Below are 44,903 nucleotides of genomic sequence, written 5' to 3'. Positions count from 1 at the left end.
GGGTTACAACCCGGGCGGGGCGGGCAGCCGCGGGGCGCCAGGGGCCGCCCCGGGCGGCGCGACGGCGGTGGTCGCCTTCGCGGTGTTCGAGATCTGGTTCCTCGTCGCCTTGCCGAAGGGACCGCTCGAGGAATTCCTCGGCTACTGAGCCGGGGCTTCGATCCACAGGACGCGCGGAGCGGACGATGGAAGAACTCGGCCTGCTGATGCAGGGCTTCGCCGTGGCCCTGCAGCCGGAGAACATGGTGCTGATGCTGGTCGGCGTCGTGCTCGGCGTGCTGATCGGCGTGCTGCCCGGCCTCGGCGGCGCCAACGGCATCGCCATCCTGCTGCCGCTGACCTTCGCGATGCCGCCGGTCTCGGCGGTGATCATGCTGTCCTGCATCTACTGGGGCGCGCTGTTCGGCGGGGCGATCACCTCGATCCTGTTCAACATCCCCGGCGAGCCCTGGAGCGTGGCCACCACCTTCGACGGCTACCCGATGGCGCAGCAGGGCCGCGCCGGAGAGGCGCTGACGGCGGCCTTCACCTCCTCCTTCGTGGGCGCCTTCGTCGCGGTGGTGATGATCACCTTCGTCGCCCCCGTGATCGCCGGCTTCGCCCTGCGCTTCGGCCCGCCGGAATTCTTCGCGGTGATGTTCCTCTCCTTCGCCGCCTTCATCGGCATGGGCCGCGGATCGCCGCTGAAGACGCTGATGGCGATGATGCTCGGCTTCCTGCTGGCCGCGGTCGGCATGGATGCGATGACCGGCCAGCTCCGCCTCACCTTCGGCAGCATGGAGATGATCCGCGGCTTCGACTTCCTGGTCGCCGTCATCGGCCTGTTCGGCATCAGCGAGATCCTGATGTCCATCGAGGACGGGCTGCGCTTCCGCGGCCAGAAGGCGCGCATCGACCTGAAGGTCGTGCTGCGCACCTGGGCCGAGCTGCCGCGGCACTGGCTGATCGCGCTGCGCTCCGCGCTGATCGGCTGCTGGATGGGCATCACCCCGGCCGGCGCCACGCCCGCCTCCTTCATGTCCTATGGCGTGGCGCGGCGCATGTCGAAGCATCGCGGGGAGTTCGGCAAGGGCAGGATCGAGGGTGTGATCGCGCCCGAGACCGCAGCCCATGCCGCCGGCACCTCGGCGCTGCTGCCGATGCTGACGCTCGGCGTGCCGGGATCGCCCACCGCGGCGGTGCTGCTCGGCGGCCTCATCATGTGGGGGCTGCAGCCGGGGCCGATGCTGTTCGTCGAGCAGCCGGATTTCGTCTGGGGCCTGATCGCCAGCATGTATCTCGGCAACGTGGCGGGGCTGCTGATCGTGCTGGTGGCCGTGCCCTGGTTCGCGGCGATCCTGCGCGTGCCCTTCTCGGTCATCGCGGCGCTGATCCTCGTGGTCTGCGCGATCGGCGCCTACACGGTGAACAACGCCGAGTTCGACATCGTGCTGATGCTGGCCTTCGGCGTGATCGGCTATGTGCTGAAGAAGCTGGACTACCCGCTGGCGCCGCTGGTGCTGGCGCTGGTGCTGGGCGACCGCACGGAGGAAGCCTTCCGCCAGTCCCTGCTGATCAGCGAGGGCGACCTGACGGTGTTCTTCCACAACTGGCTGTCGGGCTCGATCATGGCGGCGGGCATCGTGCTCGCCGTCTGGCCGCTGCTGTCCGGGTTGCGCCTGCGCTTGTCCCGGCCGGCCGCGGCCTGACGGGGTTGCGTCAGATGAAGACGCCCTTCATGCCGCCGGCCGGATAGCGCGTGCCGGCGGCGGCGCCGGGTGGGATGGTGGCGGAGATGCGCGCCGCCTCCTCCGCGGTCAGCACCACGTCCTGGGCCCCAAGATTCTCGTCGAAGCGCGTGGCGCTGCGCGTGCCGGGAATGGGGAAGACGTCGTCGCCCTGGGCCAGCAGCCAGGCCAGGCAGAGCTGCGCCGGCGTGCAGCCCTTCTCCCGCGCGAAATCCGCAACCCGCATCGCCAGCGCGTGGTTGTGCTCGAAATTCTCCGGCAGGAAGCGGGGATGCTGCGCACGGCGCCCGCCGACATCCTCCAGCGTGTTGATCGTGCCGGAGAGGAAGCCGCGGCCGAGCGGCGCATAGGCGACGAAGGCAATGCCGAGCTCCTGCGTCACCTCGCGCGTCTGCTCCGCCTCCGTGCGATACAGCAGCGAGTATTCGGTCTGCACGGCACTGATGGGATGCACGGCATGCGCGCGGCGGATGCGGTCCGGCGCGGCTTCCGAAAGCCCGAGCCAGCGCACCTTGCCCTGCTCCACCAGCCGCTTCATCGCGCCGACAGTTTCCTCCACCGGCACCGCCGGGTCCACGCGGTGTTGGTAGTAGAGATCGATGTGGTCCACGCCGAGGCGCTTCAGCGAAGCCTCGCAGGCCGCCGCGACATGCGCCGGCGATCCGTCCACGCCGTTGCCGCCGCCCTCGCGCCGGATCTGGCCGAACTTCGAGGCGAGAAAGACCTGGTCGCGGCGCCCCTTGATGGCGCGGCCGATCACCTCCTCGTTGTGGCCCCAGCCGTACATGTCGGAGCTGTCGAGGTGGTTCGCGCCCTGGTCCAGCACGTGATGGATCAGCGCCTCGGACGCCGCGTCGTCGGCATCGCCATAGACGCCGGAGAGCGACATGCAGCCGAGCCCGATGCGCGAGACGAGCGGGCCGTTGGCGCCGAGGGGGCGGCGTTGGGCGGTCATGGCGTGGCCTCCTGCCTGAAACCGATGGCATCCAGTGCGGCGCGCATCGCGGGCGATCGCAGCATGCCGAGGATCGCGTCAGCCTGCGCGCCTTCCGCGACCGGCGCCGCGGCGTAGCCGGTGGCGAGGTCGTGGGGCGGTGGAAACTCGCCGAGCAGGGAGACGCCGGGACGGTTGACGATCTCGGTCACCTGGCTGACGGCAAGCTCGACCTCGCCGCGGCCGCAGGCGGCAACCGCCTCGACGCCGAAGCGGAACAGGCGGGCCTTGGCGCGCACCGCCTCCGCGATGCCGAGTTTTTCGATCACTGACTCGAAATGCTTGCCGGCCGTGGCGCCGCTGCTGCCTTCGGCCCAGCCGATGCTCCCGGCGGCGAGCAGCGCGGCACGCAGTTCCTCGGGGGTTCCGACGGGCCGGCGGGGCGCGCCGTCGCGCAGCGCAAGCCCGGTGCCGGCCAGGCCGAGCTTCAGGATCGCCGCGCGCCGGACCAGGCCCTTCGCCGCCAGCGCCTCCAGCGCGGCGTCGCTCACCACGATCACCGCCGGGCGCTCGCCCGCCAGCACGCGGTCGCGCAGCGCGCCGACGGTGCCCCAGGCGATCTCCGGATGACCGGGCCAGTCCAGCCGCTCGACCGCGGTCTTGATCGCGCCGCAGAAGAAGGCGGGCGGGGTCCTCATGCCGTGCGCTCGAGGATCTCGAGGCCGCGGTTGCGGTCGAGCACATAGACCAGGCCGCGCGCGTCGGTGTCCACGTCGTTCGCCTGCGGGCTGGTCTGGCCGGGCGGCGGCTCCGCCAGCCAGTGCGCCACCTCCTTCGGCGCGGTGGGATCGGCGATGTCCACCACGCGCAGCCCGCCGCCGAACCAGGTGGTGTAGAGGCAGGTGTCCTCCATGTGCTCCTGGAACTGGTGCGCGCCGAAGCGCCCCCCGGCCTTGACGTAGGGGTTGTCCAGCTCGGTCAGGTGCCACATGGACAGCGGCTGGATCTTCGCCGGGTCCGTCACGTCGAACACCCAGAGCCCGCCATGCAGCTGGCCCGCGACATGCTCGTGCTCCTCGTCCACCGCCACGGCGATGTCGCGGCCGCCGATCTGGAAGGGCACGCGCATGAACGTGTGGGTCGGCTCCGGGAAGGGCGGGTGGTAGCGGTACTCGCCGATCACCTTCGGCTTCGTGATGTCGCTGACGTCCAGGATGCGGCAGCCGGCATACCACACCGCGGCGTAGAGCTGGTCGCCATGCCGCAGCGTGTGGTGCAGGCGGTGCTGCTGCCCCTGCCAGCTCGGCACCTCGCCGCTAGCGATGTGCTGGCCCGGCATGTGCCATCGCGAGACCTCGCGCGGCTTTGCCGGATCGGCGATGTCGTAGATCACCAGGATGTTGCCGACATAACCCTCCATCTCGGTCGAGATGTAGGCGTAGCGCGCATCCAGGTCGAAGCGGTGCACGCCGATGCCGCCGGTGATGTGGTGCGTCAGCAGTTTCGGGTTGGAGCGGTCGCTTATGTCCCACATCCGGAATCCGCCCTCGGCATAGGCGGGCGCGGTGAGGGAGGCGCGGGCGCGCGGCAGGAACTCCGGCTTCACCTTGATCGCGGCGGCGAGCTCGGCGTCGGTGATCGGGCGGCCGTGTTGTGCGAGATGCGCCGCCTCGATCTCCGGGATCCGCTTCGCACGGCGCAGCGCATGGCGCTGGTCCTGCTCGACATTCGTCACCATGATGTCGCCCGCGACGCGCACCTTGTGGGTGTGCGAGCCGCTGGAGGGCGGATCGAGGCGCGCGACGACGCGCGGGTTCCGCGGGTCCGACACGTCCACGATGGAGGTGCCGTGCGGCGGCTCCATGTGCCCGACATAGGCGTAGCCGCCATCCACATAGACCTGCCCGCCGCCCGGCATGTCGAGCCAGGCGATCAGCCTGAGGCCCTTCGCGGAAACCGCGCCATCGCTCATCCTGCGTCTTCCTTCAGGCAGCGGCGCGCCGCGCCAGCCGGCGCTCGCGCCAGATCGGCAGCACGACGGAAATCACCAGCAGAACCCACAGCGCATTCGCGATGGGCGAGGAGAACAGGACCATGATGTCCCCCTGCCCGATGCGCAGGCTGCGCAGCAGGTAGCGTTCGAAGATCGGGCCGAGCAGCACGCCGATCAGGATCGAGGTGACGTGGTAGTTCGTCTTGACCGCGATGTAGCCGATCACGCCGAAGATCAGCGCCAGGGCCATGTCGAACATGTATTCGCGGTCCGCGAAGGCGCCGATGACAGTCAGGCCCAGGATCAGCGGCACGATCACATGCACCGGCACGGTCACGACCTTGGAGGCGTAGCGCGCCATGGGCAGGATCAGCGGGATCATGAAGATGTAGGCCACCGTCATCATGACGAAGACGCCATAGGCGATGTTCGGGCTGTCCTGGAACAGCCGCGGCCCCAGCGTGATGCCCTGGTACTGCAGCACGATCATCATCACCGCGGCGGTGGAGCCGCCGGGGATGCCGATCGCCATGGTCGGCACCAGCGTGCCGGAGGTGACGCCGTTGTTCGCGCTTTCCGGCGCGATGACGCCGGGCGCGAAGCCGGTGCCGTATTTCTCCGGCGTCTTGGAGAACAGCCGCGACTGCTGGTACGCCACGAAGGACGCGATGTAGGCACCGGCACCCGGGATCACGCCGATGGCAAGCCCGAGGAACGCGGTCCAGACGATCTGCCACCAATAGCGCAGGGAGAGCCGGATGCCGTCCAGCGTATCCGCCCATTGCGGGCGTTGCTGCGTGGCGGGCTTGCTGCCGCCGCCGAACTTCTCTTCCAGCATCACCAGGCATTCGCTGACTGCGAAAAGGCCGATGAGCACCGGCACCAGCGGCAGGCCGTCATACAGTTCCAGGAAGCCGAAGGTGGCGCGCGGCGTCGAATAGACCTGGTCGGTGCCGATTGCGCCCAGCATCAGGCCGAAGGCCCCGCCGATCAGGCCCTTCAGCATGTCCTTCGCGGCCAGCACCGCAATCAGCGTCAGGCCGAATAGGATGATCACCACCATCTCGACCGAACGCAGGATCAGGCCGAGTTCCGCCAGGAAGGGCAGGACGCCGAGCACGGCGACGGAGGTGATCAGCCCGCCCGCGACCGATGCGATGAAGGACAGCATCAGCGCCTGCTGCGCCTGGCCCTTCTTCGTCATCTGGTAGCCGTCGATGCAGGTGGCGGCGGCACCCGCGCTGCCTGGAATGTTCACCAGGATGGCCGGGATGCCGCCCGACAGATGGTTGGCGCAGTAGAGCGAGATCATGAAGGCGAGCGCCGCCTCCACATCCATCGCCAGCGTCACCGGCAGCAGGATGATCAGCGTGTTCTGCGGCGAGAAGCCCGGCAGCACGCCGACCGCGAGGCCGAGCGCGATGCCCGGGATGATCGCCCACCAGAGCGAGAAGGACCGGCCGAAGAGATCGGCGATCGTCGCGAGGTCGAGTTCCATCAGTCCACCGGCCCGATGCCGAAGAGCGCTGCCATCGCATGCTCGAAGGGGCCGAGCGGAAAGCGCGTGCCCAGGATGACGATCAGCGTGGCCCAGACGAGCAGCGGCGTGATGACCGAGACGCCGATCAGGCTCGGCCAGTGCCGCCCGCCCAGCAGCCACATGCCTGCGAAGAGCATCAGCCCGAGCGTGATGCTGGTGCCGAGCAGCGGCAGAACGACGAGGAACGCCACCATCAACGCCATCAGCATCAGGCGCACCCGGTCCGTCGCCGGGTCGCCGCCGAGCGAGATGCGCAGCGTCGCCTGCCGCTTCGCCACTCGCCAGCCGACGCGGAGCAGCAGCAGCGCCACCAGCAGCAGCAGCACGCCGCCGATGACGATGCCGTTGGCTTTGGCCTCCCAGGCCAGTTCCTGCACCGTCCAGAAGTAGTAGGCGGTGAAGCCGACCGCGAGGGCAGGGATGATCAGCTCCTGCCCGATCGGCGGAGGGTCGCTGCCTTGGCGTTGCATCCGAACCTCCCTCCGGCCGGGTTGGGCCTAGCGTTGCGCCGAAAGCTGCTGGCGGTAGCGATTCGCCAGCTCGATCATCGCCTGCGCGTATTCCGTGCAGGTCGCGCGGTCGCCGAAGCGCAGCGTCTGCGCCGGCTGGCCGACCTTCTCCATCGATTCCTTGAACAGCGGATCGTCGAAGACCTTCTTCGCCGTGTCCTGCAGGATCTGGAAGCGGTCCGGGAAGCGCTCGATGGCGCGGGTGTGGATTGCCCAGGCCCGCGAGGAGTAGAGGTCGGGGATGCGGGTGCCGAACACCTGGTTGATGGTCGGCGCATTCTCCGTCAGGTCGGCCAGGATGTTCTCCCGCGCGAAGACGCCGAGCACCTTCAGGCGCCCGCGCTGCAGCGTGAGCCCGCTGACCGGCAGCGCGCCGATGTCGGCCTCGCCGTTCATCACGGCGACGAGCGTCGGGCTGCCGCCGCCATAGGGAATCAGGTTGAAGCGCGCGCCCTGCGCCTCGCCCAGCGCCAGCATGCCGATGGAGGCCGGGTGCGGGATGCGGCTGACCGCGACGTTCAGCGGGCGCCGCTTCGCCTCGGCGACGATGTCCTCGACGCGCCGGAAGGGCGAGTCGTTCTTCACGAAGATGGCGCTGTCGTCGATGTCGGTGCGGCAGAAATAGGAGATGTCCTCGGGGAAGCGGAAGCGCGGCCGCTGGAGGGCATACATGATCATCTCCGGCCCCATGTTGCCGAAGAGCAGGTTGTAGGCGTCCGGGTCGCGCCGGTTGACGTAGAGCTCGTAGCCGACCTGGCCGGCCGCGCCGGGGAAGAACTCGTATTCGAACTGCCGCCCGCCGAGCAGCTTCGACCAGGCGTCGTCGAAGGCGCGCGCGAGGCGGTCCGCGCCGCCACCCTGCCCGGTCGGGATCACCACGCGGAAGTTGCGCGTGGGGAAGCCCGATTGCGCCGCGGCGCCGCGCGGCAACGCGGCCCCGCGCGCGGCGGCGGCGGCCCCGGTGCCGAAGGCGCGGCGGCCGATCATGCGGTTGGTGAAGCCCATCGTCGTTTTCTCCTCCCGTTGGACCGGCGGCGCGCCGGCGACGTTCAGTGGCCTTCGGGCGCACCCCGGTAGACCGGGTCCGGCTGCGCGAAGAAGGATGCCAGGATGTGCTTCACCAGCGCATGGTTCTTCTGCTGGAAGCTGGCATGCGAGATGCCGGGCATCACCGCGAACTGCTTGTCCGCATTGGGCAGGCGCCTGAAGAACTCGATCAGGTCGTCGAAGCCGGCGATGCCGTCGAATTCGCCGCGCATCACGATCGTCGGCACCGTGATCCTCGCCGGGTCCACCACCGGCAGGTTCAGGCACATGTCCACATAGGTCCCGATCGGCACGCTGTCGTCGAGGGCGAGGATCGCATCCGCGAAGGCCTCCACCAGCGTCTCGTCGCCGGTCCCGGGATGGTCGCGCGTGAAGATGGAGCGCACGAAGTCGCGGTCGATCGGCCGGCGCTTTCCGCCCGCCTGGTACTCCGGCAGCTTCTTCCGCCGCTTCTCGAGCGTCGGGCTGCCCTCGCCGGTCCAGACGAAGGCGTCCAGGGCGAGGCGCTTCACGCGCTCCGGCCGGCGCTGCGCGAACAGCGCCGCCTTCAGCGCACCCGAGGAGATGCCATAGACCAGCAGCTTCTCGGGCCCGCGCTGCGCCGCGATGTACTCGGCCGCGCGCTCGATGTCGTCGGCGCCGGTGGCGATGTCGCAGATGATGTCGCGATGCTTCGAGGACCGGCCGTAGCCCTCATTGTCCAGGCACCAGGCGTCGTATCCGGCGCGCGCGAACAGATCCATCACGGAGGTATCGTCGCGACCCGGCACCTGCAGGTCGAAGGTGGGCTGGGAGCCCATGGAGGAGCCATGGATGAACAGGATGATCCCACGCCGCGGACCCGGCACCACCGAGCGCTTCTCCCAGAGGAAGAGACGGACATCGCCCTTGTCCGTCCAATGCTCGACGCCCGTCACAGGCTGCACCATCCAGCACGTTCCCCTTCGCCGCGCAAGGGGCCGGCTTGCCGGGGCTCGGCCCGGGCAATCCTGGATTCTTCCCTCGCGCCGTGGTTGCTTGATCTTGCTCGATCATTCGGACGTCGCCGCAGTCGCGTCAAGTCCGCCCCGACGCCGAACATCGTCAGAAACCGAACAGTGCCGCGGGATTCTCCACGAGGATCCTGTGGCGCATCGCCTCCTCCGGTGCCCAATCCTTGAGCAGGTTGAAGAGCTGCACGGAACCGACCTGGTCCGCGAAGGAGAGGTGCGGGTAGTCGCTGCCCCAGATGATGCGATCGGGCGCGGCCGCGATCACGGCATGCGCCATCGGCAGCGCATCGGCGAAGTCGGGCGGCGTGGCCATGCGGTAGGTGCCGGTGAACTTCACATAGCCCTGCACGCCGCCGCCGCGCACGATCTCCAGCAGCTTCACGAAGCCGGGCTGCGCCGGGCCCGCCTTGGCCAGGAACATGCCCATATGCGCCACGCTGAAGGGGCAGCGCAGCGAGGCCAGCGTCGGCAGCAGCTCCTCCGTCAGCCAGCCCGGGCCGAGGAAATCGAGGTGCCAGCCAAGCTCGACGCAGCGCGCTTCCAGCCGACGGATACGCGGCAGCATCGTGGCGGAGAAGCCCGGCACATGCGGCTTCACCGGCGAGTAGTTGATCCGCACGCCCCGCACCCCGATGGCGTGCATCTCCGCCAGCAGCGCGTCCGGCGCGTTCTCCTCCACATCCACGATGCCGCGGCAGCGCGCCGGTCCGACGGCCTTCATGGCATCGAGCATGCACGCATTGTCGCGGCCATAGGCGCTGGGCTGCACGAAGACGAAGCGCTCGATGCCCAGATGCCGTGCCAGCGCCATGTAGTCCGCAAGCTCCGCGACCGGCGGCGCGTAGCGCAGCGGCTCCGCCGATGCGTAGGGGTAGCGTTCCGCAGGGCCGAAGACGTGGAAATGCGCGTCGCAGGACAGCGGCGGCGCGTGGAAGGCGGGCGGCGGTTCGTTCGCGTGCAAGCGGGCTCTCCTATTCCACCCGCACGCCGGCGCGGGCGATCACCTCTTTCCACAGCGCGACGTCGCGCGTGAGGAAGGCGCCCATCGCCTCGGGCGTGGAGGTGACGGGGACCGCGGCCTGGCGCGAGAAGGCCTCACGCAGGGCGGGCTTGTCGCAGGCCGCGACGATCTCCCGGTTCAGCCGCGCGACGATCGGCGCCGGCGTGCCGGAGGGCACGGCGATGCCCCACCAGTAGGACATGGTGTAGCCGGGCTGCCCGGCCTGCGCGAAGGTCGGCACGTCCGGCAGCATCGCGCTGCGCGAGTCGCCGCTGACGGCGAGCCCCAGCAGCGATCCGCCGCGCACATGCGCGACGCCGGAGGCGAGGCTCGCGATCGCCATGTCCACGCGGCCCGCGATCACTTCCTGGATCGCCGCGGCGACGCCACGGAACGGCACGTGCAGCGCGCGGATGCCGGCGACGTTCAGCAGCAGCTCCATCGCGAGATGCGCCGACGAGCCCTGCCCGCCGGAGCCGAAGCTGATCTCGCCCGGCTTCTGCTTCGCCAGCGCGACAAGCTCCGCCAGCGTCTTCGGGCCGAGGCCGGGGCGGACCAGCAGGATCGAGGGCGAGGTGGCGATCTGGCTGACCTGCTGCAGGTCCTTCAGGGGATCATAGGGCAGGTTGTGGTAGAGGCCCGGCGAGATCGCCAGCGAGTTGTCGGTCAGCAGCATGGTGTAGCCATCGGGCGGGCTGCGGACGACGGCGGTGGCGCCCACCGTGCCGCCGGCGCCGGTGCGGTTCTCCACGATCACCTGCTGCCCCAGCGGCCCGGACATCTCGGCCGCGACCAGCCGGGCGGAGGTGTCGGTGAAGGAGCCCGGCGCGAAGGGCACGACGATGCGCAGCGAGCGGTCCGGCCAGCCCGACTGCGCGAAGGCCGGCCTTGCGAGCGGCGCGGCGGCAAGCGCGCCGAGCAGGGTGCGACGGTTCATGGCGTGGTGTCCTCCCTTCATGAATCTTTGCGGCCGACAGCGGCGCGCCAGCGTGCCAGCACGGCGCCGCGGCTCCCCGGGTCGAGGAGACGCTCGAAACCCTCATCCAGCGGAATCGAGGAGACGGGCTGCGCCGCGGCGCCGAGGATCGGATACAGCCCCGCCGCGCCAAGCGCCGCCTGCCCCTCCGGCGAGACGAGATGCGCGAGGAACGCCGCCGCGGCTTCCGGATTGGCGGCGCGGCGCGGGATGAAGGCCACGCGCGCCACCGCCGGCGGCGGCGCGGCGGAGGGTGCGATGGAGAGATCGGGATGCGCCGCCGCCGCGCGCGCGGCATAGGCGCCGAGCATGTGCAGGCCGAGCCCGGCCCCCTGCTCCATCGCCGCGGCAAGCTGACCGATGGAGCCGACCGGGCGCGGCGCGACGGCGGCCAGAGCCGCCAGCATCGCGTCGAACTCCGGCTCCTCCAGGTTCCAGCGCAGCATCGCCAGGAAGCCGAGTCCGTTCGCCTCGATATCGGGCACCACGACCTGGCCACGGAAGCGTGCAGCCTGGGCGCGCAGCAGCGAAGCGAGCTCGCCGGGCGTGCCCGCCGGCGCGGGCGGGCCGCGCATCAGGGTGACGATCGGCTCCGCCGTCGTGGAGAGCGCCAGGTCGCGATAGGCCGCCCAGTGCGGCAAGCCATGCGCGACGCCATGGGGCTGCGCCTCGCCCTGCAGCACCAGGCCCATCTGCAGGTCCATGGCGCTGCTCCAGATCAGGTCGGCCGTGGCGCCGCCGGCGGCGCGCTCGGCCAGGAAGCGCTGGTGCAGGGCGGTGCTGATGCCGAAGACGAAATCCAGCTCCACCGCGGGATGCGCGGAAACGAAGCTGGCCAGCAGCGGCTCGCAATAGCGGCGCTCGGCGGCCGAGAGCAGCGTGAGGCGACCGCCCGCCATCTCAGCCGCCGATGAGCGCCCGCAGCGTCGCCACGTCGGCCCGCGCCGCGCCCATCAGGTAGCCGACATCGTTGCCGGCGATCAGGAACCGCGCGCCGAGCCCGATGAGGTCGCGCTGCAGTTCCGCATCGCCGCGGATACCGCCTACGCCCAGCACCTTGCCATGCTTCGCGCAGCCGGCGGCCACGCGCTCATAGGCGGCGCGAAGGTCGGGGTGACGGAGCTGGCCGGGAATCCCCATCTCGGTGCAGAGATCGTTGGAGCCGATCAGCAGCACGTCCACGCCGGGCACCGCCGCGATGGCCTCGGCATTCGCCACACCCTCCGGCGTCTCGATCATGCAGACGAGCGTGGTGTTGGCGTTCAGCGCGGCGTTGATCTCGCCGAGCGGCAGGGCGCGATAGCGCACGCCAGGCCCCGCCCCCATCACGGAACGCCGGCCGAGCGGGGGGAAGCGCGCGGCGCGCACCAGCGCCTCGGCCTCGGCCGCGGTGTTGACATGCGGCACGATGAGGCCCTGCGCGCCGCCGTCCAGGATCCGCCCGATCCAGTCCGCGCCATGGCCGGGCGGCCGGACCAGCGGCGCGATGCCGAGGCCCGCGGACGCCACGCAGATCGCCGAGACCGTCTCGGGCGAGAGCGGGCTGTGCTCCATGTCCAGATACAGCGCGTCGAAGCCGCAGGAGGCGGCGATCTGGGCGATGTCGGGGGTGCGGGTCTGGCGCACGCCCATGCACAGGACGGTCCCGCCTTCGGCAAGCCTTCGCTGCGCCGGATTCGCGGCTGTATCCTGGGCCGTGATGACCGCTTCCTCCTGCCCCGCGGCGCCCTTGGTGGCGCCGCTTCATGACCGACGCCACGCTAGGGGCCTTGCGTTGGGATGTCCAGCATGACGGGACTTTCTTCACCGCGTCGCTCCGGCAGCAGCCTCGACCGCATGCTCGGCCTGCTCGACGTCTTCACGACGGCGGCGCCCGCCTGGTCCACCGAGGACCTGATCCGCTACTCGGGCGCGTCCCGCTCCACTCTCTATCGCTACCTGAAGGCGCTGCAGGCGGCGGGGCTGCTGTCGCCGGTCGCAGGCGGCGCCTGGATGCTGGGGCCGCGGATCATCGAGCTGGACCGCACCATGCGCCTCTGCGACCCGGTGAGCGCGGGCGGCAGCCCGCCGATGCGGCGCCTGGCGGCGGAGACCGGGTTCAGCGGGCTGCTCTGCCTGCTCTTCAGCGGCGCCGTGATGTGCGTGGACGACGTGCCGGCCGCGGGCGCACCGGCCGGGCTGTTCAGCCGCGGGCAGCGACGGCCGCTCTTCGCCGGCGCGGCCTCCAAGGTGATCCTGGCGCATCTGCCGCCGCACCGGCTGCGCACGCTTTTCGCGAAGCACCGCACGACCATCGCGGCGGCGGGCCTCGGCGCGGATTGGGATGCGTTCCGTACGGCGCTGCGCCTGATCCGGGAGGCCGGGCATTGCGTCACCGTCGGCGAGTTCCAGCCCGGCGTGCTCGGCATCGCCGCGCCGCTCTTCAACCCACAGGGCGAGGTGCTGGGCAGCCTCGGCATCGCGACGGAATCGAACCGCGTGCCGCCCGCCGCAAGGCCGGCCCTCGCGGAGCAGGTGATGGCGGCCGCGCGCGAAGCCTGCGCGCGGCTGATCGAGGAACAACCGCAGGCCGCGCGGCCGGCGCGCGCGGTCGGGTGAGCTACAGCGGCACCGTCACCACGATGAACACCAGCCGGCCCATGCCCGTGTTCTGCAAGGCGTGCGGGACATGCGGCGGGATCAGCGCGCAGTCGCCGGCGCGCACGACATGCGCGGCCTCGCCCAGCTCCAGCAGGCCCTCGCCTTCCAGGAAATGATAGATCTGCTCCTTCGTCTCATGCGCGTGGCGCGCCACATGCGCGCCGGGCGCGTAGGAGGAGATGCGGTAGTCGGTCAGCCGCGACCCGCCCTCCCCTGCGGCGACCAGCACCTTGGACAACGCCCCGCCGTGATGCCCCGGGCCTTCGATCCAGGGCACCGCGGCGGCGTTGCGCAGCACGCCCACCGAGGCGGCGCTCACTGCGCGACCTCGAAGCGGACATGCCTGGCGAGGTCGTCCCAGCGCCGCAGCTCGCTGTCGAGATGCGTGGCGAGCGTCGCGGGATCGCTGCCTTGCGCCTCCACCCCGATGCCCTTCAGACGGTCCGCGACCGCGGGATCGCGCACGGCCGCGACGGCGGCCTGGTGCAGGCGCGCCAGCACCGGCTCCGGCAGCCCGGCCGGGCCGAGCAGGCCGAGCCACTCATACAGCGCAAAGCCCGGCAGCACCGTCTCCGCCACCGTCGGCACGCTGGGCACCGCATCGCTGCGGGTGCGGCCGGTCACGGCCAGCGCGCGCAGCGAGCCGTCCAGGATGAAGGGGCGCGCGGTGGGCAGCACGGCGAAGACGAACTCGACACGGCCGGCGACCAGGTCCGTCATCACCTGCCCGCCGCCCCGATAGGGCACATGCGTCGCGCGGATGCCGGCGGCGTGCATGAACATCTCGGTCGTCAGGTGGTTGCCGCTGCCGTTGCCCGCCGAGCCGTAGTTCATCTGGCCGTTGCGCTGCTTCGCCAGCGCCACGAACTCGGCGATGGAGCCCGCCGGCGACGCGCGCGGCACCACCAGCACCATCGGCACCAGCCCGACCAGGCTCACCGGCGTGAAGTCGCGCCGCGCGTCATAGGGGATGTCGCGGAACAGCACGGGGTTCGCCGCCAGCGCGGTGGTGGCCAGCACCAGCGTGTGGCCATCCGCCGGGGCGCGCGCCGTCATGCCGAAGCCCAGCATCGCCGCGCCGCCGGGGCGGTTGTCCACCACCACCTGCTGGCCGAGTTGATCGCCGAGCGCCGGCGCGATGATGCGGGCCGTGATGTCGGTGATGCCGCCGGGGCCGTAGGGGACGATCAGCCGGATCGGCCGGTCGGGGAAGGCCATCGCCGCCGGCGCAAGACCGAGCAGCAGGGCGGCGCCGAGCGCCGCGGCAAGCAGCCGTCGCATGCGTTTCCTCCTTGGGCCGCGCGTTGCGGCACCGGGAAGAATGTCCCACCATGCGGCATTCGATCAAGCTCAGGATCGCGGGCATGGTGGACGAACTCCGCATCTACACCCTTCGGCCCGGCGCGATGGAACGCTACATGGACCTCGCGGAGAAGGTCGCCGTGCCGGTGCGCGGCGACCGCTTTGGCGTGCTGCTCGGCTTCTGGGCCGGCGAGGTCGGCGCCGCGAACGCGGTGTTCAACCTGTGGCGGCACAAGGACCTGGAGACGCGCCGCACGCTGCGGCTGGAATTGGAGGCGCTGCCCGCCTGGCGCGAGCAGTACCTTGCGCATGTCCGCCCGCTGATGCTGCGTCAGGTGGTGCGCTTCATGGACGCGGTGCTGCCGCTGCGCCCGCCGCCCACGCCCTCGCGCCTCTACGAATTCCGGCTGATCCGCAGCGTGGCCGGCGGCGCGGGCGAACTGGCGCGCACCGTGGCGGCGGATGGCGAGGCGGGCACGCTCGGCGTCTGGGTCACGACCGCGGGGCCGATCAACGAGGTCGTGCAGCTTCTGGCGCATCCCGACGCGTCCGCGCGCTTCGCCCGCTCCTGGCACCAGGACGGCGTGCTGGCGCGGCACGGGTCGCTCGTCGAGGAGGTGGAGAGCAGCCTGGTGCTGGCCGCGCCGCATTCGCCGCTGCGCTGATCGCGCGGAAACGAGAAGCGGCTATGCCACCGCGCGCTGCTGCATCACCTGCCGCGCCTGCCAAGCCGTCGCGCTGATCGAGGACAGCGCGGGCTTGCCGAAGCGCTGCGCCAGGCCGTCGAGCACCGCATGCGTCGGCAGCTGCGAGCAGCCGATGAACAGCGCGTCCACATCATCGCCCATGGTGCGCTCCGCGAGCTGCCGCACCTCCTCCGCCGTGATGCGGCCGAGCGCATGCACATCCGCGGCGCGGAAGCTGTCCAGCCGCTCCACCGCGATGCCGCCATCCTCGAGGAAGGCGGTCAGCTGCGCGTTCACCGCATCATGGTAGGGCGTCACCACCGCGATGCGCTTCGCACCCGCCGCCTGCAGCGCCAGCACCATCGAACGCGCGGTCGTCACCACCGGCAGGCCCGTCACCCGCGCCAGCTCCGATGCCAGTTCCGCGTCGCCCGCGGGGCCGGAGATGAAGCCCGCGGCCGTGCAGCCATAGGCCACGAGGTCATGCGTCGCCGGCGAGAAGTTTTGGGCCGCCAGCGCGATCGCCGTGTCGCGATAGGCCGGCATCGTCTCCTTCGTCAGCAGGCCGGCGCCGCGCGGGATGCCGACACGCGTGATCTGCGCGCCGGGCGGCAGCCAGGCCGCCAGCTCGCCTTCCATCGTGGTGTTGTTCGCCGGCACCATCAGGCCGACGCGCAGTGTCTGGCTCATGCGGCACCTTTCGGCAGCGGTTGCAGCGGCGGAGCGGTGCCGTCGGGCAGCGGCGGCCGTGCGGTGTTCAGCACCATCGCGAGCATCGCATAGTAGCCGCAGAGCGCCAGCAGATCGAGGATCGCCGCCCGGCCGAACCGCGCCTCCGCCGCCGCGAAGAGCGCATCGGGCAGGTCGCCTGTGTCATGCGCGGCCAGCGCGATGTCGTAGACCAGCCGCTCATCCTCCTGCATCGGATCGGGGCGCCGGCCGAGGCGGATCGCCTCGATGATATGCTCCGGCACGCCCTCGTTCCGCGCGATGCGGGAATGCGCGACCCATTCGTACTGGCAGGTCCAGTGCCGTGCCGTGGCCAGCACCACGATTTCCACCAGGCGCTGCGGCAGGCCCGTGCCGAAGCGCAGATGCTCGCCCAGCGCCTGGATGCGATGCGCAAGCTTCGGGTTGTGCAGCAGCGCCAGGAACGGCCCGCGCACGCCACCGCGCGGCCCGCCGGCGATCTCGGCCACCAGGGCGCGCTGCGCCTCGTCCATCGCCTCCGGCGGGACGGCGGGGAATCGTGCGCTCATGCCGCCTTCCAGCCCAGCTGCACGGCCTTCAGCGTCGGCCGCGTGATCGAATGCGCCGCTTGGCGCGTGCCCTTCGGCAGCGATCGCCAGTGCAAGGCGCGCAATTCCCCGAAGACATGCGGCAGGCGCGTCCAGCTCTCCCCGCCATCGGTGCTGCGGAACAGCTCGCCGAGATTGGTGCAGACGAAGATCAGCATGGGATCGGCGGAATCCGTCGCGATGCACCACACGCTGCTCTCCAGCACGCCCGGCAGCTTCGCATCCTCCCAGCTCCGGCCATGGTCGCGCGAGCGCAGCAGGAAGCCGTCATTGCCCGGCGGGCCGTTGCCATTGGCCAGGAACACCACGCCGGAGTTGTCAGCGCGCGGCTGCACGCCGCGGGTATAGGGCCAGGGCGAGGGCAGCTCCTGCAGCTGCCAGCTTTCCCCATCGTCCTCGCTGCGGTGCAGGCCGCGATTGGTGGTGGCGAGCAGCGCCTTGCCGCCGCCCGGCAGCGCGATCACCGCAAGGCCATGGACGTCGCCGGAGACGAGGCCGGAATCCTTCCTCTCCCAGTTCTGCCCGCGATCCTTGCTGCGGTAGATGCTGCCGATCTCCACCGAGGCCCAGACCGTGCCGTCATCCACCGGATCGAACAGGATCTGCGTGACGCGCGTCGGCCCCATGTTCTGCTCGGAGAACTGCGCGAGGCCCGGCGCCTGCAGCTGCCGCCAGCTGCGTCCCGCATCGGCCGACCGCCAGAAGGAGGCCGGCCGCGTCCCGGCGATCAGCACATCCGGATCCTTCGGATCGATCGCCACGGCCCAGACATCCTGCATGGGCGAGTCCAGCGCCGCCCAGCGCGCACTCGGCTCGTCCCAGCGATAGAGGCCCATGTCGGTGCCCGCGAACAGGCGCTCGGGCCGTGCCGGATGGCTCGCCAGCGACCAGACGCGCGCCTCCAGATACATGCCGGAGTGGCTGTTCGGATGCACCCAGCTCTCGCCCAGGTCGTCGCTGAACCAAGCGGAGTGGCCGGCGGTTCCGGCATAGACATGCACTTCGCGCGTCGCATCGCGTGCGGCCACCAGCGTTCCCTCCTGCCCGGTCGTCGCGGCTCGGCCTTGACCGGTTGCACAAACTAATCCCAGCATGCGGCAAATCTCAACAGCCGGCGACGATCCGGCATGAGCGGGAGGACGCGAGATGGAGATGCGCGCGACGCGACGGGGCCTGCTGCTGTCGGCCTGCGCCCTGCCCTTCCTCGGCCGCGGCGCCGCCGCCCAGGCCTGGGCGCCGAACCGGCCGGTGCGCATCGTGATCGGCTTCCCGCCCGGCGGCGGCATCGACATCCTGGCGCGGCTCATGGCGCCGAAGATGGCGGAGAAGCTCGGCCAGCCCGTGGTCGTGGAGAACCGCCCCGGCGCCAACGGCCTGCTCTCCACCGAGACCGTCACGCGGGGCGAGCCCGATGGCCATGCGATCCTGTTCGGCACGACGGGCGTGCTGGCTGTGAACCAGGCGCTGTACCCCGACAAGGTGGACCTGCTGCGCGACCTGGCGCCGCTGTCGCATGTCGCCTCCCTGGATTTCGTGCTGGTGGTGAACCCGGCCGTGCCGGCGCAGACCCTGCCGGAGTTCATCGCGCTGGCGAAGGCGAAGCCCGGCGAGCTCAATTTCGGCTCCTCCGGCAATGGCGGCCTGCCGCATCTCTCGGGCGAGCTGCTCAATGCGCAGGCGAGCATCCGCACGGTGCATGTGCCTTATCGCGGCAGCGCGCCGGCCTATGCCGACCTGATCGGCGGGCGCGTGCAGTTCATGTTCGACGCCTTCGCCATCGGCCGCCCGCATATCGAGGCCGGGCGCGTCCGCGCGCTGGCCACCACCGGATCGAAGCGCATGGCGGCGCTGCCGAACGTGCCGACGCTGAAGGAGACGCTGCCGGAGTTCGAGGTGCAGAACTGGTACGGCATGTCGGTCCGCGCCGGCACGCCGGATGCCGCGATCGCGCGGCTGCAGCAGGAAGTCGCCGCCGCCCTGCGCGACCGGGAGGTGGCCGAGCGCGCGGCGACGCTCGGGCTCGACCTCGTCGGCAGCACCGCCGCGCAGTTCGCGGCCTTCCAGCGCGCCGAGATCGCGAAATGGGGCGGGGTGATCCGCGCCGCGAACATCACCGCGCAATAGCGCCGGCCGCCCGGCTTCCCTGCCGGCCATCCCTGCGGCACTCTGCCGCGCCAGGGAGAACGTGCCCGCGGCATGAGCCTTGCTCCGTCAGGTTTGCCTGGGGCAAGGCCAGACCGCGTGGCCGGTGGGAGAGAGAGCGAATGATGACCAGGATCGGTACGATGGGCCGCGCGCTGCTGGGCGCGGCGTTGGGCGCCGCGATGCTCGTGGGGCCCGCCCGGGCGCAGGGCCAGGTGAACATCCAGGCGGTGACGCAGCCCTCGCCGGCCATTCCGCAATGGACGCGCGTGGACATCCCGATGCTGCGCGATGGCCTGCCGCAGCGGAGCAACGGGCGCGTGCGCGTCTCACTGTCCTCCTGGCCCGAGCGCAGCCTGAACGGGCCCGAGATCGTGCGGCTGGTGCGGTCGGGGCAGGTGGACATCGGCGCCGTGCCGCTGAACACGGTGGCCGGCGACGTGCCGCTGCTCGACATGCCCGACCTCGCGGGCCTGAACCCCGATATCGGGCAAGCCCGCCGCGTGGCGGAGGCGCTGACGCCGGAGCTCAACCGCGGACTGGAGCGGATCGGCGTGCGCATCATCGCCACCGCCCCCTACCCCGCCCAGGTGCTGTTCTGCCGCGAGCGCGTGAACAGCCTGGCGGAGCTGCGCGGCAAGCGCATCCGCACCGGCGGCGGCTCGATCAACGACTTCGTGACCGCGGTGGGCGGCCAGGCGGTCGGGATCGGCTTCCCCGAGGTCTATGGCGCGCTGGAACGCGGCGTGGTGGATTGCGCCATCACCGGCACCGGCAGCGGCAACGGCGCGCGTTGGTACGAGGTGACCACGCACATGTATGCGCTGCCCGTGGCCTGGTCCACCTTCGGCTACTTCGTCAACCTCAACTGGTGGAACCGCCTGGACGCGCCGACGCGCGACCTGATCACCACCACCTTCGCCGAATTGCAGGACGCGCAGTGGAAGCTCGGCGATGAAGCGACCGAGGACGGCATCGCCTGCAACACCGGCGCCCGCGCCGGCTGCTCGATCGGCCGGCTGGTGGAGAACCGGCCGATGACCGTCACCCGCGCGACGCCCGAGGACCTGCAGACGCTGCGCGGCATCCTGACCAACAACGTGCTGCCCGCCTTCGTCCGCCGCTGCGGGGCCGCCTGCGGCGAGACCTACAACCGCATCGTCGCGCCGATCTCCGGCGTCCGGTACGAGGCGCGGTGACACACGCGCGCCGGGCCCTCCCCGGTCGGCGAGGGCCCGCAGGATGCTGATGGCCGCCACGGCGCTGCGCCGCGGCATCACCGTCGTCGCCACCGTGATGGGCGCCGTCGCGGGCTGGGGCTTCGTGCTCTGCGCCTTCTTCATCGCCGTCGAGGTGCTGGCGCGCGCCTTCCTGCGCGTCAGCACCGGCTCCACCGTGGAGATCTCGGGCTACATGCTGGCCTTCGGCCTCTCCTGGGGGCTCGCGAGCACGCTGACGCAGCGCGGGCATGTGCGCATCGACATCCTCATCAACCGCCTGCCGCGGCATGCGCGCGTGCCGCTCCACCTGCTCTCCCTGGCGCTGCTGGCGGTGTTCGTCGGCTTCCTCGCCTATGGCGCCTGGATGCTGGTGGATGAGAGCCTGCTGTTCGGTGCCTCCGACATCAGCGCGCTGCGCACGCCGCTGGCGATCCCGCAGGGCCTCTGGGCCGGGGGGCTCGTCGTCTTCCTCCTGCTGATCATCGCGATGCTGCTCGAGAACCTGCTGCTCGCGATCGCCGGCGATGCGCGCGCGGTGGAACGCAACCTGGCCTCCCGAACCTATGGCGAGGAGGCCGAGGAAGCGCTGGAGGCGCTGAAGGACGGCAAGGCCGGCCGGGAGACGAAGCCGTGATCGCCGCAGTCTTCATCCTCGCCGTCGTCGGACTGTTCCTGGGCCTGTCGCTGACCGGCGTGGTGGGTGCCGAGCAGGGCGCGCTGCTGCCGACCGTGATGGTCCTCGGCGTCTTCGCCGCCTTCTTTGCGGGCGGCATCTATGTCGGCGCGGCGCTCGGCATGCTCGGCATCCTCGCCGGCTTCGCCTTCTCGGACCGGCCTTTCTGGACCTTCCTCGGCCAGACGGCCTGGGGCCCCTCCTCCTCCTTCGTGCTGGTCTCGGTGCCGCTCTTCCTGCTGATGGGCGAGATCCTGCTGCGCGCCGGACTCTCGGCGCGCCTGTACCATGCGCTGAACGTCTGGCTGGACCGCACGCCCGGCGGACTGCTGCACACCAACATCCTCTCCTGCAGCGTCTTCTCGGCCGTCTCCGGCTCCTCTGTCGCGACGGCCGCGGCGATGGGCTCGGTCGCCCTGCCCTATTTCCAGGGCAAGGGCTACGACACGCGCGTCGTGATGGGCTCGCTCGCCGCGGGCGGCGCGCTCGGCATCCTGATCCCGCCCAGCATCGTCTTCATCGTCTATGCGCTGATGACAGAGACCTCCGTCGGCGCGCTCTACCTCGCCGCGCTCGGTCCCGCGCTGCTGATGATCCTGCTCTTCACCGGCGTGATCCTCCTGAACCGCAAGGCGGCGCCGCCGCCTTCGGAGCGCATCCCGCTGCGCGACAAGCTGCGCGCGCTGGTCGGCCTCATCCCGGTCATCCTGCTGATCCTGGTGGTGCTGGGCACGATCTATGCCGGCCTCGCCACGCCGACGGAATCGGCCGCGCTCGGCGTCGTCGCCTCGCTCGGCATCGCCGCGCTGGAGGGGCGCTTCTCCTTCCGCATGCTGCACCAGAGCGCGGAGGCGGCCGCACGCAGCACCTCGATGATCGGGCTGATCCTGCTCGGCGCCTATGTGCTGAACTACATCATCAGCCTGCTCGGCGTGCCGCAGATGATCGCCTCGGTGGTGGATGGCCTGCCCTTCCCGCCCTGGGTCGTGATGCTGCTGATCATCGCCTTCTACGTCGTGCTCGGCACCTTCATGGAAGGCTTCTCCATGATCATCACGACGGTGCCGCTGGTCTTCCCGATCGTCGTCTCGCTCGGCTACGACCCGATCTGGTTCGGGGTGGTCGTCACCATGCTGGTGGAGATCGCGCTGATCAGCCCGCCCTTCGGAACGGTGCTCTTCGTGCTGCAGGGAATGCGGCGCGACGGCAAGCCGATCGGCGACCTGTTCGTGGGCGTGCTGCCCTTCGTCGGCGCCTACATCCTCGCGATCCTCATCCTGATGATCTTCCCCGGCCTCGCGCTGTGGCTGCCCTCCGTCGCGGGGCCCTGACGGGCGAGTTGTCCGGACAATAGCGGCGCGCTAGCCTGCGGGCGACAGGAAGGATCGCCCCATGACGGACAGCCTCGGCTGGCGCCGCAAGTTCGGCGTCATCGCGCCCTCCACCAACACCTCGGTGCAGCCGGAATTCGACGCCATGCGGCCGCCCGGCGTCACCAACCATTTCGGCCGCATCCGCATCCCCAACATGAAGCTCGCCGGCGACGCGGATTTCAGCGCGCTGATGGACGCGATCCGCGGCACCATCATGGAGTGCGTGGATTCCGTGATGTCCTGCGAGCCCGACTACCTGGTGATGGGCATGTCGGCCGAGACCTTCTGGGACGGGCTGGAAGGTTCGGTCGAGCTCGAGAAGCGCATCGAGGCCCGTGCCGGCGTGAAGGTCGCGATGGGCTCCGACGCCTGCCGCGCCGCGCTGCGCACGCTCGGGCCGGACATCACCCGCATCGCGGTGATCACCCCCTACCAGCCCGTGGGCGACAAGCAGGTGGTGCGCTTCTTCAACGATTGCGGCTACGAGGTGGCGGCGCTCAAGGGCCTGAAATGCGAGAGCCCGGTCGCCATCGCGCATGTCTCCGAACGCACGCTGCGCGACGCCATCCTGGAGCTGAACGACAGTTCCGTGCAGGCGATCGTGCAGGTCGGCACCAACCTGGCCATGGCGCGGCTCGCCGCCATCGCGGAGTTCTGGCTCGACAAGCCGGTGATCGCCATCAACACCGCGACCTACTGGTGGGCGCTGCGGCAGAACGGCATCCAGGACAAGGTGCAGGGCTTCGGCGCCCTGCTCGAGAAGCACTGAGAGGCATGCCGCCGCGCGACGTCACGCCGCGCGCCCCGCTCTATGCCCGCATCGAACAGCGGCTGCGTGATGCCATCGCCGAAGGCCGCTACGCGGTCGGAACGCTGCTGCCGACGGAGGCCGAGCTCTGCGCCACGCTGAAGGTCTCGCGGCACACGGTGCGGGAGGCGATGCGCCGGCTGGTCGAGGCAGGACTGGTCGAGCGGCGCCAGGGCGCGGGCAGCATCGTCATCGCACGCGAACCGCCGCTCGGCGAGGTCTTCGCGCTGCCCAGCATCGACGGGCTCAACCGCTACGGCGAGGACACACGCCTGCTGATCCATCACCGCGCCATGGCGCCGCTCGGCCGGGAAGAGGCCGCGCTGGCGCAGGGTGCTGTCGGAGCAATGTGGCTGTCGGTGCAGGGGCTGCGCATCGGCCAGGATGGCAGGCCGCTCGCCACCACCGACATCCTGATCCATCCCCGCTTCGCCGCGATCGCCCCCGACCTGCCCGAGCGCGGCGCGATCCACCGCGCCATCGAGCAGCGCTTCGGCGTGGAGGTCGCCGAGGTGGTACAGGAGATCTCTGCCGGCCCGCTGCCCGCCGCCGCCGCAGCCGCGCTGCACCGCAAGCGGCGGGCGACCGGCATGCTCCTGACGCGCCGCCATGTGCTGACGGATGGCGCGACGCTGCTGGTCTCGCGCAACTGGCACCCGGCCGAGGGTTTCGCCTACGCCATGCGGCTGCGCCGGCAGGAAGGCTGAGACTTCACGCGCGCCACGCCGCGCGCTAGGCAATGTCCGGACAAGTTCCGGGGAACCCGCCATGTGGCCGGATGAGGCGCGGCTCGCGCTCAGCATCGTGGTGAATGTCGAGGAAGGCGCCGAGATGTCGCTGCGCGACGGCGACAAGGGGCCGGAGCCGGTGGACGAGCTCGGCGTCCATCTGAAGGTGCCGATCCGCAACTTCGCCAACGAGTCCAACTACGAATACGGTATCCGCGCCGGCTGGCCGCGCGTGGACGCCATCCTGAAGAAGCACGCCATCCCCGCGACCTTCACAGCCGCGGCGATGGCGCTGGAGCGCGCGCCGCAGATCGGCCGCGCCATCGCGGCGGGTGGTCACGAGCCCTGCAGCCACGGTTGGCGCTGGATCCACCAGTTCTCCTACAATGAGGAACGCGAGCGCGACTTCGTCCGTAAGGCGGTGGAGAGCATCCGCGCCACCACGGGTCAACGCCCGCTCGGCTGGCTTTCGCGCTACCTGCATTCGCCCCGCCTGCGCCGCACTTTGGCGGAGGAAGGTTTTCTGTACCACATGGACGACTTCTCGGACGACGTGCCGCGCTGGGATGTCGTGGAGACGGATGCCGGGCCGCGCGCCATCATGCTCGTGCCCTATGCGCTCGACACCAACGACATGAAGTTCTGGCTCGCGCCCGGCTACACGCCGGAACAGTGGCTGGACTACGCCGTCGAGACCTTCGAGGTGCTGTGGGAGGAAGGAAGTTCGGCGCCGCGGATGATGTCGCTTGGCCTGCATCTGCGCATCATCGGCCGGCCGGGCCGCATCCGTGCCTTCGACCGCTTCGTCCAGCATGCCCGCAGCAAGGCGGGCGTATGGTTCGCGACGCGGCTGCAGATCGCGCGCGCCTTCGGCGCCCACACCCCCGCCCCCGCGGAGCCCGCCGCACGATGAACTACGACGTCACCGAAGCCCTCGCCCGGCACGCAGCGCGCGTGCGCTTCGCGGATCTCAGCCCTTCGGCCATCGCGAAAGCAAAAACCTTCCTGCTCGACACGATCGGCGTCGGCGTCGCCGGCAGTTCCGGCACGGGCGTCTCGCAGGTGCTGGAACTCGCGCGCTCCTGGGCGCCCGGCGACGAGGCGACCTCCTGGGTCGGCGGGCACCGCATGTCGGCCGGGTCGGCGGCCATCGCCAACGCCTATCTCATCCACTGCCTGGAATTCGACTGCGTCCATGAAGGCGCGGTGGTGCATCCGATGGCCACGCTGCTCTCCGCGCTGATGGCCTGGTCGGAACGCGAGGCCGCGCGCGGCCGCCCCGTGGACGGCAAGCGGTTCCTGGCGGCGATGGCGGTCGGCGTGGATGTCGCGGGCAATCTCGGCATGGCGACGGACGCGCCGCTGCGCTTCTTCCGCCCCGCCACCGCCGGCGGCTTCGGCGCCACCGCGGCGATTGGCAACCTGGCCGGCTTCGACGCCGCCACGATCCGCAGCGCCTTCGGGCATATGTACGCGCAGACCTGCGGCACGATGCAGGCGCATGTCGAAGGCTCGCCCGCGCTCGGCCTGCAGATCGGCTACAACGCCCGCGGTGCCATCGGCGCGATGGACCTCGCCGCCGCCGGCCTGACCGGCCCGCTCGACGTCTTTCACGGCCGCTACGGCTACTACGTGCTGATCGAGGACGGACAGTTCCACCCGGAACGCGTCGCCGAACGTCTCGGCAAGCGCTGGGAGATCGAGCAACTCTCGCACAAGCCCTTCCCCTCCGGCCGCCTGACGCATGGCCTGGTGCACGCGCTGCGCGACATGATGCGCGAGCACGGCTTCGCAGCCGACGACGTCGCGGAGGTGGTCTGCTACGCGCCGCCGCTGGTGCGCCGTCTGGTCGGGCGCCCGCTCGTGCCCGACCCGGCCTCGAACTACGCCAAGCTCTGCCTGCCCTTCGTCGGCGGCGTCTGGCTCGCGCATGGCGCCTGCGACGTGCCGCATTTCCGCGGCGAGGCGCTGCGAGACCCCCGCGTGCACGCCTATGCCGCGCGCATCCGACACGAGCCGGACGGCAACACCAACGAGAACGCGCTGGACCCGCAGCGCTTCGTGATCACGCTGAAGTCCGGCGCCGTGCATGAGATGCTGCTGCCCCATGCCTATGGGCACCCGAAGGCGGCCCTGACGGCCGCAGAGAACGAAGAAAAATTCCTGCGCTGCTGCGGCCATGCCGAGCCTGCGCTGCCGCGCGACCGCGCGCATCGCGTGATCGAGATGATCGCTGGCATCGAGGCGCTGCCCGACATCGCCGCCCTGCCCGCGCTGCTCGCGGGCCGCGGTTGACCGTGCATCGGGGCGCGCTAATTTGTCCGGACAAATGCCGCTTGAGGCCGCCATGGACGTGAACATCGCCCGCCAGTCCGAGGAGGACGACGCCCTTCTCGACGCCATCGAGAAATGGCTGGAGCGCGACGTGCGGCCGCATGTGCTGCGGCTGGAGCATGCGGACGAATACCCGCATGAGATGGTCGCGCAGATGAAGGAACTCGGCCTGTTCGGCGCGACCATCCCGGTCGAGTATGGCGGCCTCGGCCTGTCCGCCACGACCTATGCGAAGATCGTCGAGAAGATCGCCGAGACCTGGATGTCGCTCTCCGGCATCTTCAACAGCCACCTCATCATGGCCGCCATCGTCACCCGCATGGGGACGGAGGAGCAGAAGGCGACGTGGCTGCCGAAATTCGCCGCCGGCGAGATCCGCGGCGGCCTGGCATTGACCGAGCCCGACTGCGGCACCGACCTGCAGGCGATCCGCACGCGCGCACGCCGCAGCAACGAAGGCTATGTGATCAACGGGACCAAGACCTGGATCAGCAACGGCATCGAGGGCACCTGCTTCGCCCTGCTGGTGAAGACCGACCCGCAGGCGGAGCCGCGCCACAAGGGCATGTCCATGATTCTCGCCCCGAAGGGGCCCGGCTTCCGCGTCGGCCGCAAGCTCGAGAAGCTGGGCTACAAGGGCATCGACAGCGCCGAGCTCGTCTTCGAGGATTACGCCGTGCCGGCCGAGAACCTGATCGGCGGCGAGGGCAAGGGTCTGCAGGCCGCTCTGTCGGGCCTGGAGCTCGGGCGCATCAACGTCGCCGCGCGCGGCTGCGGCCTGGCCTCCGCGGCGCTCAAGGATTCCGTGCGCTACAGCCAGATCCGCCGCACCATGGGCAAGCCGATCTGCGAGCACCAGGCGATCCAGCTGAAGCTCGGCGAGATGGCGACGCGGCTGCAGGCGGCGCGACTGCTGACCTACGACGCCGCGCGCGCCTACGACAAGGGCGAGCGCTGCGACATGGAAGCGGGCATGGCGAAGTATTTCGCGAGCGAAGCCGCGGTGGAAAACAGCATGGAGGCGATGCGCATCCATGGCGGCTACGGGTACTCGAAGGAGTACCACGTGGAGCGCTACTACCGCGACGCGCCGCTGATGTGCATCGGCGAAGGCACGAACGAGATGCAGCGCATCATCATCGCGAAGCAGCTGATCGCGCGGAACCCGGTATGAAGCTGCAAGGCGTCCGCGTCCTCGACCTCTCGCTGTTCCTGCCGGGACCGTATCTCACCACGGTCATGGCCGATCACGGCGCCGAGGTGATCAAGGTGGAGCCGCCCGCGGGCGAGCCGGTGCGCAACATCGGGCTGCGCGCCAATGGCGAGAGCGTGTGGTTCCGCAACACCCATCGCGGCAAGAAGTCCATTGTCCTGAACCTCAAGGATCCCACCGATCTCGCGGCGCTGCACGATCTCGCGCGCAGCTGCGACGTCATGCTGGAATCCTTCCGCCCCGGCGTCGCCGATCGCCTCGGCATCGGTGCGGCGGCGATGACCGCGCTGAACCCGCGGCTGGTCTATTGCTCGATCTCGGCCTTCGGCCAGGACGGCCCGCTGCGCGACCGCCCCGCGCATGACCTGGCGGTGGAGGCGCTGGCCGGCACGGTCTCGATCAGCCTCGGCCAGGACGGCAACCCGACGCATCCGAACGTCCCGCTGGCCGACGTCACCGCCTCCCTGCTCGCGCTTTCGGCGATCCTGATGGCGCTGTATCGCCGCGAGACGACCGGGCGCGGCGACGTGATCGACATGGCGATGTTCGACGCCACGCTCTCCTGGCTGCCCAACGCAACCGGCGCCGTCTTCGCCGAGGACCGGCCGCCGCGCGTGAAGGAGGAGCGCCAGTGGGGCGGCGGTGCCTTCTACAACATCTACGCGACGCAGGACGGCAAGTGGGTCGTGCTCGGCGGCAGCGAGCACAAATTCGTCGAAACCCTGCTGCATGCGCTCGGCCGTGCCGACCTGATCCAGTCGGCCTCCGGCCCGCCTGGCCCGGCGCACAAGCCCACGGAAGCCTTCCTGCGCGAGACCTTCGCGACGAAGACCCGCGACGAATGGGAGGCCTGGTTCGCCGGCCGTGACGTCTGCTTCGCGCCTGTGCTCGACCTGCGCGAGGCGCTGCACCAGCCGCACAGCCTGGCGCGGCGGATGCTGGTGCGCGACGAGGAGGGCAACCTGCATCTCGGCCTGCCGATCAAGTTCCGCGACGAACCCGGCGCGCTGAACCCGAAGCTGCCCCGGCTCGGCGAGCACACGGCGGAGGCGATCGCCGCGGCGCGCAAGCGCCTGGCCGATGGCTGAGGCCTCGCTCACCGAAGGCCTCGTCGCGCTGCTGGCGCGGCCCATCGCGCCGGCGGACCGCAGGCGCGCGGTGCTGCATCTGCTGGACTGGATCGGCTGCGCGGCGGCCGGCGCCGTAAGCGACACGGGCGCTGTCTTCCGCCGCCACGCCGCCGCGCAGCCCGCGGGTTCCGCGCGCGTGATCCGTGGTGGCCGCACCACCGCGCGCGAGGCCGCCTTTGCCAACGGTGCCTTCGGCAACGTGCTGGAGATGGACGACGTCCATCGCGAGGCGATCCTGCATCCCGGCCCGGTGATCATGCCCGCTTGCCTTGCTCTCGCCGCGGAGCGCGCTGCCGGCGGCCTGGCGCTGCTCGACGCCATCCTGCGCGGCTACGAGGCCGAGATCCGCATCGGCCGCGCCATGGGTGCCGCGCATTACGCGCGCTTCCATCCGACCGCGACCATCGGACCCTTCGGCGCGGCCGCTGCCGGCGCGTCGCTGCTGCAACTCGATGCCGCGGCGACCGCCTGGGCGCTCGGCAACGCCGGCACGCAGGCTGGCGGCGTGTGGCAATGCCGGCACGAGCCGGTGATGACCAAGCAACTGCACACCGCCCGCGCTGCCGTGATGGGCCTGGAAGCGGCGGAGCTTGCCGCGCTCGGCCTGACCGGCCCGCGCCAGATCCTGGAAGGCCCGCAGGGCGTGTTCGCCGGGCTGGCGCCCGATGCGCGGCCGGAGCGCGTGCTGGCCGAGCCCGATGCGCCCTGGCTCGTTCACGCAACCAGCTTCAAGCCCTGGCCCGCCTGCCGCCACGCGCATCCGACCATCGACGCGGCGCTGGCGCTGCGCCCGAAGCTGATGGGCCGTGCCGTCGCCGGCATCACCGTCGAGAGCTATGCCGACGCACTGGCCTTCTGCGACCGCCCCTCGCCGCGCGACACGGTCGCCGCAAAATTCTCGCTGCAGCATGCCGTGGCGGTGTGTCTGCTGGACGGCTCGCCGCCGCTCGCCGCCTTCGATCCGCCGGCGCTGGAGCGCGCCGACATCGTCGCCCTCCGCGCTCGCGTCACGGTGCGCGAGGCGCCCGCCTTCACCGGCGCCTATCCGGCGCATTTCGGCGCGGCCGTCACGCTGCGCCTGGAAGATGGCACGGTGCTGCGCGAGAGCGTCGCGGATGCGCTCGGCGATCCCGAGAACCCGCTGGCGGAAGACGCCATCCTCGCCAAGGCGCGCATGCTGATGGACAGCGCCGGCGTGGATGCGCAGCGTGCGGAGGCGGTGATCGCGGCCGCTTTCGCCCTGCTGGACGACGCGCCCGCCATCCGCCTGAACGACCTCCTGCCCTGACCGGAGCCGCGCATGGCCGTCTTCGACTACGTCACCGCGATGGACCCCGAGGGCCTGCGGCGCGACTACCCGATCGGCCCCGACTTCCCCGGCGCGCTGCGCGGCCTCTCGCGCGATGCGTTGCGTGCCCGGCAGGAGCGCGACTTCCGCAAGGTGATGGAATTCGCCTGGAAGGTGCCGTTCTACCGGCGCCTCTGGGGCGCGAAGGGCATCGAGCCGGGCGACATAAGCGGGCTCGACGACCTGCCGAAGCTGCCGAGCTACGACAAGGCCGACATCATGGCGAGCGTGGCGGAATACCCGCCGATCGGCGACTTCCACGGCCAGGATGCGCATCCGCCGGAACGCCGCCCGCAGATCATCTTCCACACCACCAGCGGCACCACCGGCAAGCCGCAGCCCCTGCTGTTCGGCCCGAAAAGCCGCGAGGTGCAGAACCGGCTGCTCGCACGCCTCTACCTGGCCGCCGGCATGACGCGCGACGACGTCGTGCACAGCGTCTACGGCCACGGCCTGATCAATGGCGGCCACTATGTGCGGGAGACGGTGCAGCACTGGGTCGGCGCGCGCTTCATGTCAGCGGGCACCGGCACCGAGACGCGCAGCGCCCAGCAGGTCTTCATCATGAAGGAGTTCGGCGCCACCTGCCTCATCGGCTTCGCCGACTACATCAAGCGGCTTTCCGAAGTGGCGCGGGAGGAAGGCTTCGTCCCCAGTCGCGACATCCCCATCCGCCTGATCTGCGCCCATCTCGGCAGCGAGAGCCAGGCGAGCCTCTCCGCCGCCTGGGGTGGCGCCGCGGTGTATGACTGGTACGGCGTGGGCGACACCGGCATCATCGCCGGCGAGTTCCCGGACCGCACGGGGATGCATGTGATGGAGGATGCGCATGCGCTCGAGATCGCGGACCCCGACACCGGCCTGCCGGTGGAACGCGGCCGCCTCGGCGACATGATCTGCACCTGCCTGTTCAAGGACGACATCTTCCCGATCATCCGCTTCAACACGCATGACGTGACGGAGGAAGTTGCCGGCGACAGCCCCCTCGGCATTCCCTTTCGGCGCATCCGCGGCTTCCTCGGCCGCAGCGACAACATGGTGAAGCTGCGCGGCATCAACCTGTTCCCCACCGGCATCGGCGCCCTGCTGGTCGAGCATTGCGAGGCCGCGACCGGCGAGTTCATCTGCCGCGTGCGGCGCGACGGCACGCGCGACGCGATGACGGCGCATCTCGAAGTGCGCGGCGAGCGCGCGGACGGCCTGCGCGAGACGCTCGAGGCGGTCCTGAAGACGCGCCTCGGCGTGGAGGTGGCGGTCGCGCTGGAAGCGCCCGGCAGCCTCGCCGCGCTGACCCAGGTGGAAAGCCGCCAGAAGCCCATCCGCCTGCTGGACGAGCGCAAGTGATGGACGATCGCTGGGGTATCTTCTGGCACTACGCGCCGCAGCCGGCGACAGACGGGCCGCTCGCCGGCCTGGCCCTGGCCGTGAAGGACAATGTGGACGTCGCCGGCATGCCGACCACGGCCGGCTTCGCCGCCCACACGGCGCGCCTGGCCACGCGGGACGCGCCCTGCGTCGCCGGGCTACGGGCGGCGGGCACAAGAATCCTCGGCAAGGTCGCGATGCATGAAGGCGCGCTCGGCGCCATCACGGATGTCCCGCGGCTCTGCCACAACCCGCTGCGCCACGGCTTCACGCCCGGCGGATCGTCGGGCGGATCGGGTGCGGCCATCGCGGCCGGCCTCGCGGATCTCGCCATCGGCACGGACACGATGGGCAGCGTGCGCATTCCCGCCGCCTATTGCGGTGTGGTCGGGCTGAAGCCGACGTCGGGCCTCGTCTCGCGCAGCGGGGTCGTGCCGCTCTCGCCGGCCTTCGACCATGTCGGGATGCTCGCGCGCACCCCGCGCCTCGCCGCGCGCGGGCTTGAGGCGATGGTCTCCGACGACCCCGCCGATGCCGCCAGTCGTCCCGCCCCGCCCGGCTGGCATGCCGTGCCGGCATCCGCGCCGCGCATCGCGGGCCTGCGGATCGGCCTGCCCGAACCTATCCTCGCCTCGCCCATGGAACCGGCGATCCGCGCCGCATGGGACGCGGCCGCGCAGCGACTGCGCGATGCCGGCGCGATCGTTGAACCCGTGGCTGTCAAAGGCTGGGAGCCCGGCGCCGCACGCCGCGCCGGCCTGTTGCTGATCGAAGCCGAGGCCGCCACGCTGCACGCGGCGCTGATCGCAGACGCCAGCGCGACAACGCCCGGCTTCCGCGCCGCGCTGCAATACGGCCGCGACGCCGGCACGGTGCGGCTAGCGCGCGCGATGTTCCGCCTGGCGGAGGTGCGGGCGGGCGCACTGCGCGCCCTCGATGCCTGCGACCTGTTGCTGATGCCCACAGCGCCGCAGCGCGCCTTCGCCTTTGGCGCGCCCGCGCCGCCGGACCAGGCAGATTTCACCGCGCTCGCCAACATCGCCGGCCTGCCGGCCATCGCGATCCCCTGGCCGGCGGAAGACCTGCCCGCCTCCGTCCAACTCGTCGGCCGCGCCCACGCCGAGGCCCTGCTGGTCGGCGTGGCGGAGGCGCTCAGCGCGCCCTGAACACCGGGGCGCGCTTGGCGAGAAACGCGTCGTAGCCCTCGCGGAAGTCGGCGCCGGCGAAGGCCGCGTCGAACATCCGGCGCAGCCCGGCCGACTCCCATGCCGCACCATCCTCGATGGCGTTCGCCATCGCCTTGATGGCCCGCAGCGCGGGGCGCGATCCGGCGGTGACGGGCGCAAGGCGCTGCGCCACGAAGCCCTCCAACTCCTCCACCGCGCAGACCTCCTCGACCAGGCCGATGCGCAGCGCCTCCGCTGCCTCCACCAGCCGCGCGGTGAACAGCAGTTCCTTCGCCCGCGCCGCGCCGACCGCGCGCATCAGCCGTGTGGTGTCGGCCTGGCTGTAGATCAGCCCGAGCTTCGCCGGCGTCACCGCGAAGCGCGCATCCGCCGCCGCGAAGCGCAGGTCGCAGGCCAGCGCGAGCGCGACGCCGCCGCCGACGCAGGCGCCGCGTGTCACCGCCACGGCAGGCTTCGGAAACGCCGCGAGCGCCGCCGCGGCCGCGCCGATCTCCGCATTCGCCTGCGCCGTCGCCTCCGCCGTCGCATAGGTCTCTGCGAATTCGCTGATGTCGGCGCCGCCGCAGAAATGCCCGCCGGCGCCCTCCACCCGCAGCAGCGCTACCGAATCGTCCGCGGCGGCCTCGGCGACCAGCGCCGGCAGCGCCTGCCACATCGCGCGCGTCATGGCGTTGCGGCGCGCGGGCTGGTCCAGCAGCAGCGTCGCAACCGCTCCTTCGCGCAGCAGCCGCACCAGGCCGGTCACGCCGCCAGGTCCTCGACGCGCTTCATCACCGCCGCGCCGGCCCGCGCCCAGCATTGGTGGCCGTGGATCAGGATGGCGATGGACAGCGCCTCCATGATCTGGCCGGGCGTGAGCCCCGCGCGCAGCCCTGCCTCGGCATGCGCGACGGCGCCCTCCACATGGCCGGCGACGACATCCAGCACGATGAACACCAGCTCCTTCTGCGCCAGCGGCAGATGCCCCTCCGGGGGTGGGCGATAGGCCGCCTCGCGTGCCGCGAGATAGGCCGCGAAGGCCTCCGGCGCATGGCGCTGCAGCAGCGCGACGCTCTCCGGCACCTGGCCGATGGTGCCGCCGAAATGCCGTTGCGCCTCGTCCATGGTGGGGGCCTCCGCCTGCCGCACGCGCAGCCTATCCGGCTGCCGCCGGCCGGCGCCAGCCGGGTGCCGGATTTGTCCGAACAAGTGTTGTCAGCGCCAGGGCCGCATGGTTAGGTCGCGGCAGGGAGATCCTGGAGGACGGAGTGATGAAGCGGCGCGACCTCATGCAGGCGGCGGGCGGTCTCGGCCTCGCCGGCATCATCGGCGGCAAGGCAAGCGCGCAGGCGCCGACGCGCTGGGATGTGTCCATCCCCTGGGGCCCTTCGGAATTCCACACCGTCAATGCCGGCCGCTTCGCCGCCGCCGTGCGGGATGCGACGAACGGCGCGGTGCAGATGACCGTCCATGCCGGCGGCTCGCTCGGCGTCCGCGCGAACGAGACGGTGCGCGCCGTCGGCGACAGCGTGGTGCCCATGGCGGAGATGGCCGGCTTCCAGAATGTCGGCGACGTGCCGATGCTCGGGATCGAGAGCATCCCCTTCCTCATCGCCAACTACGACGAGCTTGCGACCATGCACTCCCTCGTCCGCCCGATCTGGGAGCGCGAGCTGGAGCGGCGGAACAACGTGGTGCTCTACGTCGTGCCCTGGCCGATGCAGTGCATGTATTTCAAGAAGCCGATCGAGACGGCGGCCGACCTGCGCGGCATCCGCATGCGCACCTACGACCGCGTGACGGCGGAGATGGTGACGCGCCTCGGCATGGTGCCGCAGCAGCTGACCAACCCCGACGTCGTGCCCGCCCTTGCGTCCGGCCGCGTGGATGCGGTGATGACCAGCGGCACCACCGCCGTCGCGCAGCGCTACTGGGAGTTCCTGAAGCACACCTACATCACCAACCATCTCTGGGCGTCGAACCTGATGGTGGTGAACAGGGACAGCTGGAGCCGCCTGCCCCAGGCCACCCGCGACACCATCATGCAGATCGCCAAGCGCATGGAGCCGGAGTTCTGGAACGTCTCCAAGGGCGAGCACGACCTGCGCATGAATGAGCTGAAGCAGAACGGCATGACGGTGGAACAGCCCGCCCCCGCCCTGCTGCAGGCCCTGCGGCAGGCGACCGCAACCATGGCGGACGACTTCGCCAGGGCGAATGCGCCGGCCGGCCCGATCATCCAGCAGTTCCGCCAGCGCGTCGGCCGCGCGTGAAGGCAGCCGATGACGCGCGCGGCGCGCCGCCCCCACTGGCGGCGCTGCTGCGCGGCATCGACCTGCTCTGCGCCGCTGGCGCCACCGTCGCCGCCGTCTCCGCGGCGCTGCTGGCGCTGATCCTGATCACGGAGGTGATCGCGACCTCCTTCCTCGGCTGGTCGCAGCCCTGGGCGGTGGAATACGCCACCTACCTGCAATGCTTCATCCTGTTCTGCGGCGCCGGCTGGACGCTGCGGCAGGGCGGGCATATCCGCGTCGCGATCCTGCTGCAGGGAATGCCGCCAGCAGTCGCGCGACTGCTGGACATGGCCGGCACGGCCTTCGCCATCGGCATCCTCGGCTTCGCGACCTGGGCGCTGTGGCAGCAATTGCTGCGCACCGTGGATTTCGGCTCGACCTCCTACTACCCGATGGGCACGCCGCTCTGGATCCCGCAGGCCTTCCTGACGGTGGGGATCACGCTGCTGCTGCTGGCCTTCGTCGCGCGGCTGCTGCGGCTGCTGCTCGGCCTGAAGCCGGACCTCGGCGCCGGCTATGGCGGTGGCGCCGAATGACCGGGCCGCTCACCCTCGTCCTCGGCATGCTCGTCGTCACGCTGGCGGGCGGCGTCTGGGTGGGCGTGGCGCTGATGTCCATCGGCGTCGTCGCGCTCGAGACCTTCCGCGACATGCGGGTGGACCGCTTCCTGGCCGGCGACATCTGGTCGAGCTCCACGGCGGTGGAGCTGATCACCCTGCCGCTCTTCATCCTGATGGGCGAGCTGCTGTTCCACACGCGCCTGTCGGAGAACCTGTTCCGCGGCCTCTCGCCCTGGACGCGGCGGCTGCCCGGGCGGCTGGTGCATGTGAACGTGCTGGGCTGCACGCTCTTCGCCGCCGTCTCCGGCAGCAGCGCGGCGACCACCGCGACGGTCGGGCGCATCACGCTGCAGGAATTGCTGGCGCGCGGCTACGACCGGCGGCTGGCGGTGGGATCGCTGGCGGGGGCAGGAACGCTCGGCTTCCTCATCCCGCCCTCCATCCCGCTGATCGTCTATGGCGTGGTGGCGGATGTCTCGATCCTCGAGCTGTTCATCGCGGGCCTGGTGCCCGGCCTGCTGCTGGCGGCGATGTTCATGGGCTGGATCGCCTTCCGCGCGTGGCGCGACCCGTCCCTTGTGCCGCCGCAGGAACCGCCGATCCCGCGCGCCGAAGCCATCCGCTCCCTGGCGAACCTTGTGCCGATCGTCTTCCTCATCGGCTTCGTGATGGGCAGCCTCTATTTCGGCTTCGCCAGCATCACGGAAGCCGCGGCGATCGGCGTGCTGGGCGCCCTGCTCGTCGCGGTGGGCCAGCGCACGCTGACCTTGCGCGGGCTGTGGCAGGCGCTGCTCGGCACGGTGAAGACCTGCTCGATGATCGGGCTGATCCTGGTCGGCGCGCTGTTCCTGTCGAAGGCCATGGCGCGGCTCGGCCTGCCGGCCGAGGTGGCGAACGAGATCCAGTCCTGGGGCCTGCATCCCTTCATGCTGATCGCCGTGCTGCTGCTGTTCTACCTGCTGCTGGGCTGCGTGCTGGACGGACTTTCGGCGATCGTGATGACGCTGCCGGTCACGCTGCCGCTGGCGGTGGCGGCCGGCTTCGATCCGGTGTGGTTCGGCGTCTTCCTGATTATCACCATCGAGATGGCGCAGATCACGCCGCCCGTGGGCTTCAACCTCTTCGTCATCCAGGGCCTCACGCGCGACGGCATCTTCCGCATCGCCGCCTGGGCCTGGCCCTTCTGCGCCATCATGATGGTCTTCACCGCGCTGATCACGCTGTTCCCGGAAATCGTGACCTTCCTGCCGCATTCCACGCGCGGATGAGCGCGCTGATCCGGCGCCATGGCATGGCGCTGATCGCGGCGGGGGCTCTGGCCGGCATTGCAATGCCGCCGCTCGCCGCTGCGCTGCGGCCCTGGCTGCTCTGGATCTCGTTGGCGGTGATGACGCTCGCCCTGCTGCGGGTGGAGCCGGCGGCGCTCGCCGGCGTGCTCCGGCGGCCGCGTTTGGCGCTGCTCGTGCTCGCCTGGGTCACCTTCGGCGTGCCGGTGCTCGTGCATCTGCTGCTGGCGCCGCTGCTGCCCTCCGCCAGCCCGTTCCTGGCCGCTGCGGTGCTGATCGCGGCCACGCCCTCCGTCATGTCGGCGGCGGTCTTCGCCATCCTGCTCGGCGCCGATGCCGCGCTGCTGACGGTGGTGGCGATCCCCTCCAACGCGCTGGCGCCGGCCTGGCTGCCCATGGTCGCGGCCTTCATGGGCGTCTCGGCGCAGGTGGATCCCTGGGCGATGGCGCAGCGCCTGGCCATCCTCGTCTTCGGTAGCTTCGCGCTGGCGGGGCTCGCGATCCGGCTCGCCGGCAGGCCTGCGCTGCGCGCGGCGGCACCGGCGCTCGACACCTGGATCGTGGTGCTGGTGACTGCCTCGGCAATCCCCTGCATGGACGGCGTGGGGGATGCGCTGGCGGCCCGTCCGCTCGGCTTCCTCGGCATGCTGGCCTTCGCGCTTGGGCTCAACCTCGCGCTGCAGGCGCTCGGCTTCGTCGTGTTCGTGCGCGCACCGCGGGGGGGCGCGCTCTCCGCCGGCCTGGTCACCGGCACGCGCAACATGGTGCTGCTGCTGGCGGCGCTGGGCGATCCCGGGGAGAGCGACATCGGCCTGATCGTCGCGGCCGCGCAGCTTGCGCTCTTCGTCATGCCGGTGCTGGTCGCGCCCGCCTATCGCCGGCTGCGCCGCCGCACTTGACGCCGCCTGCGGCCGGCGGCACGGATTTGTCCGGACAAATCGAGAGGGGGACGCCTTGGTCCAGACCCACAAGGAAGTCGCGCCCGGCCGCTTCCGCGAGACCTTCGGCCGCTACTTCGAGGATTTCGAGCCCGGCCACATCTACGAGCACCGCCCCAACCGCACCATCACCGAGACGGAGAACACCTGGTTCACGCTGCTGACGATGAACCAGCACCCGATGCATTTCGACGCAGAATACGCGAAGCATTCCGAGTTCGGCCGCTGCATCATCTGCTCGCCCTTCACCGTCGCGCTGATGGTGGGGATGAGCGTCTCCGACGTGTCGCAGAAGGCGATCGCCAATCTCGGCTGGAAGGAGATCAAGCTCACCTACCCGCTCTTCGCCGGCGACACGCTCTCCGCCGAGAGCGAGGTGCTGGACAAGCGGGAGAGCAAGTCGCGCCCGAATGCGGGCGTGGTGACCATCCGCACGCGCGGCTTCAACCAGGATGGCAGGCTGGTCTGCGAGTTCGACCGCACCATGCTGATCGCGAAGCGCGGCTTCGAGGTGGAGGCGAAGGCGGGGTATTGAGGCCAAGGGCGCGCAGCCCCCACCCCGACCAGCCTTCGGCCTCGCGGCAATGCCGCAAGCCCCCGCACTGCGGGGGAGGGAGCAGTGTCACGCCGGCGGCTCGGCCGCAATGCGCTCCACGATCATGCGGTAATGCTCCGGCCGCCGGTGGCGGGCGAAGTTGAAGATGTTGCGCTTGATCGGGTTCGCAGCATCCAGGTCGCAGCGCGCCGTCACCAGCTCGTCGCCCGCCGTGATCGCCTGCGCCACGATCTCGCCGGTGGGCGCGATGATGCAGGACCCGCCGATCTGCTCGATGCCTTCCTCCACGCCCGCCTTCGCCACGCCCACCACCCAGCAGCCATTCTGGTAGGCGCCGGCCTGCATCGAGAGGTGGTTGTGGAACTCCGCGAGACGGTCGTGCTGCGGCGTCGTCGGGTCGTGCCGCGGCGTGTTGTAGCCCAGCAGCACCAGCTCCGCGCCCTGCAGGCCGAGCACGCGCCAGGCTTCCGGCCAGCGGCGATCGTTGCAGATCATCATGCCCGTCACGCCGCCGAAGGCGCGCCACACCGGCCAGCCGAGATTGCCGACCTCGAAATACCGCTTCTCGAGGTTCTGGAACGGCCTCCAGGGCTCGTGCTCCGCATGGCCCGGCAGGTGGATCTTGCGATACTTGCCGATCACCTCCCCGTCCTTGCCGACCAGGATCGCGGTATTGAAGCGGCGCATCCGCCCCTCCTCCTCGACCAGTTCGCAGTATCCGAGGTGGAAGCCGATCCCGAGGCGACGCGCCTCGTTGAACAGCGGCGCCGTCTCGTTGGAGGGCATCTCCCGCTCGAACCAGGCATCCAGCTCCGCCGCGTCCTCGATCCACCAATGCGGGAAGAAGGCGGTGAGCGTGGCTTCCGGGAACACGACCAGCTCGCAGCCCGCGGCCGCGCCCTGGCGCAGCAGCGCGATCAGCCGCTCCACCACCTGCGGGCGGGATTCGCTGCGCGCGATCGGGCCCATCTGCGCCGCGCCGATGGTGACGATCCTGGGCATGCCGTCAAAAACCTCCGTCAGGCCGCGCGCTGCATGATCAGCGCGGCGAGGTCGCCCGCGGTCAGCCCCGCGACCGGCCGGTCTTCCACCTTCCGGCCGCCGCGCAGGATCACCACGCGATCCGCCACCGCGACCACGTCCTGCATCGCGTGGCTGACGAGGATGACCGTGTGCCTTTCCGCATGCAGGCGCCGGATCAGCTCCAGCACCTGCGCCGTCTCCTTCACGCCGAGCGCCGCGGTCGGCTCGTCCATGATGATGATGCGCGCGTCCCAGCGCAGCGCGCGGCAGATCGCGACGGCCTGGCGCTGCCCGCCGGAAAGCCGCTCCACCGGCGTCTCCATGTCCGCGATGTCCACCGCGAGCCGCGCGAGGAAGCCGCGGCTCATCTCCGCCATGCGGCGCTTGTCGAGCAGCCCGAAGGGCGGGCGCGTGAGTTCCGACCCGAGAAAGACATTCTGCCAGATCGAGAGCCGCGGCGCGACGGCGAGGTCCTGGTAGATCGTCGCGATGCCCTTCCGCAGCGCATCCTGCGGATCGCGGAATCGTTCGTCCGTTCCGTCCAGCGCGATGCTGCCGGCGGTGGGTGCTTGCGCGCCGGCCAGGATCTTCACCAGCGAGGATTTTCCGGCACCGTTGTCGCCGCACAGCGCCACCACCTCGCCCGCGGCGATGTCGAGGTCCACGTCGCGCAGCGCCGTCACCGCGCCGTACGACATGCCGATGCCGCGCAGGGAGAGGAGTGCAGTCACCGGCGTGAAGACCCCCACCCCGACCCTCCCCCGCTTCGCGGGAGAGGGAGCCGGTTGCGCGACCTCTCCCTCTCCCGCTTGCGGGGGAGGGTCGGGGTGGGGGGAAGCGCCGGGCGCATCACAAGAACCGCCGCACGTTGTTCCCATCCACCAACGCCGCATCCATGAACAGATACGGCCCGCTGGTGACCGCGCCCTTCGGCTCGCCCTTCACCACGATGCGCTCCACCGCGTCCACGGCCCTCGTCCCCATCTCCTCGAAGGGGATGGTCACGGTGGCCATCAGCGTGCTCTCGGGGTCGGCGATGCGGCGATAGGTCTCGGCGCCGCCGTCGATCGAGACGAGCTTGATCTGGCCCTTCTTCGCGCCGCGCGCCTTCAGCAGGTCGTCGATGACGAAGGCCTGGCCGTCGAAGCTCGCCCAGATGCCCTGGGTCTGCGCGCCATGGCGCAGCAGCAGCGCCTGGAAGCCCTGGCGGACATCGTCGCGCCAGCTTGCCGTGCGCGCCATGGTGTGGCTGCCCAGCACGCGCACGCCGGTGTTCTCGCTCAGCACCACGTCCAGCACCTTGCCGCGGATGCGCGTGCCGACATTGCCCTCGAAGCGCTGCGTCAGGATGTTGCCCTGGTAGCCGAGCTCGCCCAGCAGCCACAGCGCCGCCTCGGCGCCCACCTTGTATTCGTTGACCTGGATATCGAACAGCGTGTCGTTGGACGCGCCGGACATGATGGTGACGACCGGCACGTTGGCCGCCTTGGCGCGCTGGAACTGCGCCTCCGCCTCCACCGGCTTGCCCATGCAGACGATGATCGCCTTCGGCCGCCGACCGATCAGCGTGTCCAGCTGCTCGGCATGGCGCGGCAGCGATCCCTCGCTGTTGAGCACCGTCGCGGTCCAGCCCTTGGCGCGCGCGGCGGCCGCGGCGGCATTGGCCGCGCGGGCATGCGTCTCGCTGCTCATCTGGAAGCCGATGATCGCGACGTCCATCGCCTGCGCCAGCGCCGGCCGCGCCAGGGTGGCGGCCAGCGCGGCACCGCCGAGCACCAGGCCGCGCTTCGTGATCTCCTGCATCGTCCTCTCCCTATCTCCGAAAGTTCAGCTTCTTGACGAAGGGCGCCTTGCCCGTCCCGCTCGCGGACAGCGCCACGGACACCAGGATGATCGTGCCGAGCACGATGTCCTGCCAATAGTATTCGGCGCCCAGCAGGACCAGGCCGTTGCCCAGCACCTTCAGGGTGAAGGCTGCGAAGAGCGTGCCGGGGATGTTCGGCCGCCCCGGCTCGAACATGCTCATCCCGAGCAGCACGGCGGCGATGGCGTAGAGGAAATGGTCGTTCGCCATCGCCGGCGCGGCCGAGGACAGGGACGAGGCCAGCAGCACCGCCGTCAGCCCCGCGCAGGCGCCGGCCAGCGTCAGCGCCAGGCGCTTCATCGCGCGCGTGCGGATGCCGGCCAGCCGCGCGGCCTCGTCCGCCTCCCCGGTCGCGACCAGATGCGCGCCCGTCCGCGTCCACTTCACCAGCAGCCAGGCGGCGAAGCCGGTCGCCGCCAGCCACCAGATCAGGTTCGGCACGCCGAGCAGCGTGCCGCGCGCCAGGCCGGTGAAGGACGCCGGCCAGCGACCGACGAAGGCCACGCCCTGCGTCAGCATGAAGGAAAGCCCCTTGGCGATGGCCGCGACGCCGAGGGTTGCGATCAGCGACGGCACGTTCAGCACCGTGACCGCGACGCCGTTCGCCGCACCGCAGAGCGTGCCGACCGCAAGCCCCGCGGCCACCGCGATCCAGGGATCGGTGCCGCCATGCACCAGCGCGCCGGTGATCACGGCGGCGAGCGAGGCGACCTCGGCGACGGAAAGGTCGATCTCGGCGGTGACGAGCGCCAGCGTGAAGCCGATCGCCAGGATGCCGAGGAAGGCGGTCTCCTTCAGGATCAGCGCGATGTTGTCGGGCGTGAGGAAAACCGGGGACGACAGCGCGAAGACGGCGAAGAGGGCGACGCCGGCCAGCGCGGTGCCGTAGCGGGCGAGGATGCCGCCCATCATGCCTGTCCCGTCTTCGCCGCGCGCATTGCCCAAGCTTTCCCCAGCCAGCGCCCTAGGAAAAGCCCGCCAGCGCCCGGGAGACCGGCGCCACCGCCGCCTCCGCCTGCGCGAACAGCGCGTGCAGCCGCGTCGCCATCGCATGCCGCCGTGGATCGGGCAGGAACCGCGCCGCGGTACGGACCAGCGCGGCCTGCATCGCCTCCAGCGACGCGCCCTCCACCGCCGCGAAGGCCGCGACCGCGCAGCCCAGAAGCCCGGGCTCGCGCCCCTCCGTCAGCACCACCCGCCGGCCCAGCACATCCGCGCGCAGCTGCGCCCAACCCGGCGTCGCGCCGCCGCCGCCGAGGCGCAGTTCCTCCGCCACGCGGCCGGTCGCGTCTTCCGCGCGCGCCAGCACCGTGCGGTTGTTCAGCGCCACGCCCTGCATCACCGCGCGCCGCATCTCGGCCGCACCATGCGCGCGCGTCAGGCCAAGGAAGGCGCCGCGCAGAGCGGCGTCCCAATGCGGCACGCGCTCCCCGGCGAGCGTCGGCAGGAACAGCAGCGGCAGCGGATCGCCGGGCGGGGGGTCCGCCGCCGCCACGCCCATCGCATCGAGCCAGGCGAGCAGGTCCGCGCCATGCTGGCTCGGGCCGCCGAGCTGCCAAAGCCCGTCCCAATCCACCGTCAGCAACCCGGGCGCGGATGCGGGCGCATCATGCAGAAGCCCCAGCACCTCGGTGGTGCCGGAGATGCAATAGGCGCAGCCGGCGCGCAGCGCGCCGAGGCCCAGCACCGCCGCCCAGGTGTCATGCGCCATCGCCATCACCGGCAGCCCGCCGAGCGCCTCCAGGGGCGCGGGCAGCCCCGCCTGCACATGCCCCATCACCTGTGCGGGGCGATGCAGCAGCGGCAGCAGCGACGGCACGCCCGCCGGCGCGAACAGATCGGCCGAGGCGGCGAGCCGCGCCGAGGAGATCACGTCCGAGGCGACTGCGCCCGTCAGCCGAAGGTTCAGGAAATCCTTTGGCTCGATGGCGGCGACCGCGCGCGCCAGCAGCGCGGGCTCGGTCCGTGCAAGCCAATGCAGCCGTGCCAGAGGGTGGAAGGCGTTGACCTGCGCCGCCTCCGGATGCGTCGCCGGCAGGCACGCGCGCAGATCCGGCAGCACCGCCTCCGCCCGGGTGTCGCCCCAGAGGATCGCCGGCCGCAGCGCGGCGCCCGCGGCATCCAGCAGCACCAGGCTGCGCGTGAAGGCGCTGACGGCAACGGCGCGGAGCGCAGCGAAGCCTGCGGCGTCCGCCTCGCGCAAGGCCGCCGCACCGGCGAGCACGCCCCGCCACCAATCTTCCGGCGCGGCCTCCGCCGCGCTGCGATGCGGCTCGACATGCAGCGCGCGGATCGCACCCTCGCCGCCGATCAGCGCGACCCGCAGGCTGGACCCGCCGAGGTCCACCGCCAGCACGGTGCCGCGCATGATGCGCAGGCTAGCTCACGCGCAGCCCGGCGGCCTCGATCACGCGCGTCCATTTCGTGTTCTCGTCGCGCACGAAGCGCTCGAACTCGCGCGTCCCGATGAAGGCGGCGGTGCAGCCCTGGTTGGCGAGCGCAGCAACCACCGCGGGCTGCGCAAGCGCGTCGCGCTGCGCCGCTGCCAGCCGCTCCAGGATCGGAGCCGGCACGCCGGCGGGCGCCACGATCCCCCACCAGGGCGCGATGGAGAAGCCGGGCAGCCCGGCCTCGGCGAGCGTCGGCACATCCGGCGCCTGCGGCGCGCGCGTCGGCGTGGAGACGCCGAGGATCTGGATGCGCCCGGCCGCCACATGCTCCTGCACGGAACTGAATGGCTCGAAGAAGAAGTCTACGCGGCCCGCCACCAGGTCGGTCATCGCCGGCGCCGAGCCGCGATAGGGCACATGCGTCGCCTGGATGCCGGCGGCCATGTTGAAGGCCTCGGTCGTCAGGTGGCTGGTCGAGCCCTGCCCGGCGGAGGCGTAGTTGAGCTTGCCCGGATTGGCCTTGGCATGCGCGACGAACGCGGCGGCCGTCGCGGGCAGGCCGTTGCGCACCACCAGCGCGAAGGGCCCCTGCCCGATCAGCCCGACGAAGCTGAAATCCTTGTCCGGGTCGAAGGGCACGTTCCGCTCGATCACCGGGCGGAAGAAGGTGCCGGCGCCGGCGATCAGCACCGCATAGCCGTCGGGCGGCGACTTCGCGACATTCTCCGATCCGATCGCACCGCCCGCGCCGGCGCGGTGATCCATCACCACCGGCTGACCAAGCGCGGGCATCATCGCGTCGCCGACGATGCGCGCGATGTTGCCGGTGGCGCCGCCCGGCGGCCAGGGCACGACGCAGCGGATCGGTCGGGTCGGGAAGGCACCCTGCGCGCGCAGCAGGGAAGGCGTGGCGACCGCCAGGGCGGCGGTGGCGAACAGGGTCCGGCGCGTCGTCATGCGGCATCTCTCCTCGGCTGGCGCTCATGTTGCACATCCCCCACGCTGCGGCGCAACATCCGCGGCGACGCCGATGGAGGCCCCGCGCGTGAGCAAGCCCGTGCTGCATCTGGGAAGCGCCTGGTCCTCCTCCTAGTCGGTGGTCGGGTGGATGGCCTGCCGCCTCGGCGGGCTGGAGGCGGAGGAGCGCACGATCTTCCTCTCCCGCCCCGACAGCCCGGCGAAGCTGCGCGCGATCAGCCCCTCGGGCCGCGTGCCGGCGCTGCACCTGCCGGATGGCACGGTGCTCTGGGACAGCTTCGCCATCGCCGAATGGCTGTGGGAGCGCGACCCCTCCTGCGCGATCTGGCCGCGCGATGCGGCGAAGCGCGCCCATGCCCGCTGCATCGCCGCCGAGCTGCACGGCCATTTCGACGAGGTGCGCAACGGCCTGCCGATGAACCTGATCAAGCGCTGGCCGGTGAAGGACGGGCTGCCCTCCAACGTGAAGCTGATGAACCGGCCCGGTGTGCGCGCCGGCACGGAGCGGCTGGAGGCGATCTGGCGCGACGCCGTGGCGCGGCATGGCGGGCCCTATCTGCTCGGCGCGGAATTCTGCTTCGCCGATGCCGTGATGGCGCCGATGTGCAGCCGCTACGTCACCTACGGCGTGGAACTCGCGCCGGACTCGATGGCCTTCATCGCCGCCCAGATGGACAGCCCGCTGATGCGCGCCTGGCGCGCGCGGGCGGAAGCGCAGGCCGACGAGGTCGGGCGCGAGGTGGTGCTGCAGTACCCGTGATTGGTGCCCCCATGCGCCGGGAGCGGCCTCCGGCCGCTTGGCTTCGCGTCAAGCACTGTTGCGCCTGTCGCGCGGATGGTGTGGGCGCGGGCCGCGTTCGCGGCCTCGGC

At 70.9% G+C, this 44,903-nt stretch carries 46 protein-coding genes; 22 read left to right on the top strand and 24 right to left on the bottom strand.

Features of this window, described 5'->3' with window-relative positions; genetic code table 11:
• Positions 1–185 precede the first annotated feature (185 nt).
• Positions 186–1,688 (top strand): tripartite tricarboxylate transporter permease, encoded by a 1,503-nt coding sequence (locus tag AC1MIR_RS02570; protein ID WP_480026622.1) that lies wholly within the window; start codon positions 186–188, stop codon positions 1,686–1,688.
• Positions 1,689–1,698: 10 nt separating this feature from the next.
• On the opposite strand, the gene AC1MIR_RS02565 is transcribed toward AC1MIR_RS02570, so the two are convergent.
• From AC1MIR_RS02565 to AC1MIR_RS02515, 11 genes are all read right to left on the bottom strand, one after another.
• The gene (locus AC1MIR_RS02565) at positions 1,699–2,682 is read right to left on the bottom strand and encodes an aldo/keto reductase (protein ID WP_480026621.1); all 984 of its coding nucleotides are present in this window, start codon (positions 2,680–2,682) and stop codon (positions 1,699–1,701) included.
• Positions 2,679–3,359, bottom strand: coding sequence for a substrate-binding domain-containing protein (locus AC1MIR_RS02560; RefSeq protein ID WP_480026620.1), 681 nt, complete (start codon positions 3,357–3,359; stop codon positions 2,679–2,681). Before AC1MIR_RS02560 ends, AC1MIR_RS02565 begins: the two co-directional genes overlap by 4 nt.
• Positions 3,356–4,633, bottom strand: coding sequence for an LVIVD repeat-containing protein (locus AC1MIR_RS02555; RefSeq protein ID WP_480026619.1), 1,278 nt, complete (start codon positions 4,631–4,633; stop codon positions 3,356–3,358). Before AC1MIR_RS02555 ends, AC1MIR_RS02560 begins: the two co-directional genes overlap by 4 nt.
• A 13-nt stretch (positions 4,634–4,646) precedes the next feature.
• Entirely contained in the window at positions 4,647–6,152 is a 1,506-nt protein-coding gene (locus AC1MIR_RS02550) for a tripartite tricarboxylate transporter permease (protein ID WP_480026618.1), read from the bottom strand.
• Positions 6,152–6,664, bottom strand: coding sequence for a tripartite tricarboxylate transporter TctB family protein (locus tag AC1MIR_RS02545; protein ID WP_480026617.1), 513 nt, complete (start codon positions 6,662–6,664; stop codon positions 6,152–6,154). Before AC1MIR_RS02545 ends, AC1MIR_RS02550 begins: the two co-directional genes overlap by 1 nt.
• A gap of 27 nt (positions 6,665–6,691) precedes the next feature.
• Positions 6,692–7,708 carry a tripartite tricarboxylate transporter substrate-binding protein gene (locus tag AC1MIR_RS02540; RefSeq protein WP_480026616.1) on the bottom strand — a complete coding sequence of 339 codons (1,017 nt, stop codon included), beginning with the start codon at positions 7,706–7,708 and terminating at the stop codon, positions 6,692–6,694.
• A gap of 44 nt (positions 7,709–7,752) precedes the next feature.
• Positions 7,753–8,679: an alpha/beta hydrolase gene (locus tag AC1MIR_RS02535; protein WP_480026615.1), complete on the bottom strand. Its 927-nt coding sequence runs from the start codon at positions 8,677–8,679 to the stop codon at positions 7,753–7,755.
• A gap of 154 nt (positions 8,680–8,833) precedes the next feature.
• Positions 8,834–9,703 carry an amidohydrolase family protein gene (locus AC1MIR_RS02530; protein WP_480026614.1) on the bottom strand — a complete coding sequence of 290 codons (870 nt, stop codon included), beginning with the start codon at positions 9,701–9,703 and terminating at the stop codon, positions 8,834–8,836.
• 10 nt (positions 9,704–9,713) lie between these two features.
• Positions 9,714–10,679: a tripartite tricarboxylate transporter substrate binding protein gene (locus AC1MIR_RS02525; RefSeq protein ID WP_480026613.1), complete on the bottom strand. Its 966-nt coding sequence runs from the start codon at positions 10,677–10,679 to the stop codon at positions 9,714–9,716.
• Positions 10,680–10,696: 17 nt separating this feature from the next.
• A complete protein-coding gene (locus AC1MIR_RS02520; protein WP_480026612.1) occupies positions 10,697–11,617 on the bottom strand; it encodes a substrate-binding domain-containing protein in 921 nt (306 codons plus the stop codon).
• Position 11,618: 1 nt separating this feature from the next.
• The gene (locus AC1MIR_RS02515) at positions 11,619–12,350 is read right to left on the bottom strand and encodes an HpcH/HpaI aldolase family protein (RefSeq protein WP_480026611.1); all 732 of its coding nucleotides are present in this window, start codon (positions 12,348–12,350) and stop codon (positions 11,619–11,621) included.
• Between the two features lie 156 nt (positions 12,351–12,506).
• Here AC1MIR_RS02515 and AC1MIR_RS02510 point away from each other — a divergent pair, with 156 nt between their 5' ends.
• Positions 12,507–13,316 carry an IclR family transcriptional regulator gene (locus AC1MIR_RS02510; protein WP_480026610.1) on the top strand — a complete coding sequence of 270 codons (810 nt, stop codon included), beginning with the start codon at positions 12,507–12,509 and terminating at the stop codon, positions 13,314–13,316.
• A 1-nt stretch (position 13,317) separates the two neighbouring features.
• Here AC1MIR_RS02510 and AC1MIR_RS02505 read toward each other — a convergent pair whose 3' ends face one another.
• The gene (locus AC1MIR_RS02505) at positions 13,318–13,677 is read right to left on the bottom strand and encodes a cupin domain-containing protein (protein WP_480026609.1); all 360 of its coding nucleotides are present in this window, start codon (positions 13,675–13,677) and stop codon (positions 13,318–13,320) included.
• The gene (locus AC1MIR_RS02500; protein ID WP_480026608.1) at positions 13,674–14,639 is read right to left on the bottom strand and encodes a tripartite tricarboxylate transporter substrate binding protein; all 966 of its coding nucleotides are present in this window, start codon (positions 14,637–14,639) and stop codon (positions 13,674–13,676) included. The genes AC1MIR_RS02505 and AC1MIR_RS02500 overlap by 4 nt, the downstream gene beginning before the upstream one ends.
• A 50-nt stretch (positions 14,640–14,689) precedes the next feature.
• On the opposite strand from AC1MIR_RS02500, the gene AC1MIR_RS02495 reads away from it, so the two are divergent.
• Positions 14,690–15,325 carry an NIPSNAP family protein gene (locus tag AC1MIR_RS02495; RefSeq protein WP_480026607.1) on the top strand — a complete coding sequence of 212 codons (636 nt, stop codon included), beginning with the start codon at positions 14,690–14,692 and terminating at the stop codon, positions 15,323–15,325.
• Positions 15,326–15,346: 21 nt separating this feature from the next.
• Here AC1MIR_RS02495 and AC1MIR_RS02490 read toward each other — a convergent pair whose 3' ends face one another.
• The 3 genes from AC1MIR_RS02490 to AC1MIR_RS02480 are packed head-to-tail and all read right to left on the bottom strand — an operon-like array spanning position 15,347 to position 17,672.
• Positions 15,347–16,036, bottom strand: coding sequence for a maleate cis-trans isomerase family protein (locus AC1MIR_RS02490; RefSeq protein WP_480026606.1), 690 nt, complete (start codon positions 16,034–16,036; stop codon positions 15,347–15,349).
• Entirely contained in the window at positions 16,033–16,605 is a 573-nt protein-coding gene (locus AC1MIR_RS02485; RefSeq protein WP_480026605.1) for a carboxymuconolactone decarboxylase family protein, read from the bottom strand. The genes AC1MIR_RS02490 and AC1MIR_RS02485 overlap by 4 nt, the downstream gene beginning before the upstream one ends.
• Positions 16,602–17,672: a WD40/YVTN/BNR-like repeat-containing protein gene (locus tag AC1MIR_RS02480; protein ID WP_480026604.1), complete on the bottom strand. Its 1,071-nt coding sequence runs from the start codon at positions 17,670–17,672 to the stop codon at positions 16,602–16,604. The genes AC1MIR_RS02485 and AC1MIR_RS02480 overlap by 4 nt, the downstream gene beginning before the upstream one ends.
• 118 nt (positions 17,673–17,790) lie before the next feature.
• On the opposite strand from AC1MIR_RS02480, the gene AC1MIR_RS02475 reads away from it, so the two are divergent.
• The 13 genes from AC1MIR_RS02475 (at position 17,791) to AC1MIR_RS02415 (ending at position 32,144) form a co-directional block, all read left to right on the top strand.
• Positions 17,791–18,768, top strand: coding sequence for a Bug family tripartite tricarboxylate transporter substrate binding protein (locus tag AC1MIR_RS02475; RefSeq protein ID WP_480026603.1), 978 nt, complete (start codon positions 17,791–17,793; stop codon positions 18,766–18,768).
• Between the two features lie 143 nt (positions 18,769–18,911).
• Complete coding sequence (locus AC1MIR_RS02470; protein ID WP_480026602.1) at positions 18,912–19,985, top strand: TRAP transporter substrate-binding protein; 1,074 nt, start codon at positions 18,912–18,914, stop codon at positions 19,983–19,985.
• Between the two features lie 49 nt (positions 19,986–20,034).
• Positions 20,035–20,640 carry a TRAP transporter small permease subunit gene (locus AC1MIR_RS02465; protein ID WP_480026601.1) on the top strand — a complete coding sequence of 202 codons (606 nt, stop codon included), beginning with the start codon at positions 20,035–20,037 and terminating at the stop codon, positions 20,638–20,640.
• On the top strand, positions 20,637–22,010 hold the full coding sequence (locus tag AC1MIR_RS02460; RefSeq protein WP_480026600.1) for a TRAP transporter large permease: 1,374 nt from the start codon (positions 20,637–20,639) through the stop codon (positions 22,008–22,010). The genes AC1MIR_RS02465 and AC1MIR_RS02460 overlap by 4 nt, the downstream gene beginning before the upstream one ends.
• 61 nt (positions 22,011–22,071) lie before the next feature.
• On the top strand, positions 22,072–22,821 hold the full coding sequence (locus AC1MIR_RS02455; RefSeq protein WP_480026599.1) for a maleate cis-trans isomerase family protein: 750 nt from the start codon (positions 22,072–22,074) through the stop codon (positions 22,819–22,821).
• 5 nt (positions 22,822–22,826) lie between these two features.
• On the top strand, positions 22,827–23,567 hold the full coding sequence (locus AC1MIR_RS02450) for a GntR family transcriptional regulator (protein ID WP_480026598.1): 741 nt from the start codon (positions 22,827–22,829) through the stop codon (positions 23,565–23,567).
• 61 nt (positions 23,568–23,628) lie between these two features.
• Positions 23,629–24,501: a polysaccharide deacetylase family protein gene (locus AC1MIR_RS02445; protein WP_480026597.1), complete on the top strand. Its 873-nt coding sequence runs from the start codon at positions 23,629–23,631 to the stop codon at positions 24,499–24,501.
• Positions 24,498–25,883 carry an MmgE/PrpD family protein gene (locus AC1MIR_RS02440; protein WP_480026596.1) on the top strand — a complete coding sequence of 462 codons (1,386 nt, stop codon included), beginning with the start codon at positions 24,498–24,500 and terminating at the stop codon, positions 25,881–25,883. Before AC1MIR_RS02445 ends, AC1MIR_RS02440 begins: the two co-directional genes overlap by 4 nt.
• Before the next feature lie 52 nt (positions 25,884–25,935).
• A complete protein-coding gene (locus AC1MIR_RS02435) occupies positions 25,936–27,096 on the top strand; it encodes an acyl-CoA dehydrogenase family protein (RefSeq protein ID WP_480026595.1) in 1,161 nt (386 codons plus the stop codon).
• Entirely contained in the window at positions 27,093–28,223 is a 1,131-nt protein-coding gene (locus AC1MIR_RS02430) for a CaiB/BaiF CoA transferase family protein (RefSeq protein WP_480026594.1), read from the top strand. The genes AC1MIR_RS02435 and AC1MIR_RS02430 overlap by 4 nt, the downstream gene beginning before the upstream one ends.
• On the top strand, positions 28,216–29,553 hold the full coding sequence (locus tag AC1MIR_RS02425) for an MmgE/PrpD family protein (protein ID WP_480026593.1): 1,338 nt from the start codon (positions 28,216–28,218) through the stop codon (positions 29,551–29,553). Before AC1MIR_RS02430 ends, AC1MIR_RS02425 begins: the two co-directional genes overlap by 8 nt.
• Before the next feature lie 12 nt (positions 29,554–29,565).
• Positions 29,566–30,957, top strand: a complete 1,392-nt coding sequence (locus tag AC1MIR_RS02420) for a phenylacetate--CoA ligase family protein (RefSeq protein ID WP_480026592.1) — start codon at positions 29,566–29,568, stop codon at positions 30,955–30,957.
• A complete protein-coding gene (locus AC1MIR_RS02415; RefSeq protein WP_480026591.1) occupies positions 30,957–32,144 on the top strand; it encodes an amidase in 1,188 nt (395 codons plus the stop codon). Before AC1MIR_RS02420 ends, AC1MIR_RS02415 begins: the two co-directional genes overlap by 1 nt.
• Here the strand turns inward: AC1MIR_RS02415 and AC1MIR_RS02410 are convergent.
• Together AC1MIR_RS02410 and AC1MIR_RS02405 are read right to left on the bottom strand one after the other, a co-directional pair.
• The gene (locus AC1MIR_RS02410; protein ID WP_480026590.1) at positions 32,131–32,910 is read right to left on the bottom strand and encodes an enoyl-CoA hydratase-related protein; all 780 of its coding nucleotides are present in this window, start codon (positions 32,908–32,910) and stop codon (positions 32,131–32,133) included. The two genes, AC1MIR_RS02415 and AC1MIR_RS02410, sit on opposite strands and share 14 nt — an antisense overlap.
• Positions 32,907–33,269, bottom strand: coding sequence for a carboxymuconolactone decarboxylase family protein (locus AC1MIR_RS02405; RefSeq protein WP_480026589.1), 363 nt, complete (start codon positions 33,267–33,269; stop codon positions 32,907–32,909). Before AC1MIR_RS02405 ends, AC1MIR_RS02410 begins: the two co-directional genes overlap by 4 nt.
• A 146-nt stretch (positions 33,270–33,415) precedes the next feature.
• On the opposite strand from AC1MIR_RS02405, the gene AC1MIR_RS02400 reads away from it, so the two are divergent.
• The 5 genes from AC1MIR_RS02400 to AC1MIR_RS02380 are packed head-to-tail and all read left to right on the top strand — an operon-like array spanning position 33,416 to position 37,757.
• A complete protein-coding gene (locus AC1MIR_RS02400; RefSeq protein ID WP_480026588.1) occupies positions 33,416–34,417 on the top strand; it encodes a TRAP transporter substrate-binding protein in 1,002 nt (333 codons plus the stop codon).
• On the top strand, positions 34,414–34,974 hold the full coding sequence (locus AC1MIR_RS02395) for a TRAP transporter small permease subunit (RefSeq protein ID WP_480026587.1): 561 nt from the start codon (positions 34,414–34,416) through the stop codon (positions 34,972–34,974). Before AC1MIR_RS02400 ends, AC1MIR_RS02395 begins: the two co-directional genes overlap by 4 nt.
• Positions 34,971–36,266, top strand: coding sequence for a TRAP transporter large permease (locus AC1MIR_RS02390; RefSeq protein ID WP_480026586.1), 1,296 nt, complete (start codon positions 34,971–34,973; stop codon positions 36,264–36,266). The genes AC1MIR_RS02395 and AC1MIR_RS02390 overlap by 4 nt, the downstream gene beginning before the upstream one ends.
• A complete protein-coding gene (locus tag AC1MIR_RS02385) occupies positions 36,263–37,183 on the top strand; it encodes a hypothetical protein (protein ID WP_480026585.1) in 921 nt (306 codons plus the stop codon). Before AC1MIR_RS02390 ends, AC1MIR_RS02385 begins: the two co-directional genes overlap by 4 nt.
• 55 nt (positions 37,184–37,238) lie before the next feature.
• Positions 37,239–37,757, top strand: coding sequence for a MaoC family dehydratase (locus AC1MIR_RS02380; RefSeq protein WP_480026584.1), 519 nt, complete (start codon positions 37,239–37,241; stop codon positions 37,755–37,757).
• 87 nt (positions 37,758–37,844) lie between these two features.
• Here AC1MIR_RS02380 and AC1MIR_RS02375 read toward each other — a convergent pair whose 3' ends face one another.
• The 6 genes from AC1MIR_RS02375 to AC1MIR_RS02350 form a co-directional block, all read right to left on the bottom strand.
• Complete coding sequence (locus AC1MIR_RS02375; protein WP_480026583.1) at positions 37,845–38,780, bottom strand: N-carbamoyl-D-amino-acid hydrolase; 936 nt, start codon at positions 38,778–38,780, stop codon at positions 37,845–37,847.
• A 17-nt stretch (positions 38,781–38,797) separates the two neighbouring features.
• The gene (locus AC1MIR_RS02370) at positions 38,798–39,550 is read right to left on the bottom strand and encodes an ATP-binding cassette domain-containing protein (protein WP_480026582.1); all 753 of its coding nucleotides are present in this window, start codon (positions 39,548–39,550) and stop codon (positions 38,798–38,800) included.
• A 100-nt stretch (positions 39,551–39,650) separates the two neighbouring features.
• Positions 39,651–40,604 carry a sugar ABC transporter substrate-binding protein gene (locus AC1MIR_RS02365; protein ID WP_480026581.1) on the bottom strand — a complete coding sequence of 318 codons (954 nt, stop codon included), beginning with the start codon at positions 40,602–40,604 and terminating at the stop codon, positions 39,651–39,653.
• A 10-nt stretch (positions 40,605–40,614) separates the two neighbouring features.
• Positions 40,615–41,577: an ABC transporter permease gene (locus tag AC1MIR_RS02360; RefSeq protein WP_480026580.1), complete on the bottom strand. Its 963-nt coding sequence runs from the start codon at positions 41,575–41,577 to the stop codon at positions 40,615–40,617.
• A 52-nt stretch (positions 41,578–41,629) separates the two neighbouring features.
• Positions 41,630–43,033: a xylulokinase gene (locus AC1MIR_RS02355; protein WP_480026579.1), complete on the bottom strand. Its 1,404-nt coding sequence runs from the start codon at positions 43,031–43,033 to the stop codon at positions 41,630–41,632.
• A 10-nt stretch (positions 43,034–43,043) separates the two neighbouring features.
• On the bottom strand, positions 43,044–44,012 hold the full coding sequence (locus tag AC1MIR_RS02350; protein ID WP_480026578.1) for a Bug family tripartite tricarboxylate transporter substrate binding protein: 969 nt from the start codon (positions 44,010–44,012) through the stop codon (positions 43,044–43,046).
• 151 nt (positions 44,013–44,163) lie between these two features.
• Here AC1MIR_RS02350 and AC1MIR_RS02345 point away from each other — a divergent pair, with 151 nt between their 5' ends.
• Positions 44,164–44,793, top strand: a complete 630-nt coding sequence (locus tag AC1MIR_RS02345; RefSeq protein WP_480026577.1) for a glutathione S-transferase N-terminal domain-containing protein — start codon at positions 44,164–44,166, stop codon at positions 44,791–44,793.
• Positions 44,794–44,903 lie beyond the last annotated feature (110 nt).

The organism is Falsiroseomonas sp. RANM36 (assembly GCF_056682175.1).
The sequence above is the reverse complement of the archived record's forward strand: the minus strand, read 5'-3'. Positions and strand labels throughout refer to the sequence as shown.

What these genes read in the sequence shown, in the direction of transcription:
- AC1MIR_RS02570 (WP_480026622.1), top strand. Translation starts at nt 186, where the DNA reads ATGGAAGAACTCGGCCTGCTGATGCAGGGCTTCGCCGTGGCCCTGCAG.
- AC1MIR_RS02565 (WP_480026621.1), bottom strand. Translation starts at nt 2,682, where the DNA reads ATGACCGCCCAACGCCGCCCCCTCGGCGCCAACGGCCCGCTCGTCTCG.
- AC1MIR_RS02560 (WP_480026620.1), bottom strand. Translation starts at nt 3,359, where the DNA reads ATGAGGACCCCGCCCGCCTTCTTCTGCGGCGCGATCAAGACCGCGGTC.
- AC1MIR_RS02555 (WP_480026619.1), bottom strand. Translation starts at nt 4,633, where the DNA reads ATGAGCGATGGCGCGGTTTCCGCGAAGGGCCTCAGGCTGATCGCCTGG.
- AC1MIR_RS02550 (WP_480026618.1), bottom strand. Translation starts at nt 6,152, where the DNA reads ATGGAACTCGACCTCGCGACGATCGCCGATCTCTTCGGCCGGTCCTTC.
- AC1MIR_RS02545 (WP_480026617.1), bottom strand. Translation starts at nt 6,664, where the DNA reads ATGCAACGCCAAGGCAGCGACCCTCCGCCGATCGGGCAGGAGCTGATC.
- AC1MIR_RS02540 (WP_480026616.1), bottom strand. Translation starts at nt 7,708, where the DNA reads ATGGGCTTCACCAACCGCATGATCGGCCGCCGCGCCTTCGGCACCGGG.
- AC1MIR_RS02535 (WP_480026615.1), bottom strand. Translation starts at nt 8,679, where the DNA reads ATGGTGCAGCCTGTGACGGGCGTCGAGCATTGGACGGACAAGGGCGAT.
- AC1MIR_RS02525 (WP_480026613.1), bottom strand. Translation starts at nt 10,679, where the DNA reads ATGAACCGTCGCACCCTGCTCGGCGCGCTTGCCGCCGCGCCGCTCGCA.
- AC1MIR_RS02520 (WP_480026612.1), bottom strand. Translation starts at nt 11,617, where the DNA reads ATGGCGGGCGGTCGCCTCACGCTGCTCTCGGCCGCCGAGCGCCGCTAT.
- AC1MIR_RS02515 (WP_480026611.1), bottom strand. Translation starts at nt 12,350, where the DNA reads ATGGGCGTGCGCCAGACCCGCACCCCCGACATCGCCCAGATCGCCGCC.
- AC1MIR_RS02510 (WP_480026610.1), top strand. Translation starts at nt 12,507, where the DNA reads ATGACGGGACTTTCTTCACCGCGTCGCTCCGGCAGCAGCCTCGACCGC.
- AC1MIR_RS02500 (WP_480026608.1), bottom strand. Translation starts at nt 14,639, where the DNA reads ATGCGACGGCTGCTTGCCGCGGCGCTCGGCGCCGCCCTGCTGCTCGGT.
- AC1MIR_RS02495 (WP_480026607.1), top strand. Translation starts at nt 14,690, where the DNA reads ATGCGGCATTCGATCAAGCTCAGGATCGCGGGCATGGTGGACGAACTC.
- AC1MIR_RS02490 (WP_480026606.1), bottom strand. Translation starts at nt 16,036, where the DNA reads ATGAGCCAGACACTGCGCGTCGGCCTGATGGTGCCGGCGAACAACACC.
- AC1MIR_RS02485 (WP_480026605.1), bottom strand. Translation starts at nt 16,605, where the DNA reads ATGAGCGCACGATTCCCCGCCGTCCCGCCGGAGGCGATGGACGAGGCG.
- AC1MIR_RS02475 (WP_480026603.1), top strand. Translation starts at nt 17,791, where the DNA reads ATGGAGATGCGCGCGACGCGACGGGGCCTGCTGCTGTCGGCCTGCGCC.
- AC1MIR_RS02470 (WP_480026602.1), top strand. Translation starts at nt 18,912, where the DNA reads ATGACCAGGATCGGTACGATGGGCCGCGCGCTGCTGGGCGCGGCGTTG.
- AC1MIR_RS02465 (WP_480026601.1), top strand. Translation starts at nt 20,035, where the DNA reads ATGGCCGCCACGGCGCTGCGCCGCGGCATCACCGTCGTCGCCACCGTG.
- AC1MIR_RS02455 (WP_480026599.1), top strand. Translation starts at nt 22,072, where the DNA reads ATGACGGACAGCCTCGGCTGGCGCCGCAAGTTCGGCGTCATCGCGCCC.
- AC1MIR_RS02450 (WP_480026598.1), top strand. Translation starts at nt 22,827, where the DNA reads ATGCCGCCGCGCGACGTCACGCCGCGCGCCCCGCTCTATGCCCGCATC.
- AC1MIR_RS02445 (WP_480026597.1), top strand. Translation starts at nt 23,629, where the DNA reads ATGTGGCCGGATGAGGCGCGGCTCGCGCTCAGCATCGTGGTGAATGTC.
- AC1MIR_RS02440 (WP_480026596.1), top strand. Translation starts at nt 24,498, where the DNA reads ATGAACTACGACGTCACCGAAGCCCTCGCCCGGCACGCAGCGCGCGTG.
- AC1MIR_RS02435 (WP_480026595.1), top strand. Translation starts at nt 25,936, where the DNA reads ATGGACGTGAACATCGCCCGCCAGTCCGAGGAGGACGACGCCCTTCTC.
- AC1MIR_RS02430 (WP_480026594.1), top strand. Translation starts at nt 27,093, where the DNA reads ATGAAGCTGCAAGGCGTCCGCGTCCTCGACCTCTCGCTGTTCCTGCCG.
- AC1MIR_RS02425 (WP_480026593.1), top strand. Translation starts at nt 28,216, where the DNA reads ATGGCTGAGGCCTCGCTCACCGAAGGCCTCGTCGCGCTGCTGGCGCGG.
- AC1MIR_RS02420 (WP_480026592.1), top strand. Translation starts at nt 29,566, where the DNA reads ATGGCCGTCTTCGACTACGTCACCGCGATGGACCCCGAGGGCCTGCGG.
- AC1MIR_RS02415 (WP_480026591.1), top strand. Translation starts at nt 30,957, where the DNA reads ATGGACGATCGCTGGGGTATCTTCTGGCACTACGCGCCGCAGCCGGCG.
- AC1MIR_RS02405 (WP_480026589.1), bottom strand. Translation starts at nt 33,269, where the DNA reads ATGGACGAGGCGCAACGGCATTTCGGCGGCACCATCGGCCAGGTGCCG.
- AC1MIR_RS02400 (WP_480026588.1), top strand. Translation starts at nt 33,416, where the DNA reads ATGAAGCGGCGCGACCTCATGCAGGCGGCGGGCGGTCTCGGCCTCGCC.
- AC1MIR_RS02390 (WP_480026586.1), top strand. Translation starts at nt 34,971, where the DNA reads ATGACCGGGCCGCTCACCCTCGTCCTCGGCATGCTCGTCGTCACGCTG.
- AC1MIR_RS02385 (WP_480026585.1), top strand. Translation starts at nt 36,263, where the DNA reads ATGAGCGCGCTGATCCGGCGCCATGGCATGGCGCTGATCGCGGCGGGG.
- AC1MIR_RS02375 (WP_480026583.1), bottom strand. Translation starts at nt 38,780, where the DNA reads ATGCCCAGGATCGTCACCATCGGCGCGGCGCAGATGGGCCCGATCGCG.
- AC1MIR_RS02365 (WP_480026581.1), bottom strand. Translation starts at nt 40,604, where the DNA reads ATGCAGGAGATCACGAAGCGCGGCCTGGTGCTCGGCGGTGCCGCGCTG.
- AC1MIR_RS02360 (WP_480026580.1), bottom strand. Translation starts at nt 41,577, where the DNA reads ATGATGGGCGGCATCCTCGCCCGCTACGGCACCGCGCTGGCCGGCGTC.
- AC1MIR_RS02355 (WP_480026579.1), bottom strand. Translation starts at nt 43,033, where the DNA reads ATGCGCGGCACCGTGCTGGCGGTGGACCTCGGCGGGTCCAGCCTGCGG.
- AC1MIR_RS02350 (WP_480026578.1), bottom strand. Translation starts at nt 44,012, where the DNA reads ATGACGACGCGCCGGACCCTGTTCGCCACCGCCGCCCTGGCGGTCGCC.
- AC1MIR_RS02345 (WP_480026577.1), top strand. Translation starts at nt 44,164, where the DNA reads ATGGCCTGCCGCCTCGGCGGGCTGGAGGCGGAGGAGCGCACGATCTTC.